This is a genomic window from Marinobacter sp. (assembly GCF_965229985.1).
Lineage (GTDB): Bacteria > Pseudomonadota > Gammaproteobacteria > Pseudomonadales > Oleiphilaceae > Marinobacter.
Map to the genome: position 1 here is coordinate 513,487 of NZ_OZ245935.1, position 57,204 is coordinate 570,690.

Consider the following 57,204-nt stretch of genomic DNA (forward strand, 5'->3'; position numbering starts at 1 on the left):
GCGACGCCGCAGCTGGTTGTTACCTTCAGTTCCTTTTCGCCGCCATCCACCCGGATGGCCGCGATTGCCTCTCGAACCCGTTCTGCTACATCTCTGGCATCCTGTTCGGAAGTGTGTGGCAACAGGATGGCAAACTCCTCGCCACCAAATCGATACACGGTATCGGACGTGCGGATAGACTTCTCGATCTCGGCTGCGGCAAGTTGTAGGAGATGGTCTCCGACAACATGGCCATGTGTGTCGTTGACCGTCTTGAAATGATCCAGGTCGCATAGCACCAGAGAGTAGGGTTCGCCGTGACGTTCAGACAGCACACTTGAACGCTGTAGCGCATCATCCAGGGCTCGCTTGTTGGGTATGCCGGTCAGTGAGTCGGTCAGCGACGCCTGCTCAATCGCAACGTACTGGCAGGCGTTGCGAATCGGGCAGATCGCCGCGCTGAGAATCATCTCGACGCCTTCCAGTTCCTGCTCCGAAAACCGCTGGCGCCGCTGCAGGGCCAGTGTTCCGTAATTGACACCTTCCAGGCTCAGGCGATATTCACAACGGTGGGGGCCGCCCATGCCGGTGGCGTAGACGAAATCCTGTTTACCGATCCTGTGTCGATAGTTAAGCGCGGTAAAAGGCACGATAGCCACCAGCTCTTCAGCGAGGATGGCAAGCTGTTGCTCCAGCGACAGGGTGGTAGAAAGCCGGCGGGTCAGCCTGGTGAGCACATCCGGCGTGTTGTTCCAGTCCTGATGTGCCTGACGCAGCGCCGCCAGCTTCTGGGGCTGGGCGGGAGACTGTTGGATCGACGGTATGTTTTTCACTACGGTTCACTCTGTCGCAGAAGTTTACAGTGCTTTGGCTGTGTTTAGCAGAAACCGTGCCTAGTTAACAAAGTCCAGTAAAAACAACGGATAGGAATCCAAAATTCAACCAAAATTGAAGTGTTGGACGTTGATCCTCTGGTTGCCGTCAAAAAACCGGCAGTAGATTGCCGGCAGATTCCTTGTGCTGTGCAAAATGTCAGACAAGGGGATGGGGCAATAGATTCCCTGTGGTAAACTTCTGCGTTTGAAATCGTGCCGTCTTCAGGAATGAGTGACCAACTTTATGAGGTTTCAGGCCCCGGAAAGTCTGTCTGAACAAATTGCCCAGCATCTTGGACAAAGAATAATCACGCGAGATCTCAAACCCGGCGAACGCATTCAGGAACTGAAGGTGTCCGGAGAGTTGAATGTCAGCCGTGGCTCGGTGCGCGAAGCGCTTCTTATTCTCGAAAGGCGGCACCTGATCGAAATTTTCCCACGGCGGGGTGCTGTGGTCTCGAGTCTGACGCCCGAAAGTGTCAACAGCCTCTATGACATCTACATTGATCTGCTTTGTATGCTCGGGCGAAAGGTGCTTGAACGCTGGTCCGGTAAGGAGCTCGGCGGGGTCATGGGGCAGGTGCGCGAATTGCAGGCAGTGATCGACGCCCTCAACGCCACCAGCGCGGACGCCGCCGAGCAGGTCATTGACGCCGGGTTCGGGGTTATGCGCTACGCCTACGGGCTGGTTGAAAACCCCTTTCTGGAGGAAACTCTTGAGAATTTCAGGCCAGCCATCAGCCGCACCTACTTTGTGGCACTGGAGCATTTCCGGGAAGAAATTGGTGAAACGGCGACTTTCTTCCGGCAATTGGCAGATGCGGCCATTGATGACGATGTTGAGCGTCTACAAGCGGTAATTCAGGCCTTTGGGGAACACCAGCGGCAGCAGGTGTTGACGATTCTCCGGCAGGAAGCGAGCGCCTGATATGCGTCTGAAGTCCATCAAACTGTCCGGCTTCAAATCCTTCGTCGATCCCACCACGGTGCCGTTCCCCTCCAACATGACTGCCGTTGTTGGCCCGAATGGTTGCGGCAAGTCCAACATCATCGATGCGGTTCGGTGGGTTATGGGTGAAAGCTCCGCCAAGTATCTGCGCGGCGAATCCATGACAGACGTCATCTTCAACGGCTCCAGTGCAAGAAAGCCCGTTGGCCAGGCTTCCATCGAACTGGTATTTGATAACAGTGATGGTTCCGCGCCTGGCGAATTCGTGAAATTCAACGAAATCTCTGTTCGCCGCCGGGTCTCCCGGGAAGGGCAGTCCGAGTATTTCCTGAATGGCTCCAAATGCCGGCGCCGTGACATTACCGATCTGTTCCTGGGTACCGGTCTGGGCCCTCGCAGCTACGCCATCATTGAGCAGGGCATGATCTCCCGGCTGATTGAGGCAAAACCCGAGGAACTTCGGATCTACATTGAGGAAGCGGCCGGCATATCGAAATACAAGGAGCGGCGTCGGGAAACCGAAAATCGTATCCGTCGCACCCAGGAAAACCTGGAGCGGCTAACGGATCTGAGGGAAGAGCTGGGCCGGCAATTGCAGCACCTGGAGCGCCAGGCGGCAGCGGCGGAAAAGTACAAGGCGTACAAGCAGGAAGAGCGCCAGAAGAAAGCCGAACTGACAGTACTCCGCTGGCAATCCCTCGACAATGACCTGCAAGCCTGGCGCGGCAAGATCCGGGATACCGAACTTGAGCTCGAAAAATACCTGACCGAGCGTGTCAGCCTCGAGACCTCTCTGGAGTCCCTGAGAGACAATCATCAGGAACGCACCGAGCACTTTAACCGGGCGCAGGCCCGCTATTACGAAGCCGGTGCCGATATCGCCCGAATTGAGCAAAGCCTTGAGCATCAGCGCGAACGAAGCCGGCAGATGGCCGCGGAGCTGGACCAGGCAATGGCCAACCAACGCGAACTGGCCAGAGAGCTTGAACAGGACGAGGACAAACTGTCGGGAATCCAGGAAGAGCTGGACATGATGGAGCCCGAACAGGAAGCGCTGGCTATACGCTCAGAGGAATCGGGCGAGAAACTGCAGCAGGCTGAAGACGCGATGAGCGACTGGCAGCACCAGTGGGAAGATTTCAGCGCCCGCTCTTCCGATGCCCGGCGCCAGGCCGAGTTGGCCCAGTCCAGGATTCGCTCCCTCGAGGATGCCATCGAGCAACTGCTCACTCGCCAACGCAAACTGCAGGATGAGCAGGAATTGCTGGAAGGCCAGATGGATCGCGCGGAGCTGGAAGAATTGCTGGAGCAGCAGGAAACGCTGGAACTGAAACGCGAGGAAGCAGCCGAGCGCATTGCAGCGATTCAGGACGAGCTCTACGACGCCCGGCAGCACCAGCGGGACGCAGAACAGGCCGTATCTGAAGAACGCCAGCGGGTCCAGAGTCTTCGCGCGTCACTGGAGTCTCAGCAGGCGCTGCTGGATGAGCAGATGGGGGCCGGAGATGATGTTCTGCAATCCTGGCTTGCACAGAACGCCCTGAGCGATATGCCCCGGGTGGCCAGCCAGCTCACGATCGCCGATGGTTGGGAGTTTGCGGTTGAGCAGGTTATCGGGCGGTTTACCCAGGGGCTGTGTCTCCCCAATATTGACCAGCTTTCATCGGCCATGAAAGAAGCACCAAAGGGGCTGGCCCTCGTTGAAGCCGGGGCGGCTGCTGAGACTGGCAATACCGGCCTGGCTGCAAAAGTCTCAGGCGTACCGGGAATTGCCTCGTTGCTTCGTGGCATCGACGCGGTAGAAACCGTCTCTGATGCCATGGGCATGCGATCAGCCCTTCAGGACGGCCAGAGCCTGATGGCACCGGAAGGCGTCTGGGTGTCCCGGGACTGGGTATTGATGCCGGACTCGGACGCCGGCCAGATCGGGGTGATTGAACGACAGAAGAAAGTAACTGAGCTGACCTCGCAGCTGGCTGAAGCGGAGGAAGCACTGGAGGCGGCCAACGAGAGACTGAATGAACTGCACGAGCGAGCCGAACGCTCGGAATCCGCCCGGGACGAGGCCCAGACCCGTCTGAGCGAGGCAGACCGTGAGCTGGGCACCTTGTCGTCCAGGGTTAGCGGTCTGCGAGCCCGCGCCGAGCAGATCGATGCCCGTTTGCAGCGAATCCGGGACGATATTGAAGATGTCTCTGAAAACCTGGAGGGCCAGAAAGAGAGTCTGCAGGAGGCCCGGGAAGAGTGGCAGCAGGCGCTGGCGTCCACGGAAGACAGCGACGAAGAAAAAGAACGGCTTCTCGAGCAGCGCGACAGTCTGCGCGAGAACCTTGACCGGCTGCGGCAGGAGGCCCGGCACGACCGTGACCACGCACATCAGTTGCAGCTTCAGCTCCAGACTCTTCACAGTCAGCGTGACGGCCTCAGGCAGACCATCGACCGGATGCAGCTTCAGAAGGAACGCATTGATGAGCGTCTGGAGATTCTGAGGGAGTCCCGGGAAAGCGCCGAGGAACCCATTGAAGATCTTCAGATGCAGCTTGAAGGGCTGCTGGACCGTCGACTGGCCGAAGAGGAAAAACTCGGGGCAGCCCGCGATTCCCTGGAAGAAATCGACCGGGAGGTCCGCGAAAAGGAACAGGGCAGAAGTGGCACCGATCATCGCATTCAGGAAGTCCGGTCCCGGCTCGAAAAACTTAAAATGGAATCCCAGGCCCTGGAGATCCGCTCGGGCAACCACATCGAGCAGCTCAAGGAGCTGGACGTCAAGCTGCAGGATATTCTTTCCCAGCTGCCTGAAGGTGCGAACGAGAAAGACTGGGCGGACGAGCTTGAGCGTATCGGTAATCGCATACAGCGGCTCGGTGCGATCAACTTGGCGGCTATTGAGGAATACCAGGTTCAGAGTGAGCGGAAAACCTACCTGGATTCCCAGCACGAAGATCTGATGGAAGCCCTGGAAACACTGGACAACGCCATACGGAAGATAGACCGGGAAACCCGGCAACGCTTCAAGGAAACCTTTGACCAGGTGAACGGCGGTCTGCAGGCACTGTTCCCGAAGGTCTTCGGGGGCGGTAACGCCTATCTGGAACTGACCGGCGAGGATCTTCTGGAAACCGGCGTTGCGATCATGGCCAGGCCGCCCGGCAAGAAGAACAGCACCATCCACCTGTTGTCAGGCGGCGAGAAGGCGCTTACGGCTATCGCCCTGGTATTTTCGATTTTCCAGCTGAACCCGGCACCCTTCTGTATGCTGGATGAGGTGGATGCGCCGCTGGACGACGCTAACGTGGGGCGCTATGCCAACATGGTCAAGGAAATGTCGAAACAGGTTCAGTTCATCTACATTACCCATAACAAGATTGCCATGGAGATGGCGGATCAACTGATGGGGGTGACCATGCATGAACCGGGTTGTTCGCGACTGGTATCGGTGGATGTGGACGAGGCCGCGGCGCTGGCGGAGGCCTGAGGCTGCTCAGAAATCGGGCAACCATGACAAAAACGCCATCTGGCCCGGGTGTGCGTTGTATTCACTACGGGCTTTTCTTAGAGTAGCAACGTTACGGGATCTGCAAACAGGACAGCAGCACTATGTCACTTAGGGAATGGTTAATTGCCATCGGTACCCTGGTCATTATCGGCATTGTCATTGATGGTGTGCGCCGAATGCGGCGTGCCCGGAAGGAATCCATGGCGATTTCATCCGGTATGGGCGCCGATGAGCTCGAGGATTCGCCACTTGATGACGAGTACAACCCCGAGTTGCCCAATGGCGGCGCACGGACCATTTCCCGCGATACCCTCGAAGAGCGCGGCTATGTAAAGCGTGAAAAAACCAGCCGGTTCGGGTCTCCGAAACCCAAGCCGACCCGTCCGGTGACGGCCGCTGCGAAATCGGAAAAGCCAGAGTCGCAAGAGCCGGAGCCGCAACCGGAATCCGAGCCAGGGGCCGAGCGCTATGAAGAGTCCGTGGAGTCAGAGCCCGATTTCGGACTGTCCAGTCAGGAGCCTGATGAAACCGAGCTCGATTCAGGCTGGGGCGCCATTGAAGACGAGGTGGAAGCAGTTCCGCCCACGGTCACGACCGAAGTGGAAGAGGACACCGCCCGGCGGGAGCCCTCCAGACCGGCTAAAGGTCAACCTCTGGCAGGCGCGAATCGCCCTGAGGCCCGCGAAGTTATTGTGATCAACGTGTTGGCGAAGAGCGGCGAGGATTTCAAGGGACCGGCTCTCAAGAAGTTGTTCGAAGCCTGCGGTCTGGAGCACGGAGACATGGATATTTACCATCGTCATGAAGAATCCGACACCACCAGCCCCGTCCAGTTCAGTGTTGCCAACGCCGTGGAACCCGGTACTTTCAAGCCGGGGGATATGCCGGCCCTGACAACGCCCGGGATCAGCTTTTTCATGAGTATGCCAGGGCCCACCAATGCGCTGCAGGCGTTTGACTTCATGCTCGAAACCGCCCAGGCAGTGGTTCGCAACCTCGGCGGCGAGCTGAAGGATGAGCGCCGCAGCGTGATGACCCCTCAAACGATCGAGCATTGTCGCCAGAGAATCCGGGAGTTTGAGCGTAAGCAGCGCTCCCAGAGAGTCTGAAACCAGGCGGTAAAAGACGGCCAGATGCCCGGTTTGTTCCGGGCATTTTTTTGAGAGACGAGAGTGCCAGTCCATGAGCAAAGCCACGCCCGACGTTATCCAGCGTGTAGAAGAACTCCGTTCGGTTATTGATGACCACAACTACCGGTATTACGTGCTGGATGACCCCCGTATTCCCGACGCGGAATACGACAGGCTGTTCCGGGAATTACAGACCCTTGAAACCGATTATCCAGAGCTGGCTTCAGATAATTCACCGACCCGGCGTGTTGGCAGTGCCGTGGAAACCAGTTTTGAGGAGGTGGTTCACCGGCTGCCGATGCTGTCGCTGGACAATGCCTTCAGTGAAGACGAACTGCGTGACTTTGACCGTCGGGTAAAAGATCGGCTCGGTATTAGCGAAGACGTGGAATACGTCTGCGAGCCCAAGCTGGACGGGCTGGCGGTCAGTCTGCATTACGAGAAGGGCGCCTTGACCACCGCCGCTACCCGGGGGGATGGCTATTCCGGGGAGGACATCACCGCCAATATAAGGACGATCCCGTCGGTACCACTGAAGCTTCGCGGAGACGATGTGCCGGAGTTGGTGGAAGTCCGTGGTGAAGTCTACATGCCCAAGGACGGTTTCGAACAACTGAACCGACGACTGGCAGAGCGTGGAGAGAAAACCTTCGTTAATCCCCGAAACGCAGCAGCCGGAAGTCTCAGGCAGAAAAAGTCCACGGTAACGGCCAGGCGCCCCCTGGAAATGTGCGCCTACAGCGTGGCGGTAACTGATGAAAGCCTGTTGCCAGACACTCAGTGGGATGGCCTCCAGCGAGTTAAAAGCTGGGGTTTCCGGATCAATCCGGAGATGCGCAAGGCGAAAGGGGTCGAGGAATGCCTGGAGGCCTATAGCGAGTTAATGGCAAAACGGGACACTCTGCCTTACGAGATTGACGGCATCGTGTTCAAGGTGAACCGTCTTGACCAGCAGAGTGCCCTGGGTTTTGTCTCCAGGGCGCCGCGCTGGGCGATTGCGCACAAGTTTCCGGCACAGGAAGAGCTCACCGTAATAGAGGACGTGGAGTTCCAGGTTGGTCGAACCGGTGCCGTTACCCCGGTGGCCCGGCTCAAACCTGTGTTTGTCGGCGGCGTGACCGTTAGCAACGCCACCCTTCACAACATGGACGAAATCCGCCGCCTGGATGTTCATATTGGCGATACCGTCTTTATCCGCCGCGCCGGTGACGTGATACCGCAGGTGGTCAAGGTAGTAAGGGATAAACGTCCGCCAGGCGCGAAAGAAGTGGAGCTACCCTCACAGTGCCCGGTGTGTGATTCGGATGTTGTCCAGATCGAAGGGGAAGCGGTTGCCCGCTGCTCCGGCGGCCTGTTCTGCCCCGCACAGAGAAAGGAAGCCATTCGCCACTATGCTTCCCGGAAAGCCCTCGACATTGAAGGCCTGGGCGACAAGTGGATCGACATCATGGTGGATCAGGGGATGGTGGAAACCGTCGCCGACCTGTATCGCCTGACAACCGACGATCTGGTCAAACTTGAGCGGATGGGGGAAAAGTCGGCCGCCAATCTGGTTGCTGCCATTGATCGGGCCAGAAAACCGGTGCTATGGCGCTTCCTGTACGCCCTCGGCATTCGAGAGGTGGGAGAGGCCACTGCCAAGGCTTTGGCTGGGCACTTCGGGACCCTGGAGGCCATTGCCGCAGCCGATGAGGAGAGCCTTCAGACAGTTCCCGATGTGGGGCCCATTGTTGCTGGCCATATCCGGAGCTTTTTCGAACAGACCCATAACCGGGAAACCCTCGAAGCCCTGCGCGAAGCCGGCGTGGAATGGCAGGAAGAGCAGATCCAGAAAGGCGACAAGCCCCTTAAAGGCCAGACCTGGGTGCTGACTGGCACACTCTCCGGAATGACCAGAGATGAAGCCAAAGAGATGCTGGAAGCCCTGGGGGCCAAGGTGGCCGGAAGCGTCTCCAAAAAGACCGCCTGCGTGGTAGCCGGCGAGGCCGCCGGTTCCAAGCTTGCCAAGGCGGAACAGCTGGAGGTGCCTGTTCTGGATGAGGCAGGCCTTGTCGCTTTGCTGGAAGAGCATGGCCTGGACGCGGGCTAATCGAATCTGAGAACTCGCGCAGATCCCCTGCGTATCAAATTGGCTACCATGGCGTTGTTCTGTAACGGTGTGTAAACCGTCCGGTGTTTTCTGCTTCATCCGGACGGTCGCTGCCATAACAACAACGATAGAAACGGATTTTTTTCATGGGCGCCGATTTTTACTCCCGCATTCATCCCGTTCGCCAACTTGTCGTTCTGGTCCTGCTTTCGTTTGGACTGTCTGGCTGCAAGACGGAAAAAGATCCCGATCAGCCCACCATTCTCGGCGTACCCCCAGTGTTTGCTTATCTCGGCGTTGAGTACTCCTACAACTTCGGGGCCTACGGTGGCGAAGATATCCTTGACTACTCCCTCACCAATGCGCCGTCCTGGCTGGCGCTTGAGGACACCAGCAACAAGGCCCGCCAGGGCATCATTATGCGCGGTGTTCCCGGTCTTACGGGCGGTAGCAGAGGCGAAGCCGATCTGGGAAAGACCGAAGGCATCAACCTGGTAACAACCGACGGCCGCATGGCCGGCGCTCAGCCGTTCGATATCGATGTAAAATACAACGTTATGTCTCTGGATGCCGAACCTTTCACGGAGGGGGAGAGTCCTGAAATACCTGTAAGCAACCGTGAACAGTGCGCCTTGCCGGATCTGGAAACCGAGGGTGAGCACAGCTTTACCGTTAACCTGTACAACGAAGACGGCTCGGTGTCCGGCACCAGGGATCTGACACTTCCGACGCGCCGCGTTTACGTCAAGGTTGTCCTGGATCAACCCTCCGTAACCCGAGTGGCAGTGGCCTTCGAGCTTCTGTCTGATTACGACGCGTCCAGTTGCGACGTCGGATTCTCGCCTCCGCACCAGAATTGTGACCACAGTGCCTCCAACGCAGGTGATGCCATTCTCGGCAAGGACATCGTTGGATTGGGCAGCAACAGTTCGATGCCGCAGGATGAGACCGGCGAGAGCGAACTCGACTATATCGAGTATGAGCTTGATGAGCAGGGCTTCTACACCCGTGGGGTAATCACGCTTGAACCCGGTATTACCGAATGCTACCTGCCACTTGAGGTGGTTGAGGACAGTTTCCCGGAGCCCGTTGAATCCCTCAGGCTGGCACTGACTGAAGTGCGTTCCGGTCTGGCGGGTCTCGGAAGCGGAAACGGTGGCGTGGTAACCAATCTTTCCATTCAGGATAACGAGCCCGTTCTGTCCCTGGAAACTGTAAAAGGTGGGGGCAGGGACACCCTGAATGTCGGCGATGTGCGCGAGTACGTTGCCAGGCTCTCCGGCGACAGAGACCGGGATATCTTTGCCAAACTCAGCCATACCGAAGACTCCACGGCGCGGCTTGATTCAGAGTTTGTTATCGAGCGGCTGGAAGAGGGTAACTGGGTTGAGAACGACGAACTGGTCTTCCCTGAGGGGACCAATGAAGTGCCTTTCCGGATCCGGGTACCCGCGGGCAGTTACGCCAATCCGGCCTTCAGTGACCGATTCATATTGCTGGGCATTAATGAGAACTTCCAGGCCGGCCGCGAGGACTACGCCCGGGCTGAATCTGACAACCTGATCCGGGTCAGCCTTAACGAGCTGACATCGCCCCTGGTGCTGAATAATGGTGATGGTTTCGTTGCCACGGACATTGCCGTGGGTCACGACGGCAGGCTGTTTGTTGCAGGCTACGACAGCCAGGATAACGACAGGGTGCTGGTGCGGATCTTCGATCAACGTGGTGTGCAGCTTCAGCAGGTGGCCATATCCTCCGCCGGTGACAGCCTGATCGCGCCAGATCCGGTCATCACCGTTGTGCAGCGTAAGGTGACCCAGGGCGGGACCAAGGTAGACCGATTCGAGTTTGTTGTTGCATACAGCACTGACCAGGCGGTTGAGGGTACAACCGCACTTGGTGGCCAGGATGTCGTAACATCTCTGTACTGGTTTGATTCAGCCGCCAACGGGGGCGAGTACATTCAAACCTGGGCCATCCGGACGGGCACTGAGGCCGACGATCAGGTGCGCTGGGCCGGAATCAACCGGGACACCGGCTATGTGGTGTTGGCAGGCGAGACCGATGGCGTTTTTGATCAGCAGCAGGCATCGGGTGGTATCGACAGCTTCCTTCAGCGCATTGATACCGAGCTCGACGGCAATACCCAGCAGCCCGCTGTGGCCTGGACCCGCCAGGCTGGCTCGGCTGCCGATGACAGTGTCGCTGGGGGCACTACGCAATCCATCAGCCCGGGGTTGTTTGGTTCCGCTGCGGGCTCTGTGGAAGGGGCTCCTGTCATAGGTGGCATTGACGCCTTCTTCTTCAACGCGTCCAGTGCGGCCAGCGAGCTCAGTGTCAACCAGGTGGGCACGGCCGGAGATGAACCGGTTTCCGGTGGTCTGTTTCAGGGCAGCACGCTCTGGCTGATCGGCGCCAGTGATGGGCTGTACTCGGTGCTGGAGCAGGACGAAGAGGATCCTGAACTGGAGCGGGAGTCGCTTCCCAGCACCGCTGGCTTCCTGCTGGGTTATTCCTCCTCGGGCATCGTTAGTCGAGCGTTCTCCCTGAATGATGACAACGATCAGGCCGATGAAACGCTTCAGGGATTGACTGCCTTTGACGGTGACATTGTTGTTTCGGGTAAAACAAACGGGGACTTTGCGAGTGAAGATCTTGTTTCCGGCCTGGAGCAGGGCATTGTTGCCCGGGTATCGCTGGTTCCGGAGGTGGAGACGGAGGATGAAGAATCCGGGTTCAGGAATGACTGGCGCTATCAGCTCGCCGTGGACAACTCCGAAATCCTTGATCTGGAGAATTACCGGGATGACGAGATTGTGGCGTTAAGCAGAACGGGCGGCAACTGGTACGTGCTTCTGTTCAGCCCCGAGGGGCAACTGCTGACGCCCTTGAACTAACCCGCAGAAGCTAAACCGTCCCCTCATGGCGGCCGGCGCTGGCGTAGAGCCTCAGGTAGTCCGTGCTGGTTACGATGCCCGCGGCTGCGCCCCTGGCGTCTACCACCAAAGCGGCGTTCAGCTGGTGGGCGAGCATAAGCCTTGCCAGTTGGTGGGCATCGGTCTCCGGAGACGCCGTCAGGAAGGCGGGAAGCTCAATGTGAACCAGGCTCTGGCTCATGGCATCGGCCTCATGTTCGTGAAGCCAGCCAAGGAGCCAGCGAAGATCGACAAGGCCGGCCACGTTGTCTTCCGCCATGATCACCAGGTGATGAACCTGATGCTCATCCATCACTGACAGGGCTTCGGAAATGGTTGCTGAAGCAGGTACGGAGTACAGTGCCGGCGACGAAATACTGGACACGGGCAGGTAAGGGCGGTCTTCACGGCGCTCGCCGGCTGCTGCTGCACCGTATTCCTCCAGTGCTTTATAGCGCCCGGCATTGGCTGCCTGCTGAAACTCGGCGTCGGTTGCCTCACTCCTGCCCGGATTGATCGCCTGGGTTTCTGCCAGTTCGGTGACGTCACCCACGGGCCTTGCCCGGAATGTCTCCGGTAGCCTTGTTCCGACCGGGCGGCCGGGTTCGCTGACAAAAATGGACATGGGCTTTCTCCGTGACTATGCCACCGTTTCACAGGTTATCGGCAGTCTGACCGGGAACTTCAGAGGGAGTTTATTACGAAACCGCCATATCGGTCTTGTACAGGCGTCGGGTTTCCAGACGTTTGACGAGGTTCGCCGGAAGACAAACAGGCTGCCCGGTTAGTTGGTCGGCTAGATATTCGGCCAGTAGCGGAGCGTAGCTCAGGCCTTTGCTGCCAAGGCCGGTAAACAGGTAGAGGTCATCCAGACAAGCGCCTTCGCCGTCAAATACCGGGCCTGCAGCGGGCTGATAGTCATGAGTCGTGCAGCGAAAGGCGACCCGGCCTTCCAGATCCTTGCCCCTTGGCTTGTCGCTATTGGAAGAAAACAGCGACGGCAGCATTGAGCCGACTTCGCGGATATTTTCTTCATGGCTTCCGGTGGCGGGCAACGGGTTATTGTCGTGCAAGTCAAAGGTGGCACCAGTTACGGCGAAATCTCCGAGACTCGGGTTCATGTACCGATTGCCACAGATAACGGCCTTCGGGCTCATGATGGCCGATGCGGGAAGGTGTGTAACCTGGCCACGTATGGCCTTCAGCCGGAAGCGGCCCTTAGCCGGGATAAGGTCCGGGCTCAGATGACCTGAGCAGATGATCACCCGGTCAGCCACGATGGGTGATCCTTCTGCCATGGAGATGTGCCACTGTCCGTTGCAAGGCAACAGCCGGCTAACCTCAACTCCGAACGCAGTGGATATCAGCGGGTGGTGTGCCAGGGCTTTGCACAGGTTTCCCGGTTCTAGCCAACCACTGCGGGGAAACCAGAGCCCGCCAGATTCCGTGGGCACGCCTGCAAGCGCGCTGGCCTGCTCCTGGTTCACGGGACAGAAAATGTCCCGGGGATAATCGTTGCGCTGGAGGAATCTTGCCTGTCGGTCTTCTTCCTGCGGGCTGTGAGCCAGCTGCAGCAGCCCGGTCGGATGCCAGTACTGTCCGCGCCAGTTGCCGTAAAAACGCTGGGCAAAGGTCAGACATGTGAGGGCCAGTTCGGTCTGGTCGTTGAACTCCACCCCAAGCTTCACATACAGAGCACCCTGGGCATTTCCGGAAGCTCCGGCTCCCGGTCCATCAGTATCGACCAGTGTCACCGGTTGGCCCCGCTCCGCGAGGTTGCGAGCCAGGGAGCAGCCTGCAATGCCCGCACCCAGGATGGCAATGGTTCCGGTACGCTCCGGCTGAACTGGGCGCTCCGCCTCCAGAATGCCTTTCAGCATTTCCCGTTTGCGGCCGTATCCGGAGGTTTTTTCCATACGGAATCCGGCCTCCACCAAGGCCCGACGGATCCGGCCAACCGAAGTGAAAGTCGCCAGGGTGGTTCCCGGCTTGCTGTGGGCGCGGACCTGGCAGATGGTGTTTTCCAGCCACATGTCCGGATTGCGGGCGGGGGCAAAACCGTCCAAAAACCAGGCGTCGGCGTGAAAATCGAGGGATTGCCAGGCGTCATTGATGTCGCCGAAGAACAGCGTCAGTCGAACCCGTCCACCGGCCAGGACCAGTCTGTGAACGCCTCGCACCAGTGGCGGGTAATGCAGCAGCAATTCGTCAGCCAGTGTCTTCAGTTCCGGCCACAAAGCCAGGGCTCGGGTAAGGTCTTCCCGGGTCAGCGGGAAACGCTCGACGGAGACAAAGTGCAGGGTAGCTGTATGGGCTGGCGCGCTGCTCTGCCAGGCCTGCCAGGCTGCCAGAAAGTTCAGTCCGGTCCCGAAGCCGTTTTCGGCAATAACGAAACTCACGCCCTCGGGAATCTGCGAGAAACGCTCCGGTAACTGATTGTGCTGCAGAAACACGTGGCGAGTTTCCTCCAGGCCATTGTCACGGCTGAAGTAGACATCGCCAAACCGCTTCGATTCCGGGACCCCATCGTGCCAGACAAGTTCAGCGGGCTCGATCGCCGGGGGCAGTGGTGGCCGAGTCACGTTGTCAGCCTTCGGATTCAACCACGGTGACGGTTTCGATGGTCACAGGTTCAACCGGCACGTCAGCCATGCCCTGTTTGCGGGTGGTCTGCTTGCGGGCGATGGCGTCGACAACGCCCATGCCCTGGGTAACCTTGCCGAAAACCGCATAGCCCGGGCCGCGCACGCCGGCATCCAGGAACCCATTATCAGAAAGGTTGATAAAGAACTGGGACGTTGCCGAGTCCGGTGCACTCGTCCGTGCCATAGCTATGGTTCCACGGAGGTTTGGCAGTGTTTTTGTCGCTTCATTGCGGATGGGCGCCCGGGTCGATTTCCGGGAGAGGTCCTCGGTGAAGCCACCGCCCTGGATCATGAATCCGGGAATGACACGGTGAAAGATGGTGCCGTCGAAAAAACCGTCCCGGGCATATTGCAGGAAATTGGCAACCGTGTCCGGGGCGACATCCGGTCGTAGCTGAAGTTCAATGGCGCCCTCGCTGGTCACCATGCGAACCATTGGCAGGGGTTCGCTGGCGGACTGGTCGTTGCTCTGGGCCATTGCCGTGGAGGCCGGCATCAGCAAGGTGAGGGCCATAAGCAGTACGGGAGTCACAGTTTTCAGGGGTTTTACCTTGTTTATCATTTGCAACCGCTCTCTGTGTTATTCGCAGGTGTTTTTCCTGCGACAATTCAGCGAATTCTGTTACCAGGTGCCAGATCTTACCAGAAGGTGATGGTAAAACGGTGACTGTATCCACGCACATTGTGTCGTGATCGTCTAACCTTCCGGGTATCGGAAGTCATGGATAACATTGGCCGGGCCGGGTTGTACGGTTTTCACTATTCAAAAGGAGACACTGGGTGAGAATCCGTCAGGGATTTGAAGAGAAATCACGCCTCGGGCGACTGCTTATCAATCGCGGCTATCTGTCCGAAGGGCAGCTGGATGAGGGGCTGAGACTTCAGCGTGAAACCGGGCAGCGCCTTGGTGAGGTGTTCATCCAGGCTGGCTGGATCAGCGAAAAGGAACTCTACCGGGTCCTCAAGCACCAATCCCGTTATCGTAATGCAGCAGCCCTGGTCACGATGGTGACGCTGCCATTTCAGCCCCTGGTTACCTTTGCGGCGAGCAATTCGGCTGAAGCGTCACAATCGGCGCTTGAAGCAGGAGAGCTTTATGAGAGGGGAAATCTGGCCCCACTGAGTGAAAGTGAACTGGCGACAATTTCCGGCCAGGGGGATCCGACGCTGCTGGAGCGTATCGGCGTTGTCAGCAGTATGGCGGAGAATCCGACTGGAGACGGATCGGCGGATGTCATCGAGGGCCTGAAGCTTACCGCCAACATCTTCGTACCGGTTCTGAACTTTATTGATTCAGACCTGAGCATTTCTGGCGTGCACTACCGCGAGGGGGAGCCCAGGTACCGGGTCAGGGAAGATGGGGCTTTGATGCTGGCGTTCCCGGAGCGTATCGAGGAAATCCGGATGGACAATATCCGGGTCAGCGGCAGCCAGGGTGCTTCAATGGGTAACGTGAGTATCCATGACATCCGTTTCCATCCGGACTCCCAGATGACCATCTATACCCGATGACTATACCTGATAATTCTGCCTGCATGGCTCGCCAGGGCCATCGTCAGGCGCTGGCGAGTACCGTGCTGCTGGATACTGTGGTCTGCTGCCCCTGGGCGCCGTAGAGCTTCTGCTGACCCGTGGCACCTCGGAAAATGTCGGTAAGCCTGGACAGGCGTTTCTGCAGGTGGCTAATCACCCGACCGTTGGTCTGGTTCAGCGTCTGACAGGCTCGAAGTTTCTGGTCCGCTTCCTGCCAGAGCTGGAAGAGCTCCGAGAAACCGGCGCTGCGGATAAACCGGGAAGGCTCACCGCTTTCGGGGCGATACCCCATCTGAACCAGTGTCCGGATTTTCTGTTTGGCGCGCTCGCGAACGGCGCCCAGTAGCTCGTTCTTCTCTTTGGTCAGAGCTTCCAGTTGGCGGAGGTCGGAACTTGCAAGGCAGGTCCTTTCCCTTTCGAGAATATCAGCCAGTGTTTCCAGCTGACTGATATCCTGGGAAAGAAGAGTCTTCAGATCATCAATTGCGGCCATGATTTACTCACCCGAAAATGCTTTCATCCATCTCAAGCATTTTCTGGGCCAGTTTCTCAGCGTCAATCTTGTAAGTGCCATTCTCCAGGGCGGAGCGGATCTGCTCAATGCGATCATCATCCATTTCCGGATAATCGCCCAGCTTCTGTTCAAGCTGTTTGAGATTCTTGGCCTGATTGCTCAGGCTGACGTTCTCACCCCGGGCGCCCTGGGCCTGGGTTTTCGCCTGTTCGTTGGTCGCCGGCTGTGTATTCTGGGTGCCGGAGCTCTTGTCGGCCGTGGTTCTCTGGGTGTTGACCTGGCCGGGGCCAATTCCATTTAAGTCAACTGACATATCTGTACCTGCTTGCCTGTCGCGCCACGAAGTGCGGCGCTTACTCGAGTTTATGTCTTCTTAACGGCGGCGCCGCGAAAACCTTTAGTACTTTTCAGTAGTTTTTTCGTCTGTTTTTACTACCGGGTTTGTGGCAGAGGTTTGCCGCTCCGGCAAGCTTCTGCCGACCCTGTCCTACATCGGAATTTCGACGTGGCCTGGCGCAACAACGTTGGCCCTTATTGTGCGGGACGAACGCAGATTCTCTACCAGAACCTGCTCGCCAACGCTTGCGCTAGCCAGCGCCTTGCCCCGGGAACGTACTGAAAATCCGCCTGTTTTGGCGGTGATGATAACATGGTCACCCCGTTCTACCGCATTCGGAGCAGAGAGCATGTCCGGGGTGATCAGCGAGCCCGCATTGATCCCCCGCCGCACTTCCATGCCTATGGCCTGGTCGGCGGCGGTAATAACGCCGCGTCTGGACGCGTTGACTTCAACGGACTGGCGGCTCAGCAGGTCACCGGTAATTCGTTCTCCCCGCGTGAGCGGTCGAGCCGCCACCAGGGCCGGCCCGTGAATAGAAACGGACGCAGTCACAAACATCCGCCAGGGGCGTGTTCCTTCGCAGGCCACCAGCATCGAAGGACTGGTGCTTTTCCAGGGATCTCCGCTGAATTCGACACTCAGAGGCTGCTCGCATTCGGCGAGGGCAAGCCGGTTGTCGATCGAGCCAGGCTCGAAGGAAACGGTGTAGCCTTCTTCGGCCTGTTCAGAGGCAAAATTGTCGAGAAATTCCAGGGTCGCATTGCGAATCTGCTCAGCGGTGGTCGCAGCCAGGAGCGGGCCGCTCAAGCCAGACATTAGCAGTAGTAGGGCGAAATTGGTGATGCGCATACGTATCAGTTTGTCCTATGCTGTCAACAACAGGGCAGAAAAGCCCGAATCAGGCTAAGGATTCGGAGAAAGTGGCCGTTACATTGGCTAATCCGCCGCTGATATGACGGGTTTCCGTCGATCACGCTATTATTCAGTGACCAGCAAGATATATGCCGTTGTAATTCCGGCAGGCCAGGAGAATCAAAATGGCAGGAGTATTGGACAGTGTTAACCAGCGAACCCAGTTGGTGGGGCAGAATCGCCTTGAGCTCCTTCTTTTCCGTCTCAGGGGGCGACAGATCTATGGGATCAACGTCTTCAAGGTTAAAGAGGTCCTGCAGTGTCCAAAACTTTCATCACTGCCAAACAGTCGACCGGTTGTCCGTGGCGTCGCCCACAGTCGCGGCGAGACCATCCCCATTATTGATCTGAGTATGGCCATTGGTTTGCCCGGTATTCCCCAGGAGGAACTGGCTACCAGCTTTGTCATCATTACCGAGTACAACCGGAAAACACAGGGTTTCCTGGTAACCGGCGTCGACCGGATCATGAACATGAACTGGGAGGACATCCTGCCTCCCCCGAAGGGTGCAGGCCGGGATGTGTACCTTACCGCCGTCACCAAAATTGATGATAAGCTGGTCGAAATCATAGATGTAGAGAAGATTCTTGCAGAAGTTTCTCCGCTCGGGGAGGATGTCACCGAGGCCGTTCTGAGCAAGAGCGCAGAGCGGGTACCGGGCCATCTTCCGGTGCTGGTGGTGGATGATTCCTCGGTTGCCCGTCGTCAGATTGAACGTTGTCTGACCGCCATAGGGATGGAGGTCGTAACAAAGAACGACGGAAAGCAGGCATTCGAATACCTGAAGGAGGTGACTTCTGACGGGTCGAAGGCACGGGACCACTTCTCATTGATCATCTCCGATGTCGAGATGCCGGAAATGGATGGTTATACCCTGGTAACCAAGGTGAAAGGTGACCCGGCCCTGGCAGAAATGTTTGTTATGCTCCACACCTCACTCAGTGGTGTGTTCAACCAGGCCATGGTGAAGAAGGTGGGGGCCGACGACTTTATGGCAAAGTTCAGTCCGGACGAGCTGGCAGAGCGGGTGATGGAAATCATCGACCAGGGTTGATGGAGCCGCTCAAAGATTCACTCAGAACAGAGACCCAATGAAAGCGGAAATAACGCCACAGGAATATGAAGCCTTCAAATCGTTCCTGCAGGATGCCTGTGGGATTTTACTGGGCGAGAACAAACAGTACCTGGTAAAAAGCCGGTTGCGCAGGATTCTTGAAGAGAACAGCCTGAACACCCTGGGTGAGCTCCTTGAGCGCCTCAAGCGTCCCGGACGGGGCGGCCTCAAGGAAGTCGTCATCGATGCGATGACAACCAATGAGACACTGTGGTTCCGTGACAATCACCCTTTCCGGATACTTCAGGAAAAGCTGCTTCCTGAATTTGCTGAGCGCAGTTCGGGCCAGCCTCTCCGGATCTGGTCGGCGGCCTGCTCAACCGGCCAGGAGCCGTACTCCATTGCCATGATCGTGGAGGAGTTCCGGCGGGCGAGGCCCGGGAAGCTCCGTGATGTGAAAATCACCGCCACGGATATTTCCAAAAGCGTTCTTGAAGTAGCCCGCAAGGGCGAGTACGAGATGATCGCCATTGGCCGGGGCTTGTCACCAGAGCGACAAAAGCAGTTCTTCACCCCGTCCCTCAATGGTGGCTGGCAGATCAAGCCGCAGATCAAGAGCATGGTGGAATTCAAGGAATTGAACCTGCTGGAGCGTTACATGCTCGGCAAGTTCGATATCGTGATGTGCCGGAATGTTCTGATCTATTTCTCCGCGGATCTGAAAAAGGACATTCTTACCCGCATGCACGCCACCCTGAATCCCGGCGGTTATCTGGTTCTGGGTGCCTCCGAGTCTCTGAACGGCTTGCCCCACCTCTACGAGATGGTGCAGTGCCATCCCGGAATCATCTACAGGAAAAAGTAACCCATGCCCCTCAATGTCTGGGTCCTGGTTGCCGCCCAGGCGCTGGCCATGTGCACAGCGCCCTTCATTGTTTTTATCGGCAGTATTCAGGGCCGAATGCTCGCTCCGGCGCCTGAATACGCAACGCTTCCCGTGGGTCTGGTGGTGGTCGGCACAGTGCTGGCCATAAAGCCGGCAACTTGGTTGATGGAACGCATCGGGCGCAAGCGTGTGATGCTGATGGGCGCGATCATGGGCATTGTGGCCGGTCTTCTTGGAGCGCTTGCGTCCTGGTCTGGCCTGTTTTCGCTGCTGTGCCTGGCAGCGGTTGTGGGCGGTACGGGTCTGGCGGTGGTTCATCAGTATCGGTTTGCTGCAATGGAATCCGTGGCGCCGGGTATGGCTGGCTCCGCGGCTGCTCGTGTGCTTCTGGGTGGTCTGGTGGCGGCCTGGCTCGGGCCGGAAGTGGCCGGTTTGGGAAGCGGTGCAGCGGAGCAATATCCGTTCCTGGTTAGCTGGGTCGGCCTGGCGGTAGTGCAGGGCGCAGCCCTGCTGATTCTGGGTGCTGGTTATCGGGCGGGCGCTGAGCGGGTTCAGGAATCACAGCCAGGCGGTGGGCGTCCCATGCGGGAAATTCTCACCAACCCGTTGGTCTGGGCTGCCATCAGTGCGGCCGCCATTGGCTATGCGGTAATGAGTTTCATAATGACGGCAACGCCGCTGAGTATGACCGAGATGGCCGGGCATGACCTCGACGATGCCAAACGCGTGATCCAGCTGCATATCATGGCCATGTACCTGCCGTCGCTGATCAGCGGTTGGCTGACCCGCGTTGTGGGCATTCCCCTGATGATGGCAGCGGGACTACTGGCGTATTTGGGTTGCATTGCCCTGGCGGCCAGTGGCGTGAGTTTTCATCACTATCTTTCAGCACTGCTATTACTGGGTGTTGGCTGGAACTTCCTGTTTGTTGGCGGCACAACGCTGTTGCCCCGGGGCTATCGGGATGCGGAGCGTTTCCGGGTGCAGGGGCTGAACGACATGATGGTTTTCGGTTCCCAGGCCACCGCTGCGCTGTCTGCTGGCGCCATTCTGAGCTGGCTCGGCTGGGGCGGGCTGGTCATGGTTGCAGTGCCTTTCCTCATAATTCACGGGTTATTGATGACGCTGTGGCTGTTGCGGGAGCGAGCGCCCGAAGCTGCAGTTAACGGGAGAGAATGATGCTTATAGATTTCGAGGGTATGGATCCGAAGGACGCCTACCACATCCTGACCCAGACGGTTATCCCTCGGCCTGTGGCCTGGGTGCTGAGTGAAAATCCGGATGGCGACTTCAATCTGGCACCGTTTTCATTTTTTACGCCCATCACCAGTAATCCACCCCTGCTGATGATTTCGGTTGGCAAAAAGCCGGCGGAAGGTGTGTCCAAGGATACCCGGGTGAATATCGAGGCCAGGAAGCATTTTGTTGTTCATATCGCTCACCGGGATCTCGCCGCAGCGGTCACTGAATCTTCACGAACTCTGCCCCATGGCGAATCCGAGCTGAAAAACCTTGATCTGGAGCTGGTGGATTTCGAGGGTTCAGGTTTGCCTCGGCTCAAGGACTGTCATGTGGCCTTTGCCTGTGAGCTTTATGACATCAAGGAAATTGGTGCCGCGCCACAGTCTCTCGTGTTCGGGAAAGTTACCCGGGTATGGGTATCGGATGAGGCAGCGCGATACGATGACAAGAACCGTCTGACCTTCGATGGCGCTGCCATTGACCCGATTGGTCGTCTCGGGGGAAGCGAATATGTCACCTTCGGTGAGATTCTGAAGATCCCCCGGCCATCCTGAACCGGGAACAGGGCAGAGCAATGGACCAGCTTAATCTCCGCCATCTCTATTACTTCTGGGTGATCAGCCGCGAAGGATCAATTGCCCGGGCCAGCGAAGTCCTGGAACTGGCACCACAGACCCTGAGCGGCCAGTTGGCCACCTTTGAAGCCTCGGTGGGTGGTCGACTGTTTGTCAGGGAAAGGCGCAAGCTGATCCTGACGGACCTGGGGCGTCTGATCCTGGGGTACGCTGACGACATCTTTGCCCTGACTGGCGAACTCGCCGAAACCCTTCGGCTCGATCCCTCCGAGCGTCCGCTGACACTGCGCGCCGGCGTCTCTGCTTCGATACACAAATTGATTGCCTACTACTTGCTGCAGCCTGCCATGGCGGGCGAGCGCTCAATCCAGCTCGAGTGTCAGACGGGCCGTACCGAAGATCTGGTACTGAGCCTGAAACGCAAGGAACTGGACCTGGTGCTGACAGACCGCATGCCGAAGTTGCAGGAAGAGGGCAATCTCACGGTCCACCCGCTGGCGGGCTCCAGCATGAGTCTGTTTGCAGCACCGGCGCTGGCTAAAAAACTGAAGAAGGGGTTTCCGGAATCCCTCAATGGTCAGCCGCTGCTGGCCAACGCCACCGATGCGCCATATTTCGAACGACTGATGAACTGGTTTTCCCTGAAAGGGGTTCGTATGAAGCTCGTCGCCCGGGTGGACGATAGCGCCCTGATAAAAGTGTTCGGCAGCCAGGGCTATGGCGTTTTTGCAGCGCCGACATCAATCCGCAAGGAGGTCTGTCGTCAATATGAGGTTGAGCAAATTGCCTCAATCGACGACGTCATGGATGAGCTATTTGCCATTACCCGAGGCCGAAAAACCGCCCATGAGGGCGTTCGTGCGATTGTTGAAGCTCACGCAGAAAACCAGCAAGCCTGATTGCATCGAATTTATCGATGATAAAGGCTCACAAAAGCTTATTTTATCGAACCCTGTTCCTGTTCATTATTGAGTTGTGAAAGGCAGCAACCCAAAGAGGAGCAGCAGCTATGAAAACCATCCACAAATTCCGTCTGGAACCGGGCAAAGAGCCGACTACGCTCACGCTCAAAGAGGGTTACAGGGTGGTGCGCAGCGAATACATCGTGCCCCACAAGGCCGTTTACCTTTGGGTGGAGCAGCCACTGTCTGTAACCACACCAACCCTTGAGCGTCAGTTCAGAGTCGCTTTCTCGGGAGAACCCGTGCCCGACAGCTTCGAGTACCTCGATACGGCACTGGATCCATTTGGCCCTGAGGCGTACCACGTGTTTGCGGTTCCCGCGGATGAAGAGACACTCTTCAGCCCGGTATCTGAAGGCGCAAGCAACGACGCGTTCAGCAGGCACAACTGGCAACACACAGCGATCTCTTAGCCACTTCAGGGCCCTTCGGGGCCCTTTTTTATTTCGCCTCGATCGGTAGGTGACCGGTTTTCACCCAGATGACCGTTTCCTGGTCAACAAATGGGTGGTGCTGGCTCAAATGCGGGCTGCGAATCCAGGTGCCGGCGGGGTAGCGGCCATGCTCGTCACAGAATTCTCCGGACAGCACGAGAATCTCTTCACCTCCGAAGTGCCGGTGAGGCTGAAAAACCTCGTTGGCAGGCCACTTCACCAGAGCCACATGTTCGTGCTCGAACTCATGCAGTGGCATCACCTCGAGGCCACCGATACCCGGAAGCCAGGCTGCATTACGGGTGTCTATGCGCACCGTCGACCGATCACGTTCATCGAACTGATGAAGTTTGACCAGCAGAGTGCAGCCTTCCTTGCTGAACGGAGCGTGCCCGCTGCCTGGCGGATTACGCAAATAGGTGCCAGCCGGGTAGTCGCCGGTTTCGTCGGAGAATACGCCGTCGAGAACCAGTATTTCTTCGCCCAGGGGGTGCTCGTGTCGCTTGAAGGACGCCCCGGGCTCGTATTGGACCACGCTGGTTGCATGGCCACGCTCTGCTTCCTCTCTGGCCAGGGGCTTTCTCAGCACCCCACCAGCAGGGCTGGGAACCCACTCCTGCTCGGCGGTGCGAACGACCACCTTTTTGGAAAAGTCCATGTTGAGCATTTTGAACCTCGAAACCACCTGTGACTGAAGCGACGTTTTACGCGCGTACTCGCCCTGCGGATGTCTCTATTTGATCAGGGCCTGGATATTCCGGAACTGCGGATGCTTGCAGTGGCGCATCCACTCGAACGCCACCATCTCAAGCGTTACGAGCCGGGCACCACTTTCGCTCAGGCGATCCAGCGCTACGTCCCGATCAAATTCGTTACGGGAACCGGTAGCGTCCGCCACCACCCATACCTTGTAGCCGGCATCAATCAGGCTCAAGGCGGTCTGCATCATGCACACATGGGTCTCGCAACCACCAATGACAATATGCTGTCGGCCCTCGGGCAACTGGTCGACAAGCCCATCCGGGCAGGCATCAAAATGATGCTTGGCCAGGGTCTGGTCGCACAACTCTCGAACCGCTTCAACGTTATGCCCAAGCTTGTCCGGCAGCTGCTCGGTGCCCAACACAGGAACCTCCATAAGCCCGGCAATAGTGGCCAGAACGATACACCGGTCCACCACCTCATCACCGTGGCTTATGGCTGGCATCAGCTTCTCCTGAACATCAATGAGCAGCAGTGTCGATTGCTCGGCTTTCATCAGCATTGTATTTGCCTCCACATAACCTGGGTGACTAACGTCAGTCTTGTGTTAACGATAGTCCTGAATCTGTTCAACCGGTAAGCCGAAAAACGCCCAGGCACGAATTTTTTCGACGATTTTCTGCCAGGGAGTTGCCAACCGCCCGTAAAACCATTAAAGTTTGCGCCCTCAAATGAGCGACGACATCGCTGATTTGAAACAGTTTATTGGAGAGGTGGCCGAGTGGCTGAAGGCGCACGCCTGGAAAGTGTGTAAACGTTAATAGCGTTTCGAGGGTTCGAATCCCTCCCTCTCCGCCAATACAAAACCCCAGCAGCAATGCTGGGGTTTTTTATTGGCTGATTGGCAGGGTAGAAAGAACCCTCGCGGGTTCGACCGAGGCCTGGAAAGCAGGCTGAGGAACGTCGGAGCAACGCGACGACGGCCCCGAAGGGGTGAGGGCCGTAGGCCCGAATAATCCCTCCCTCTCCGCCAATACAAAACCCCAGCAGCAATGCTGGGGTTTTTTTGTTCCCCGACCAAAGCTCCAGTCTCTCCGAAACATCACCCGCTTTTAGTTCTTGATGCTAACCATTTTAAGAGCTACCGTTTCGCTGTCAGATACCTTGAATTACCGATTGGTCAATATGCAAAGGACAGCAATTGGGGCTAGTAGGGTGTCTCCAGGCCTTATCTGATCATTTTCGAGGGAGAGACAATGAGTCATTACCATGGTATGCAAGAGTTTAGCGGGCTGCCCGAGCATTGCAGGGTCGATTACCAGCCTTCCAGGGAAGACCGTTTTGGATGGATGTTTCCTCATCTGGCGCATTCCTACGTTTCACCAACCGTTTTGCAGAATATCGGCAAGGCCGGTGGCCCGATGGACAATGGCGGAACGAGCGATCGGACGTCATCGGTGCCTGTCGGGATGGTTATTTTTGGGCAGTTTATTGATCACGATATAACGCTGGATACCAGTTCCAGCTTCGCGTCAGTGAATCATCCCAATGAAGTTCCCAATGTTCGCACACCGACCCTGGATCTTGACTCGATCTACGGCAACGGTCCAGAAGCACAGCCCTATCTTTACCATCAAACGGATCCGTTCAAAAACGCCAAATTGCTCACGGGTGCCGATGAAGTCGGTGCTGATGACCGACGTAAAAACGACCTGTTAAGAGTTCCGACAGGAAGCGCCATTATTGGCGACCCCCGGAACGATGAAAACCGAATCATCAGCCAGATGCAGTTAGGCTTCATCAAGTTCCACAACGCCATCTGCGACAAGCTCCGTGCCGAGGCCGCTGCTGATGGCCAGGACCTGAAGAATGAAGCGCTTTTTGAAGAAGCTCATCGAGAGGTCATCTGGCACTACCAATGGGTGGTTGTGAATGATTTTCTGGTTTCCATGTGCGGTAAGGCGGTCGTGGATGATGTGTTGAGCCAGGGGCGCCGGTTTTACAAATGCAGCGTACCGTTCATTCCGATTGAGTTTGCTGTTGCTGCCTATCGTTTTGGCCATTCCATGGTGCCGATGAAGATCCAGGTCCAGAAGAGTGATACGGCTTTCGAGTTCTTTGGACAGATTCTCGGCAGAGGGTTTTCTCCGGTAGGTGATACCCGGGCCGTGGTTGATTGGCACGAGCTGTTTTTCACCTCTGAAAATCGCGTTGTTCAGAGAGCTGAAAAACTCGATACATTAATGGCAGGTGATCTTCTGGAGCTTCCTTTCGTCCCGGATGGCGGTGAAAAGTCCCTGGCAACACGGAATCTGCTCAGGGGCAACAGCTTCAGGCTTCCGGGGGGTGATACGATCGCTCGGGAAATGGGTCGGACGGACGCTGAAGTCGGCGCCGTTATGGCAAGGATCAACGCGATGTCGAACGGCGAGGTGACGTCTGGGGCGCCCCTGTGGTTATACATATTGGCAGAGGCGGAGGTTGTTGGCAGAGAATCGTCTCCCGGCAACTTTGAGCCGGGCGAGGGATTAGGGCCGGTCGGCGCCAGGATCGTTGCTGAGGTGCTGATCGGACTCCTCGAGCTTGATCCGGAAAGTTACCTGGGCTCGAATCGTAACTGGATGCCCTCGAATGCCTACGATACCGTTGGAAAAATACTGTCTTCTGTAAATTCTGACCTGCTGTAGCCAGCCGCCTTAAGGAAATCTGGTCCGTCGTTGCACCCCGGGAATGAACGGGAGCAATGGCGGACCAGTTTTGCGATTGCGCTTCCTTACCGAGCGCGCCGCCAAACCAACAACCGATTATTGGCAGGCATCTCAAAATCCTCTTCAAGCGCCAGGCCGGTTTCCTCTCCCAGCGTCTTTAGATCCTCCATATCCCGTATCCCCATATGCGGCGCCTGTGTCCTCAGCGACAGATCAAAACGCGCATTACTCTCACTGGTATGCCGGCCGCCATAGCTGAAAGGCCCATAGAGGGAGAAGATCGCGCCCTTGGGTAGGGCCTCCGCCATGCCGCGAAACATTGCCTGCACCTCTTCCCAAGCCATGATATGAGCCGTATTGGCGGAAAACGCGCCGTCGATGGCCGGCAGATCGGCCCAGTTTCCGTCCAGCACGTTCAGGGCAATGGGCGAGTTGATATTGGTGAGATGTGAGTCGTCAATCCACGCCCGGGCCAGCTGGGCATTCTGGGGGTGGTCGGAGGGTTGCCAAACCAGATGCGGCAAGTGGCTCGCAAAGTGCACTGCGTGCTGGCCGGTGCCTGTGCCGATTTCCAGAATGGTGCCAGGCTGTTTGAAAAGCTCCGCAAGTTTTTCCAGAATCGGCGCTTTATTGTTCTCGCAGGCTTGGGAAAACGGCTTGTCTTTTTGCATGCTCCGACCTTTCAACAGGGGGTAGTTTATGGCGGTTTCAATACTCCGGCTCAGTGGTGACCAGATTAAACCATACCTGGACGACGTCGCACGCCTCAGGATCGAAGTATTTCGCAGGTTTCCGTACCTGTATGACGGCGATATGGGCTATGAACGCAAGTATCTTGATACCTACGCCCGCTCGCCGGAAAGCCTGTTTGTCCTTGCGATGGATGGCGATTCGGTTGTTGGCGCCGCCACCGGCATTCCGATGGACCACGAAACGGAAGAGTTCAAAATGCCGTTTGTCGAGCAGGGTTATGAGCCGGACAAGATTTTCTATTTTGGTGAATCGGTGCTCCTGCCGGATTACCGGGGGCGGGGCATCGGGGTGACGTTCTTCGACCACCGGGAGGGTCACGCCCGGGAGCAAGGTCGTTTCACGCACTGTTGTTTTTGCGCAGTAGAGCGACCCGAAGACCATCCGCTCAGGCCGGCCGACTACCAGCCATTGGACCAGTTCTGGCACAACCGCGGTTATCGGAAAGTGCCGGCATTGGCTACCACCTACACCTGGAAAGACGTGGGCCAGCCGGAAGAAACCGCCAAGCCAATGACCTTCTGGCTCAGGCACATCGCTTAGCGCACACTAAAATCCCTGAATTCGCCGGTGGGGGGCTCCGGGGCAATATCGACCGCGTCCACCCTGGCATCCGGTGGCCCTTCCGCGCACCAGGTTTTCAGTTGATCCAGCCGGTCTTCCGGCCCTTCGGCGATAATCTCAACCCGACCATCGGGCAGGTTGCGGGCGAAACCCGTGAGGCCAAGGGAGGATGCCATCTGCTCCGTTGAGGCGCGGTAGTAAACTCCCTGTACTCGTCCGGATACCAGAAGTTGCAAGCGTTTGGTGTCCATGGTTTGCCCCCGCTAGTTTTGTCGTGTCAGTCTTTATTTCAATCTACCGGTTCGGACAGGCCAACTTCAAGGAGCGCGGAAGCCGATGGCCAATACCCATCTGAAACACAATTCGACTGGTTATGCCGATGCCCTGATTTGCGAGGCGGAGGGGTTGGAGCGCCTCGCCAGCGCACTTGATGAGGCTGGGGTGACTGGCATCAGAGTCCCGAACGTTTACCGGGTGGATGAAACCGAGCTCGAAATCACCGCCATCCGGTCTTCAGGTGCCTCAGATCGGGCCCGCGCGGTGCTGGGCGAAGGGCTGGCCAGAATGCACGGATTGCGTCAGAACGCCTATGGCTGGGGTCGGGACAATTACATTGGCCTGTCACCGCAACCCAATCGCTGGAGTGACAACTGGGGGGAGTTTTTTGTTCAGGATCGACTCGGTTACCAGGTCTCCCGTATTCGTGATACGGGTCAGAGGAACCGTTTCCAGAAGGTTTTGGATGAGCACGGGGGTACGCTGATTGATTGGCTGAACGCTCACTGTGAGCATCCAAGCCTGCTCCACGGTGATCTCTGGAATGGTAACGTGCTCTACGGCACTGACGGCCCCTGGCTGATCGATCCGGCCGTCTACTGCGGTGACCGTGAGGCGGATATCGCCATGACGCAAATGTTTGGCGGCTTCGGCGAGGCGTTCTATCGGGCCTACGACGAGCACTACCCGCGCACACCGGTTTACGGCGTCAAGCGGGAGGTCTACAACCTCTACCATTACCTGAACCACTACAACCTGTTCGGTGGTGGTTACCTTAGCGGTTGTCAGTCAGGCATTGCCGCGATCGAAGCAATAGGCCTGGGCAAGGCCTAGATCAAACCGGCACTGCGAAGCACAAAGACCCCCAGTGTCACAGTGATGCTCGCCAGCAGGGTCGTCAGTGCAATGATATTGGCGGCCAACCGGTCATTGCCGCCCAAAGCTTTCACCATCACAAAACTGGCGGCTGCCGTCGGGCTGGCAAAGAACAGGAACATCAGGCCCAGTTCAAAACCACGAAAACCTGCCAGCCAGGCCGCGCCCGTGCAAAGTGTCGGCAATATCACCATCTTGAACAGGCTCGAGCCGAACGCAGTTTTGCTGTCGCTGCGGATCGCGCTCAGGGAGACAGTGGCGCCAATGCACAGGAGCGCCAGGGGAAGGGTGAGCGAGGCAAAGTAGTCGCCGCTGGTCATTACCCAGCCGGGCAGCGTGATATCCAGGGCGGCAAAGGGGATGGCCACAAAGACTGCCAGGATGAGCGGGTTCCGAACGATGTCGTGAAAAATCTTTGTCCAGTCCGTTGTTTGCCCTGGCTGGTAGGCCACCAGCACGATCACCGACAGGATGTTGTAGGAAATGATCACCAGGCCAAGCAGGATTCCGCCAGCGGAGAGGCCGAAGTCCCCGTAGAGATTGGCGGCAAGTGCCAGGCCGACGATTCCGCAGTTACCCCGAAAGGCGCCCTGAACGTAAACGCCCCGATCTTCCCGAACCACGCGCCAGCGGGCCCATAGCCAGGTGATGGCAAAACTCGCCAGGGTCGCGCCCAGGTAGAAGACCAGAAGGCCTGGATTGAACGCGGTATCCAGATCAGCCCGGATGATGCTCAAAAATACCAGTGTTGGCAGGGTTGCCTTGAACACCAGTGCAGAGGCGGTATTTACAAAGGCATTGTCGATCCAGCCAATCCGGCGAAGTCCCAGGCCAATAAAGACCATGGCGAACACGGGCAGTGTGGTTTCCATGGTTTGCAGGAACAGATCGATCAGGGTCATCAATGGTGGCCGTTGGGTCGAGGGGAGTGAAGGAATTCACCCGGATTATAAGCGGGGAGAAAGCTAGGATGCTATGGGAATACCACGAAGGTATGGGGCGAGAACGTGGAATGGCATAAAAAAATCAGGGCCCCGGAGGGCCCTGATCGGTTCTAGCCTTTCAGTTGGTCGCCAACGGGCAACCGCCTGATTCGTTTGCCGGTTGCGGCATAGATTGCGTTGCACAATGCCGGCGCTACCGGGGGAAGGCCGGGTTCTCCCACGCCGCCCATGGCTTCGTCGGGGTTGTCCACCAGATGGACTCGAAGCATTTTGGGCGCATCCGGCATGCGGGGTATCAGGAACTTGTCGAAGTTGCCTTGTTGCGCCACGCCGTCCTCAAAGGTCACCTCGCTTTGCAGCGCGATGCCAATGCCCATCACGATAGCGCCCTCCAACTGGGAGCGAATCCGCTCTGGGTTGGCCTGGGGGCCGCAGTCGAAGGCGATGTCTGCGCGGTGGATGGTGAGCTCACCCTGATCATCCACCTCCACATCAAACACAATTGCGGTGTAAGAGACAAAGCTGTGGTGAAAGGCCAGGCCCAACCCGCGGTTTTTACCCGGGGATTTACCCCAGCCGGCTTCACTGGTCGCCCGCTCGATGACGTTGCGCATGCGGCCGATGTCGATGGGGTGGAGATCCGGGTCTTCGCCATAGTTCCAGCCATCGCCTACCGTCAGGTTGTGAATCTCCCGGTCCGGGCCAAGCAGGTCGAGAACGTAATCCCGATGGTCCTTGCCGGCAGCCACAGCCATCTCATGGGCAAAGCTCTGGATCGCCCAGGCATGGGGCAGGTTGTAGACCGACCGGAACCACCCAATACGCACATGGGCTGGTGCAGGTGGATTCTCCAGCCTGAGGGCCGGCACCGAGAACGGCATGGTGTTAAAGCCCATGCCCAGTTCAAATTCACCCTTGTGTTTCGGGTCGGGCGCAAACAGCGAGCCGATGCTGGGTGACAGGGTCCGGTGTAGCCAGCCGGTGGCCTGGCCACTGTCGTCAAGGCCCGCTTCCAGATAGTCAACTGATACGGCATGGAAATACGCGTGGTGAATATCGTCTTCCCGTGACCACTGCAACCTGATTGGCCGGCCTTCGAAAGCCTCGGCAATACTGGCCGCCTCAATGGCAAAATCCGGTTTGGACTTCCGCCCGAAGCCACCACCGAGCAGGGTAACGTGAACGGTGACATTCTCTGCATCGAGGCCCAGCCGTCCGGCCACGGTATCTCTGGTGGCCTGCGGGTTCTGCACCGGTGCCCACACTTCGGCCTTGCCGTCTTTGATGCGCACGGTGGCGACTGGCGGCTCCATGGGCGCCTGGGCCATGTGGGGCATGTAGTAGGTAGCGGAAACCCGCTTGGCGGCGCTTTCCAGGCTCGCATCCAGATCGCCATGCTGGCGAACGACTTTGCCGGGTTGCTGCGCCGCCTTTTCCAGGGATTCCCGGTAGGCGGATGAGGTGTAGCTGGCGTTGTCTCCGGCAGCCTTCAGATCCCAGTCAATCTTCAGTGCCTTGCGTCCCTCCATTGCTGCCCAGGTATTGGTAGCCACCACGGCAATGCCTCCCAGGGGACTGAAGCCAGCCGGTTGGCCGGTACCCTCAATCTTCAGGACCTTCTCTACACCGGGCACTTTGAGGGCTTCGGTATCATCGAAGCTGGAAACGGCAGCGCCGTAAATGGGAGGACGCGCGATTACGGCATAAAGCAGGTTATCAAAGGGAACATCTGCGCCGTATATCGCCTTGCCGGTTACTATATCTTCGCCGTCGATGGCTTTCGGGTACGCCGATTTCAGCTCACCGTTGATCAGCCCGGTTTCCTTGCCGACGAAACGGAGTTCATCATCGCGCTTCAATACCAGTGCATGGCGTCCCGGAACCTCAAGTTCCCGCGCTTTAGCCGCAAGCTCGCCAAAGCTGAGTTCCTTGCCTGAAGACCTGTGAACAATGGTGTGTACGCCAGCCTGAACCTCGCTAACCGACACGCCCCACTCATTGGCGGCCGCCTGCTCCAGCATCTGCCTGGCCGCTGCTGCAGCGCGGCGCATGGGCTGGTACCAGTGGCGCATACTGCGGGAACCGTCGGTGTTCTGGTTGCCGTATTTGCTGTGGTCGCCTTCGGCCTGCTCGACTCTCACCTGATCCCAGTCTGCGCCGAGCTCGTCGGCACCGACCATCACCAGGCTGGTCCGGATACCCTGACCCATTTCAGACCGGTTGTTCACGATGGTGACAAGGCCATCTGCATCGATGTGGATGAATACGTTGGGGTCGTCCACCCAGCCGCCGGGCATTGCACCGGCGCCAAATTGAGCCTGTTCATTGCCGCCCAGGGCGACATCCCAGCGGGCCGCAAGCACCAGAGCAGAGCCACCAGCCAGGCCCATCAGGAACCGGCGACGGCTGACGTTGGCGATCATCAAGTTGTCATCGGCGCTCATGCTTCACCCTCCTTGCCGGAAGCCCGTTCGATCGCTGCAAGGATCCGGTTGTAGGTGCCGCAACGACACAGGTTGCCTGCCATGGCATCAACAATCTCTCCAGTTTCGGGGGTCGGCGTCTTTTTAAGAAGGGCTGTGGCGTTCATGATCTGGCCACCCTGGCAGTAACCGCACTGGGCAACCCCGAGATCGAGCCAAGCCTGCTGGACCTTGCTGCCAACCGGGTCGTCGGCCATGGCTTCAATGGTGGTGATCTCGCCGCTGGCCGCAGAGACCGGTGTTACGCAGGAGCGGATTGCCGTTCCGTTCAGGTGAACCGTGCAGGCGCCGCACTGGGACATACCGCATCCAAACTTGGTTCCTTTGAGGCCAACAACATCGCGGATCACCCAGAGCAGGGGCATGTTGTCGGGAACGTCGAGCTCATAGCGCTCGCCGTTAATCGTGAGGGTAGCCATATCGTCCTCTCGTTTATGAATTTTGCGTCTCCTTCACTGTAGCCTTACGAAGAGAGAAGGCAAAAAGAGCAAACTGAATGAAAGGTAATGAAATCGCTTGCGCGCAGGCCTCGGGGCTGGGCTATAGTAGGCCCCGGAAACATGAGAAGAAGAGGATAAGGATGGACGCCGTTAATCCCACTCCCGAACAGCTTCAGAAAGTCCTGGCGGATACCCCCAAAGACCAGCCTGTGGTCATGTTGAATCTGCTGCGCTTCCGCGATCGGGCCAATTACAAGGAAGAGGCGCCGGAGCGAACCGGCCGTGAAGCCTACACGCTGTATATGGAAGAGGCCGCTGCCTGCGTAAGATCGGTCGGCGCGGAAGTCATCTGGTCTGGCCGCAGCGTTGGATCACTGATTGCGCCCCCGGATGAATCCTGGGATCAGGTGCTGCTGGTCCGCTACCCCTCAATCGACGCCTTCATGGCCATGATCGAAAGCCCGGAATACAAAGGCGTGGTCAAACACCGGACCGCAGCCCTGCAGGACTCCCGGCTGGTCGCCAATCTCGAAAACAGGGTGTGAGGCAGGGCCGGGTCAGAGCCCGGCTTGCTGGATAGCCATGTAACTGATTGTTCCCGCAGCAATCGAAAGCAGGGCATTGCGGCGCCACAGGTGAACAATGACGACCAGGGCGCCTGGTAGCAGGGCATCGAATCCCATCCAAGTACCGGACCAGTCCGCCGAACGCTGCAGGAACACCGTCGCCAGCAATGCCATAACCGCCGCGGGCAAGTAACGCCCAAGATGACGGACCAGCGGGTGTTCCGTGTGTCTCTCGAAAAACAGGAACGGAATCACCCGGGTGGCAAAGGTCGCGACTGCCGCCACCGCTATGAATGCTGCCAGGTAGCCGGATTCACCCATGACTGCTCTCCTCGCGTGGTGTCTGCCCGCGACTCTTCCGGTATTCCAGCAAGAGCACAGCGGTGACCAGCGCAATGGCCCCAATCAACTGGTGCGCCGGCGGCAATAGCAACATGGCAACACCCGCTGCGGCGGCTCCAAGCCAGATCGGGAAGCCCTCGCCCAGGGCCTGCAACTGTTCCAGCGTCAGAACAATGAACAAGGCCACCAGCGCGAATTCAATGCCCGTGCTGTCAAAGGCAACGTTGTCGCCAAGCAGTGCGCCGATCGCGCATCCCACCACCCAGTAACACTGGTTAAAGCCGGTAATCCGGAAATCCACCTCCTGTTCATGGGCCCGGTCAGTTCCCCGTGGGCGACTGGTGAGCAGGGAATAGGTTTCATCCGTTAATCCGAAAATCAGGTAGAGCTTGCGCCAGCCCGCGCCCTTGAACTGACCCAGCAATGAAAGCCCGTAGAACAGATGGCGGGCGTTCAGAACAAACATTGCGATGAATACTTCCAGCAGACCGGCATTGGCGGCCAGAAGGCTCACAGCCAGTATCTGGCCGGCGCCAGCATAAATCACGATGCCCATCAACGGCGCTGCCCACCAGGCATAGTCGAGCTGCGTTGTGAACAACACGCCGAAAGCCATGCCCAGCGGTAGGTAGCCGAACAAAATGGGTAAAGTGAGTCTGAAAACGGACTGGTTCATTAGCATCCAAACGGTCAGAAAGCGGCGATCATAGAGAATCGGTGGAATTTTTTGAAGTGGTTAACATCATTCTCGACTGCAAGCGATAAAAAGCTGACGCATTGGTTGCAATATAAGTGTCACAAAATCGGCATACCATCCGCGGCATAGCCCGTTGTTGGAGTTGTTATGTTCGGCACAGTAAGAACCCGCATCCTTTTTTTCGCCTTTCTCTCGGTCTTTGCCGTCGCTGGGCTTTCCGCACTTTCCTGGAGCATAATCCTGAAAGCCGAAGACGCCTCCAAAACCCTGATCCAGACCAACCTCAACGAAGCCTGGCTGCTGGCGGATCTGGAACAGGATCATCGGCACCTTCAGGATCTTGCTTACAAGATCAAGGCCCAGCTACTGCTGTGGGATGAAATCGAGACCGAGTTCAGCCGTTTGGAGACCGCTTTGCCCGCGCATTGGCAGAATCTGGAAACGGATCCGGGGTTGAGCGATTGGGCAGAGACACACCGTGAGGATTTCGAGCGGGTACTGGCGCTTATCGCCCGGATGAAAGAAGGCATTGCAGAGAAAAGCTATTACCGTGTCGGACAGGTGGTGGATTTCGATCTTTTCCCGGCCATGGAGCCGATGCTCGAAGCCATTGCCGAGCGCCAGTTTCAAAGCCGGACGTCCGTATCCGAGGGCGCCGACGAGTTGCTGTCGTTTCTGGCTGGCCAGCAAAACTTTCTGATTGCCGGTTCCGTGTCCTTTCTGCTTATCGTTATCGCCATGACCTGGTGGCTGAGGCAGTCGGTGATTCTGCGCCTGCAGAGTATGGAAAACGATCTGGTCGCCATGGAGAAAAACGCCGACCTCACCCGGGTGCCTGTCTTGAAGGGGCGGGACGAGGTTGCCGGAGTCGCAAAGGCATTGGGTGGCCTGGTCTCCCGGTTCGAGCATTTTATTGCAGACATCCGATCTGCTGCCGGTGGTCTGGATGAGCGTTCCGGCGCCCTGGATAACGGTGCCGAATCCCTCCAGGCAGCATCCGAGAAAACCCGGAAGCAGATCCATGATGTCAGCCAATCCATGGCCGCCATTGCCGACCAGGCTTCGGCCATTGAACGAGCCACGGACGAATCCGCCAACACCGTGAAATCGGCGGTGGCGGCCAACGAAGAAGTCCAGCATCGACTCACCACAAGCGAGGGCGCCGCGGAACATACGGTGGATGTCATTTCCCGCGTTTCCGGCTCCATTCACGCCCTTAACGAATCCACGGGCAAGATTGAGCAGGTCATCGGAGTGATTGCCGATATTGCCGAGCAGACCAACTTGCTGGCTCTGAACGCAGCGATCGAGGCGGCACGCGCTGGGGAACACGGTCGTGGCTTTGCGGTGGTGGCCGATGAGGTACGGACGCTGTCCCGTCGCACCTCCGACTCTACCCGGGATATATCCCAGTGGGTGCAGGACCTGGTATCCGGCGTAAGCAGCGTCGATGCACTGCTGGAGGAAATGCGCGATGCTGGCAGCAGCAACCGTGAGCATCTGGCTGCGCTGAAGGGTCATCTTCAATCCCTGCAGGGCCAGTTTGTTGACCTTGAGAACCACAGTGCCGAGATCAGCTCGGCCGTTGCCTTTCAACGGGACGAAATCGGGCGGGTAGGCCGCCGTTCAACAGCGCTGGACGAAAGCGCCGACTTCCTCATTGAAACCGTCGAGCAAACCCGGACCATCAGCGAGGCGCTCAGGCAGGAGTCGGTCTCCATGCGACAATTGATCGCACGTTTCCGAACCGCCGCAGAACCTGCCTGATCAAGGATTGTTTGCCCGGAATCCCTCTCCGGGCTTCTACCTCGCCGCCATTACTCTTACCATGGAGTTTCCGCAGGAGGTAGTATGACTGACAGTACCGAAAACCAGCCAGAGCAAGACCCCAGACAGGAAAAGTTCATCGTTGACACCGAGTTGCTGACAGAAGACCAGCTTCAGGGCCTGGTGGAAGAATACTGTACCCGCTACCACGGACTTAACGACACCGAAAACCCCATGGCCGAGCAGAGCAGGGTGATGTCTGCGGTGCGTCGGGGCGATCTGGTGGTGTGGTTCGACCCGGTGGAGAACACAGCCGGTCTGGGTGTGCCGGGTTAGGCGTCAGGTGTGTCGCGGTATTTGTGTTTGCACCTACCCGGGGCCGGAACTAAACGTTACAATCGCGCTGATTTCCCGAAAGCCGTGTGCGAGGTGAATTTTGATCAGGGTACTGGTTGTAGATGACCATGAGCTGGTGAGGTCCGGTATTACCCGGATGCTGGCTGACAACCCGGACATTGAAGTCATCGGGCAGGCGTCATCCGGAGAGGATGCCATCGATTTCGTCCGCCAGGAGCGGCCGGACATCGTACTCATGGATATCCGCATGCCGGGCATCGGGGGCCTTGAGGCAACCCGTCGTATACTCCGCATTGATGATTCCATCCGGGTGATCGTGGTAACCGCCTGCGCGGACGATCCCTATCCAACCCGCGTCATGCAAAGCGGCGCCACCGCCTACATCACCAAAGGCGCCGATATCAAAGAAATGGTCCGCGCTATCCGTATGGCCCACACCGGCCAGCGTTACATCAGCCCGGAAATTGCCCAGAAAATGGCGCTGAAGCAGCTGGGCGGCGGTGATCGCGATGAAGACGGCGAGCTTTCGTTGTTCGACCGTCTTTCCGAACGGGAAATGCAGATTGCCATGATGGTGGTGGATTGCCAGAAGGTACAGGACATCTCGGACAAGCTGTGCCTGAGCCCGAAAACGGTGAACAGCTATCGCTACCGGATCTTCGAGAAACTGGAAATCTCCAGTGATGTTGAATTGGCCCTGATGGCAGTGCGGCTCGGGTTGCTTGATGCCGACAAGGTCTGACCCTGAAAGCACCCACATCGGGGAGTTTGACAGCAAGAGCTTCCTGAAACAGTTAACCGAGCGGCCCGGCGTCTACCGAATGTACGACGAGGGAGGCTCGGTTCTTTACGTGGGCAAGGCCCGCAACCTGAAAAAACGGATTGGCAGCTACTTCCGCAAGACCGGCCTGGCACCGAAAACGGAAGCTCTGGTCAGCAAGATCGCCTCTATCGAGGTGACGATTACCGGCAGTGAAACCGAGGCACTGCTGCTCGAACAGAACCTGATCAAATCGTTACGGCCGCCCTATAACATCCTGCTCCGTGACGATAAGTCCTATCCCTATATCTATCTGTCCTCCCACAGCGATTACCCCTCGCTGACGTTTCGTCGTGGGCGAACCAAAAAGGGTGGCGGCACCTGGTTCGGGCCGTTTCCAAGCTCGGGTGCGGTCAAGGAAAGTCTTAATGTATTACAGAAGATATTCCGTATAAGAAACTGTAGTGAAAGCTTTTTCAGGAATCGCACAAGGCCTTGCCTGCAGTACCAGATCAACCGCTGCACGGCACCTTGTGTTGAATACATTACGCCCGAGGAGTATCAGCAGGACATCCGCCACGCCACCATGTTTCTGGAGGGGAAAAACCCTGCGATTCTCCACGATCTGATGAATGCCATGGAGACCGCTTCCAAGAACCTGGAGTTCGAGAAGGCGGCGGCCTATCGCGACCAGATCAATCATCTGCGCCATGTTCAGGAACAGCAGTCGGTAGACGGCGAGGGCGGCGATGCAGATGTCATCGCCATTGCCCAGGACGCGGGTATCGTCTGCATCGTGGTGATCATCGTGCGCGGCGGCCGTGTGCTCGGTACCAAGGACTATTTCCCCCGCTACTCCATCGAGCAGACCGAGGGCGAACTGCTCAGCGCCTTCCTCGGGCAGTATTATTTCGGCGGCAACACCCGACGGGAGATTCCGCGGGATATCCTGGTGCCGGTAGAGGTGGAAGGGCAGGAATTGTTGGCCCAGGCCCTCAGCGAGTCGGCAAACCGGGAAACCCGGATTCGCGGCAACGTCCGGGGTGAACGCCGCCGTTGGCTGGAACTGGCCATGACAAACGCCCGCCAGACCCTGCTCACGCACCTGGCGAGCAAGGAGACCGTGTACCGGCGCCTGCTGGCCTTGAGGGATCTTCTGGAGCTGGCGGAGACGCCGTCACGCATGGAATGTTTCGATATCAGCCACAGCCACGGGGAAAATACCGTCGCATCCTGCGTGGTTTTCGATGAGAATGGCCCCCTGAAGAGCGATTACCGCCTGTACAATATCGAGGGCGTGACCGGCGGCGATGATTACGCCGCCATGCGTCAGGTGCTTTCACGTCGCTACAAGCGGATGGTGGCCGGCGACGGCAAACGCCCCGATCTCGTCTTTATCGACGGTGGTAAAGGGCAGTTGAACATTGCCCGGGAAGTCTTTGATGAACTTGAGATTTCCGATATCCCGCTGATTGGTGTCGCCAAGGGCGTGACCCGTCGAGCAGGCATGGAGCAGCTTATTGATGCAATGACCGGGGATGTGTTCCGGGTGCCGGCAGATTCGCCGGCGCTGCACCTGATACAGCATATCCGGGATGAGTCCCACCGTTTTGCTATTACCGGGCACCGGGCCCGAAGGGACAAAAAGCGCCGGCAGTCTACACTGGAAGGCATTGAGGGCGTGGGGCCGAAGAAGCGCCGCGACCTGATTCGTTACTTTGGCGGAATACAGGAGCTCCGCAAGGCCGGGGTTGATGAGATGGTCAAGGTGCAGGGCATCAGCAAATCACTGGCCGAAACCATATACGCAGCATTGCACGACGAGTAAGGACAGCATGAATTTACCAAACATCCTCACCCTTTCCCGAATCATCATGATCCCGGTATTCGTGGTGATTTTCTATCTTCCGGTGGGGTGGAGCTACCTCGTGAGCGCGGCCATTTTCGGATTGGCGGCGGCCACCGACTGGCTGGACGGTTACCTGGCCCGCAAGCTCGACCAGAGCACCCCGTTCGGCGCCTTCCTGGACCCGGTCGCGGACAAGCTCATGGTAGCCGTTGCGTTGGCTGTGCTGATCGAGGAACACTCGGCCATTCTGCTGACGATTCCGGCCACCGTTATTATTGGGCGTGAGATAGTCATTTCCGCCTTGCGGGAGTGGATGGCGGAAATTGGCAGCCGCAACAGCGTGGCGGTTTCCTTCATCGGCAAGATCAAGACCACCGCGCAGATGTGCGCGATTGTGGGTTTGTTGGCATTTCCTCCCGGAGTACTTTGGGCCAATGTCGCCTTGGCGTTGCTCTATATCGCTGCGATTCTCACACTCTGGTCCATGGGCCTCTACCTCAAGGCTGCCTGGGCTGACCTGTTTCCGGAGAAGGCCTCAGGCGAGGCGGATAGTCACACGTCGTAGCCCATTCAATCACCCTGGCGGCCAGATTACTGCCAGCGGTTCCGAAGGCCTCGACAATCTGGTCAACCGATGTGCCTGATGCCGGCTCCACGACGCGTTCAGTGCGAGTGCACAGGCTGGCCCTCGAACGGTTGTGAATCATCTGCAGGTGCAGCTCGATAACCACCTGCGGTCCGGATTCCGGGGTTTCCGAATGAAACGCCGAGAGTTCGGTGACCAGGGTTAGTTCAGCCTGCGCCGGGTTGGTATCTGTAATCACGTTCGTGTAGGCGCCACTCTGGCGAAGGCTGCTGACCAGCGTATCCCGGAGCACCACCGGTGCCGTGTCGCGCCAGCGGGTCCCCTCGTAGGCCCGGAACTCCTGAGGCGTGGGTTTGGCCAGAATCAGCGAGCCATTGAAAGGCTCGGAGGCGTAGGGTGTATCAACGCGAAGGGAGGCCTGAACCGGTTGCTCGGCTGCTGGCACCTGCTGGACCAAAGCCAGGTCCATAACCCTCGGTGGCTCCGGGTTCGGAAACACTGTGCAGCCACTGGCAAAGGCAGCACCGAGGAGAAGCGTCAGGTTTCTGATTGACCTCAATGTCACTGTGCCATCTCCTTCATGGTTTCATTGCCGAACAGGGTGCCAGTGGGATCTTGCTCCAGGCGATGAGTAAACTGGTTCAGGCTCCTCAGGGTTGCCCTCAGTTCCCGTAGTGCGGGCGCCAACTCTCCCATGCCCTGAAGCCCGGCATCCATTGCCCCCTGGTTGTTACGGGTCAGCTCATCAATCCGGGCCATGGTGGTGGTGATAACCGCAAGGGCCTTGTCCATCGATTGAAGAACCTGTTGACCATCGTTCTGCAGCAGCTCGTTGGCGTTATCCGAAACCCTGGACACCTTGATGGCTGCTTCCTCGGCGCGAACGGCGGCAGCGTCAAATTGTTCGAGCAGTGCGATCAGCTGGTCCCGGCGGTCGAGCAGGGCATCCGTGGCTTCCCGTGTGTTTTTCAGGATGGCGGATGCGTTCTCGATGTTTTCGCTGGATAACAGCTCCGTAGTGCTGGTAAGCAGCTGGTCCGCCTTGGCCAGGAGTTGTTCGCCATTGGCGAGCAGGCTATTGAACGCCGAAGGCTCGGCAACAATGACCGGTGGGTTATCGCGATCGCCCCTCAACGCCGGCTGGTCCGGACTCCCACCGCTGAACTGCACACTCATGCTGCCGGTGATATTGGCGAGCACCAGGCCGGCCTTGGTGTTTTCACGAATGGGAACCGACTGATCCACCCGAACCAAAACCCGTACGTGGCCGGGATTGTCCGGGGCCAGTTTCAGCTCCACCACATCACCAATCTGAACGCCGCTGTAAAGCACAGGGTTACCCTCGGACAGGCCGCCGACTGCATGGTCGAAGACGATTTCATAGTAACCCCATTCCCGATCGGCGGAGGATTTCGCCAGCCACAGAGAAAAGATCAGCGCGGCGGCGAAGGCCAGGATGGTAAACAGGCCAATGATCAGGTGGTGGGCCCTTGGCTCCATGGTTACTGCTCCTGATTCCGTTTGTTCGAATGGTCCCTGAATGCGTAGCTCGCCGCCCGGCCACGGGGGCCGTTAAAGTAGTCCTGAATCCACTCATCCTCCGTGGCGGCAACAGCCTCCAGCGTATCAGCTACCAGTACCTTGCGCTGTGACAGTACCGCAACCCTGTCACAGGTTGAGTACAGGGTGTCCAGATCATGGGTGACCAGAAACACGGTCAGCCCCAGGGCATCCCGGAGCGTCACAATCAGCCGGTCGAATGCCGCTGCCCCAATGGGGTCCAGGCCCGCCGTGGGCTCATCCAGAAACAGGATTTCCGGATCCAGTGCCAGGGCCCGTGCCAGGCTCGCCCGTTTCACCATACCGCCGGAGAGTTCAGACGGGTAACGAACCGCTGCATCCGGAGGTAAACCGGTCAGCGCCAGCTTCATCCTGGCCAGCTGTTCAGCCTCGGGCCGCTTCAGGCCCGCGTGCTCGATCAGCGGAACGGCGATGTTCTCCTGCAGGTTCAGGGAGGTAAACAGGGCGCCGCCCTGGAACAGAACACCGAAGCGTTGCTCTATGCGGGAGCGTGCCCGTGCCGAAAGCTGGATAAGATCCTCGCCAAACACCCGGATATGGCCCGAGGCGGGCGTATTCAGCCCAACGATACTGCGCAAAAGCACCGTTTTGCCGGTTCCCGACCCGCCAACTACTCCCAGTATTTCGCCCCGCAGCAGGTCAAGGTCGAGGTTCTCGTGCACAACATGCTCGCCGAAGCGGTTGCACAGGTCCCGCACCGCTATCACCGGTTTGTTTCTGGCTTCAGTATTCGAAGGTGCCGCCATTAACGCCATGATTACCAGCCCATTTCCATAAAGAATAGTGCAGCAATGGAATCCAGCAGAATCACCATAAAGATGGACTGAACCACGCTGGAAGTGGTGTGTTCGCCCACTGATTGGGCACTGCCAGCCACCTTGAACCCTTCCAGGCAGCCAATGACGGCAATCAGGAAGGCAAAGATCGGCGCCTTCACAATGCCAACAACGAAATGCTGTAGGGCAATGTCCCGCTCAACGATGGCCATGAACTGCGTCGGCGAGATATCCAGCACCAGGGCACAGACCATGGCGCCGCCAACCATGCCCGAGATCATGCCCACAAAGGTGAGAATGGGGAGGCTCACCATCATCGCCATAACCCGGGGTAGCACCAGCAGTTCAATGGGGTTCAGGCCCAGGGTGCGGATGGCATCCAGCTCCTCGTTAACCTTCATGGCGCCAATGTGAGCGGTAAACGCGCTGGCGGTTCGACCGGCCAGAAGTATTGCGGCCAGCAGCACCCCGAATTCCCGCAGGAAGGAAAACGCCACCAGGTTGACCGTATAAATGGTGGCGCCGAAATCGTCCAGCACGGTTGCACCCAGAAAAGCCACCACAGCGCCCACCAGAAACGTCAGCAGTGCCACGATGGGCAGGGCATTCAGGCCGGTGTCATGAACCGCAGCCACAAAGGGCGTCATCCGCCACCGCCAGGGCCGGGGAAGGTTCCAGGCCAGGGTGCCCAGTGTCTGGCCAATAAAACCCACAAGAATCCACAGCAGCCGAAAGATGCTTTCAACCTTCTGGCCGGTGCCGGTCACAAAGCTCCAGAGTAGGGAAGGTGTGCGCCGATCTGGCCTGGGCTGGTTCTTCATTGCCTCGCAGACGGCGGCAATCAGCGCGGATTTTTCACGGGGTAAGTCGCCAGCGGCCGAGGCAGCTTCAAGCAAGCGCTCCGGGCCGATCAGGGAGGCCAACTGCGATGCACCGGCAGTGTCAATCTGATCCAGTCCCGAGAGGTCGATGGATAATCGACTCGTATCCCTGGAAGACATCGACGAAGCCAGGGAAGCCAGCGACCGGTAATGGCTCAACAGCCAGTCATCCGTCACCCTCAGGGTGCCGGCTTCAACGGTTACGGATCCGGGTTTGGAGGACGGTCTTTGTGGATCGGTCTGCTCGGAAGAATCAGGACTGGGCACGTTCTGTCGAATCCCTGAGTGATGTTGCCTGCCAGTGACTAGCTTAGAGAGTGCAAAGGTTCTCCGCCAGTATGCAAGTCGCATGATTGCATCCGGCACCGCGATTGGCCAAACTTTACCCACAATCTCCAGTAAAACAAAAACTTGATAAAAAACTATTGACGCCCGAACGGTAATCCGTAGAATACGCAGCCGTTGACGAGGCAATGCCCCGGAAACAAAGAGCGGGAATAGCTCAGTTGGTAGAGCACAACCTTGCCAAGGTTGGGGTCGCGAGTTCGAATCTCGTTTCCCGCTCCAATTTCAAGTCTCTCAATGCCCACCTGAGAGCACAAAGATCCGATCTCTTCGATCTTTTCCGGCGCGGTGGCAGAGTGGTTATGCAGCGGACTGCAACTCCGTGTACGCCGGTTCGATTCCGACCCGCGCCTCCAATATTATCCCTGAAAACAGATCAGTCTCCCCTTATTCGTTCCGAATTGTGGCCGGGGTTCACATACGGAAATCCCTGCCAGTGAACACGGTTCAGCGAATTCCGCTCTCGTTCATCTGATCCCGCCCTGCGCCTGCTCCCCAGTCCCGGCTTCTTGCTGAATTCTTCATCGGAAGAGTGTGTTCGGTGGATAGGAAGCCGCTGCGTTGCCTGTTGAGGTGGCGAAAGTGTGTGGCGCCAGCTATGTATTCAACACACGGGATAAGATGGGCGGGGCCGGGATTGTCTCATGAAAAGAATCATCCCAAGTGAGCGTTTAAAGTCGTTGCCCGATGGCTTGTCCGGTCTTACTCCCGAGGGCGTCCTTGAGCTTCGACAACAATACGGTACCAACCTGATCGTTGAAATGCCCGGCGGTGGCTGGGGGGCCTTACTCAAGGACACGTTGCGGGATCCGATGTTGTGGTTCCTGATGGGTACCAGTGTCATTTTCTTCCTTACAGGCAGCCGCACCGAATCGCTTGTTTTGCTCGTTGCGTTGATTCCTTTCCTCGGCATGGACGCGTACCTGCACCGAAGGACACAGGCCTCCACAGCCACCCTTGCCGATCTATTGGCCACGCGTGTCACCGTTGTTCGGCAGGGCCAGACGATGAATGTGGACGCCACTGAGCTTGTGCCAGGGGATCTGGTGGAGGTCTCCATTGGCGAGCCGTTTCCCGCAGACGGTCTGTTGGTTAGTGCCGAATCTGTGCAGGTGGACGAATCGGCACTGACCGGAGAAGCCTATCCTGTGCAGAAAGTGGCCTCCGATTCCACCTGGGTATCGAGTACCGACTTGACTGTTGATGACTCAACCTGGGGATTCGCGGGAACCCGTCTACTTGCTGGCAAGGCTCATCTGCGGGTCGTCTTTACCGGGCGAGAAACCGTGTACGGCGAGATCGTGCGTACTGCCCTGGGCGGGCGTCACGAGAGGACACCTCTGCAACGGGCAGTGGCACGTTTGGTCGGCAGTCTGTTGCTGGTTGCACTGGCATTCTGCGTTCTTCTGGCGGCCGTGCGACTCTACCAGGGATACGGTTGGCTTGACGCGCTTATCGCTGCGGTAACCCTGGCGGTGGCAGCCCTTCCCGAGGAGTTTCCAGTCGTCCTGACATTTTTTCTGGGAGTCGGCGTCTATCGACTCGCCAAACGCAAGGCACTGGTCAGGCGGGCCGTCGCCGTCGAGAATATCGGAAGAGTAACAACCATCTGTTGCGACAAGACCGGAACGCTCACGGAAGGCCGGCTGACCCTGGCTCATTATTTCCCAGGGAACGAAATACCTCCCGACCGCCTTCTGGAGTTGGCCGTTGGGGCATCCCGCCGCGACTCGGGCGATCCAATGGATGACGCGATTGTCGCGGCGTATGGCAAGGGCACAGAGGCAAAAGTCGTTTCAAATTTCCCGTTTACCGAGGATCGTAAACGGGAAACCTCTGTCGTGGAGGAACAGGGCAGGCTGAGGGCCGTGGTAAAAGGGGCTCCGGAAACCGTTCTTTCTTTGTGCACTCTTTCCTCTGGAGAACTGGCCGACTGGCAAACTCAGGTGTATCAACTGGCAGCGGAAGGTCATAAGGTTCTGGCATGCGCGTCGCGCGATTGGGTGGATGAGGGGGCAGAGGAGCCGTCTGATGAGTTCACTTTTGCCGGCCTGTTGGCTTTCGAGGATCCGGTTCGTGATGGCGTGAAAGACGCTGTGGCGCAGTGCACAGCGGCATCCATTAAAGTCATCATGGTGACTGGAGATCATCCGGAAACAGCCCGGGCTATCGCCTCGGAAATTGGGTTGGGTGGTCAATTACCCGTGGTCATCACGGGTGATGAGTTAGAACACCGCCTGGCGAGCAACGAAGAAACCGGAATTGATCAAATAGATGTCGTTGCCCGCGCCGTTCCAGCACAGAAGCACGCCCTGGTGCTGCATCTCCAAGCCAAGGGTGAGCTGGTTGCAGTTACAGGGGACGGCGTTAACGATGTGCCCGCGCTGCAGAGTGCTGATATAGGCATCGCCATGGGCGAACGAGGAACTCGAGCTGCCCGGGAAGTGGCTTCGATCGTATTGATGGACGATAATTTTCGGACCATCGTGGGAGCAATTGCTGAGGGGCGACAGCTTTTCGCCAACCTGCAGCAGAGTTTCCAATATCTCCTGATGATTCACATACCGTTGGTTCTGACGGCTGCCCTGATCCCGTTCCTGGGTTTCCCGATCCTCTATTTACCCATCCACATTGTGTGGCTCGAATTGATTATTCACCCAACAGCGCTGCTCGTTTTTCAAAGCGCCGCCCGAAGTGATGTTCTCCAGACTCACCCATCGAAGGGCGTGCGGAATTTCTTTGATTCCCGTCGAACCGTCGTGATCGTGATTACCGGATTGCTTGTGACAGCGCTGATTTACTGGAGCTACGTAAGAAGTCTTGGCGTAGGGCGCGACATTGAACATGCCCGGGCTATGGCCCTCGCGGCTCTGATCTTTGCCGGGGCCGGGATTACGGCGGTTTTGAGCCAGTTTCGCGGTGTCGCGGCGTGGGCAGTGTTCGGTGGTGCCATCCTTTCGGCATTCATCTTCATCCAGGAACCCCGGCTTTCGGCCATACTCCAGCTACGCCCACTGCATTTTGAGGACTGGGTTATCGCTGGGCTGAGTGGCGCCCTCGTCAGCCTCCCTGTTTTCTTTGATCAAAGGTTAAGTGCGCGCCCTGGCCCCAGAACAGTTGACTGATGCACCCATGACAGGGAATAGCGAACCGCCAATGGACCAAGACGCCACCACCCATCTGCCAGTGGCACCCAAACTGGCATCGCTGGCGGTTCTATTACTGGCAACCGTGTTGATGTACACAAGCCAGGGCCTGACTCATACGCTGGTTCCCCTTCGTCTCTCAAGCGGCTCCGCCTCGGGCTTTGTAACGGCCTGCTACTTCTTGGGGTTTGGCCTCGGAGCGTTTCTAAGCCCGCTGCTTGTGAGCCGAATAGGCCATATCCGCGCGTTTGGTGGTCTGCTCGGAATCGTTATCGTTGCTGTCCTGTTCCTCCCAATGGTTGATGCGCTGTGGCTCTGGGGAATAACGCGACTGCTCCATGGTGCCAGTATTGCTGCGGCAGCAGTTGTGGTTGAAGCCTGGTTGGTCAGTGCCTCCGGCCTTGAGGCACGAGGGAGGGTGCTTGCGGTATACACCATTGCGGTATACGGAGGCATTGGAATCGGGCCGCTGTTCCTGGTCTTTTTTCGAGACACGCTCTGGCAACCATTCAGCGTTGCGGCGATTATCCTGTGCCTCGCTGCAGTGCCGGTACTGTTTTGGCGTACCGACGCGCCGGCAATACCTCAATACGCGCCCGCCAGCTGGCGCCGCATCAAGAGCGTCTCGACAGTCAGTTTAATGACAGCCTCTGCAGCCGGCTTTTCAGCGGGCGCACTTACGGCGCTGGGACCCATTTACGCGGTCTCTCTGGGGCTGGATACGTCTGGCGTGGCGCTGATGATGAGTGTACCCGTTATCCTTGGCCTGGTTCTGCAATGGCCCGTGGGGATGCTGTCCGACCATTACGAACGCCGGAGGGTAATTTCCGGCGCGACACTGATCAGTGCCAGTTGCGCATTTGCCCTGATCTGGGGAGGGAGCCTTGAACTGGTCGTGGTCTTCTCTCTGTTGGCGGTGCTCCACGGTATTCTGTACTCGCTTTACCCTCTTGCTCTGGCCCACGCCAATGATCGCGTTGGAACACCGACAGATACTGCAGATATTGGCGCGGGTCTGCTGTTGTGTTACGGGATTGGCGCGGCGGCAGGCCCCGCTTTTGCAGGCGGCCTCGCCCTCGCCATGGGTCCAACGTCGGGGTTCCTGGTGGCCATGGTCGCTTTGACGCTGACCGGGCTCTACATTCTTCTGAATGTTCATCGCCATTCCCAAATTGCGATCGTTGATAAAGGCGCGTACACCAACCTGCCTTCCTCAACGCCAAAAGTGTTTGAGCTCGACCCGAGAACCGTCCCAGACCCGGTCACGAGTGCCGACCAGGCCACCATACATTCTGATGACCCGGAAACGTCGCCTGTGTCCCGCTCGTAAACCCACCCCCCCGGTTTCAAAACCGCGACCTGGTTCATGCTGCTTTCCATTATCTGGCGTCATCCCGGCCTCATATGCTTCAATGATGGGTAACTAGTCAAGTCAGTCGGCAAGGCTGTCTTTGATACCTCGGCGCCTGGTCAACAACAATGAGCACAGACGATAAGATGGTCAAACGCCGGCGCTCTGCTCTACGTGGCCGTCAACTGGAACCGGCGGTACTGTCGGAGCTGCGGGACCTGATCGGTGACGAACGTGTCGATTCGTCATTGCGAGACCGCGATCGCCTTATCGAGCACCTGCATGTACTGCAGGACGCAGACGGTTACCTCTCCATGGCCCGCCTTCGGGCCCTTGCGGCTTTCATGAACCTGCCCATGGCCGCCGTCTATGAAACGGCCACTTTCTACGCCCATTTCGACGTCATTCACGATGAACAAGCCCCGCCGCCTGAGATAACGCTACGGGTCTGTGACTCGCTTTCCTGCCAACTGGCGGGCGCAGGGGCTCTGCACAAGGCACTGGCCGATGGGACTGATCCGAGCCAGGTGCGTGTGGTCCACGCGCCCTGCATGGGGCGCTGCGATACAGCACCCGTGGTGGCCGTGGGACAACATCATGTATGCAACGCCACAGTCCAGACGGTTGGTGCGGCAGTCGAACAAAAGCAGGTTCAACCCGACGAAATCCATTGGCAAAAGCTGGCGGATTACCGCTCGGTGGGTGGTTACCAGTTGCTGAAGGATTGCCGCGACAGTCGGGTTACTGTCGAGTCCCTTGCGGAAGAACTTCAGCAGGCTGGTCTGCGCGGCTTGGGCGGCGCCGGGTTCCCCACGTACCGCAAATGGCAGGCGGTGCGGGCCGAATCCGGGCCACGCTATGCGGTGATCAATGCCGACGAAGGAGAGCCGGGTACCTTCAAAGATCGTTATTACCTGGAACGAGAACCCCACGTCTTCCTGGAAGGTGCACTGGTCAGCGCCTGGGCGGTTGAGGCGAAGGCCCTCTACATATACCTGCGGGACGAGTATCCCGGCCTGCACCGTGTGCTGAAAGACGCCGTTGCCGAACTGGAAGCTTCCGGCATCGTAGAACCCGGTTTTGTGATCCTGCGCCGGGGCGCGGGCGCGTACATCTGCGGCGAGGAATCCGCCCTGATCGAGTCCCTGGAAGGCAAACCCGGCAAGCCACGCCATCGACCGCCGTTCGTGGCCCAGAAGGGATTGTTTAACCAGCCCACCCTTGTTAACAACGTCGAGACCGTTTACTGGATTCCGCGCATTCACGCCCAGGGTGCAGACTGGTTCGCCAGCCAGGGGCGGCATGGTCGCAAGGGGCTTCGCAGCTTTTCGGTGTCCGGCCGGGTTGCTCGGCCCGGTGTGCACGTCGCACCCGCTGGCATCACCCTCAATGAATTGATCGAGGAGTACTGCGGTGGAATGGCCGAGGGGCATCGCCTGCTGGCGTACCTGCCCGGCGGGGCCTCCGGCGGCATACTGCCGGCCAGCAAGGCCGACATCCCTTTGGACTTCGACACCCTGCAGGAACACGGTTGCTTCATCGGCTCCGCAGCCGTGATCGTGCTGTCGGATCAGGACGATTTGCAGGCGGCGGCTGCCAACCTGCTGGGTTTCTTCGCGGACGAATCCTGCGGCCAGTGCACGCCCTGCCGTGTGGGCACCGAGAAAATGCTCACCTTGCTGGAGCGGGATACCTGGGATGAGCAAACGCTCCAGCAGTTGGCCGGAGTGATGGCGGATGCGTCCATCTGCGGTCTCGGCCAGGCCGCACCCAATCCGGTACTGAGCCTGCTGCGGGACTTCCGAAGCGAACTCGCCAGCCAAAAACTGATCGCCAAAGGGTAGGGAGGCAGCCATGAGCGAATCGAAAAGAGCCATGAGCGCTGCGACCACAAGCTTCACTCTGACCCTGGACGACGTGGAAGTACAGGCCCACCCCGGCGAAACCCTGTGGCAGGTGGCCAGGCGCGCCGGCGAGACCATCCCGCACCTCTGCTTCAAAGACGCCCCGGGTTACCGCGCCGATGGCAATTGCCGCGCCTGCATGGTGGAAGTGGAGGGTGAGCGGGTGCTCGCCGCAAGCTGTATCCGCGAGGCCAAGCCCGGCATGGTGGTACGAAGTGCCGTTTCCACCAGAGCCCAGGAAGCCAGGAAAGCTGTTCTGGAATTATTGCTGGCGGATCAACCTGCCCGAGATAGTAGTCCCGATCGTTCAAGCCATCTGTGGGAAACCGCTGACCAACTGGCGATTGATGCAGCTGCCGTGCGCCAACGCCTCCCGGCCCATTCAGAGCGAGAAGAACCAACGGTTCACCATGTGGCGCCGCGGTCGGATGAGCTGGCCCACGCCCGGGGCCATGACGCCACTCACTCTGCCATGAACGTGAATCTGGATGCCTGCATCACCTGCGGGTTGTGCGAGCGCGCCTGCCGGGAAGTGCAGGGCAACGATGTCATCGGCCTGGCCCACCGCGGTGCCGCTTCCAAAGTGGTGTTTGATTTCGATGATCCCATGGGCGACAGCACCTGCGTTGCCTGTGGCGAATGCGTCCAGGCCTGCCCGACAGGTGCGCTCATGCCCGCTACCCTGATTGATGCCCAGGGCCACGGAGACTCCGCCACCGCCGACCGCACCGTGGACTCCGTTTGCCCCTATTGCGGCGTGGGCTGCCAGCTGACCTATCACGTGAAAGACGAGCCCGCTCCTGCTGAATCAGGAATAGGCGAGCAGCGAGGACGCATTCTGTTTGTTGAAGGCAAAGACGGCCCCTCAAACCAGGGCCGGCTCTGCGTGAAAGGCCGTTTTGGCTTTGATTACCCCTCACACCCGGCGCGGCTCACCCGGCCACTGATTCGCCGGGAGGGCGTCCCCAAGGGCCTCGACCCGGACTTTGATCCGGCCCATCCGTTAACGCACTTTCGAGAGGCGAGTTGGGAAGAAGCGCTGGATCTGGCGGCAGGGGGATTGACCCAACTTAAAACCCAGCACGGACCGGACGCGCTCGCCGGCTTCGGCAGCGCCAAGTGCTCCAACGAAGAAGCCTGGCTGTTCCAGAAGCTGGTGCGCACCGGTTTCGGCTCCAACCACGTTGATCACTGCACCCGGCTTTGCCACGCCAGCTCCGTGGCCGCGTTGATGGAATGCCTGGGCTCCGGCGCCGTGACCGCCTCCTTCATGCAGGCCCTTGAGGCGGATGTGGTCATCCTCACCGGCTGCAATCCGGCGGTAAACCATCCGGTGGCCGCCACCTACTTCAAGCAGGCGGCACGCAACGGCACCAAGCTGATCATCATCGATCCCCGGGGCCAGGCGCTGGATGCCTATGCCTGGCGCAGCCTGCGTTTCTCGCCGGGTGGCGACGTGTCACTGTTCAACGCCATGCTCAATGTGATCATCAGCGAAGGGCTCTTCGACCAGGCCTATATTGACGCCCACACCGAAGGCTTCGAGGCATTGGCAGCCAGCGTTGAAGGCATGACCCCGGAAGTGATGAGCCCGGTGTGTGGCGTTGAGCCCGACACCATTCGTGAAGTGGCCCGAGCCTACGCCGAGGCTGACAGAGCGATGATTTTCTGGGGCATGGGCATCTCCCAACACGTGCACGGCACCGACAACGCCCGCTGCCTGATTTCCCTGGCCCTCACATGCGGCCACACCGGCCGGCCCGGCACTGGTCTGCACCCATTGCGGGGGCAGAACAACGTGCAGGGCGCCTCCGATGCCGGCCTGATCCCCATGGTGCTGCCCGACTACCAACCGGTCGGGGATGCCCAGTTGCGCGCCGCCTTCGAAGAGCTATGGAACACCGAACTGGACCCGAAGCCGGGGCTCACCGTGGTGGAAATTATGGATGCCATCAGGGCGGGCACGATCAAAGGCATGTACATCCTCGGCGAAAACCCAGCAATGTCCGACCCGGACCTGACCCACGCCCGGGCCGCGCTTGCTGCCCTGGAGCACCTGGTGGTACAGGACCTCTTCGCCACAGAGACCGCCCAGTTTGCCGACGTGATCCTGCCTGCCGCCGCCTGGTCGGAAAAATCCGGCACCGTCACCAACACCAACCGCCAGGTGCAAATGGGCCGTGCTGCACTGGCTCCGCCGGGAGAGGCAAAGCCCGACTGGTGGGTTGTTCAGGAAATCGCCCGGCGTTTCGGGCTGGCCTGGAACTACGCCGGTCCCGAGCAGGTGTTTGAAGAAATGAAGCAGGGCATGCACTCACTGGATCATATCTCCTGGTCTCGCCTGGAGCGCGAGGGGTCAGTCACCTATCCATGCCCCGCGGATGACGCCCCGGGCCAGGACGTTGTCTTCTCCGATGCCTTCCCGCGCGCAGGAGGCCGTGCCAGATTCTCACCGGCCAGCCCGCTGCCACCGGATGAGCCGGTGGATGATGCCTATCCCATCGTGCTGACCACCGGGCGATTGCTTGAACACTGGCACACCGGCGCCATGACCCGTCGCAGCCGGGTGCTGGATGAGCGTGAGCCGGAAGCGGCAGCCTACCTGGCACCTGCGGAGCTGGATCGTTTGGGCGTAGCTCCGGGTAATGACATTCTAATTGCCACCCGGCGCGGCACCATCACCCTGACGGCGCGGGCCGACCAGACCATGCCGGAGGGCATGGTGTTCGTACCCTTCGCCTTTGTGGAGGCGGCAGCAAACGTGCTCACCAACCCGGCCCTGGACCCATTCGGGAAGATCCCGGAGTTCAAGTATGCAGCCTGCAGGTTGAGCCCGGCGTAGCTTCCCAAGCAAACCGATTCCCTCCTAACGACGTTGATTGTCGTACCGCCTCTGTAAAGTTGTCGCGGGTAGTCTAGAATAACGCCAAAATTTCCAGATCTTTCAGGTAGATAAAATGCCAAAGTTTTTGCATACGGCAGACTGGCAGATGGGCCGGGCCTTTACCCGTTTCGAGACCGAAGACGGTGCAGCCCTGGTCGAGGCCCGGTTCGAGGCCATTGAAACACTTGCGCAGCTGGCCAATGAACATCAGTGCGATGCGGTCCTGGTGGCCGGCGACGTCTTTGATGCGCAAACGGTCTCCGACCGAACAATTCGCAGGGTGTTCAACGCCACAAAGGGGTTTGCCGGCCCCTGGGTCATGCTGCCAGGCAACCACGATGCCGCCCTGGCAGAGAGCGTGTGGACGCGAGCCCAACGCCTGGGGGCGGTGCCGGAGAACGTCCATCTGGCGCTGCAGCCCGGGGTGATTGATCTGGAACCCCAGCGCCTTAGCATCCTCTGCGCGCCACTGACTCAGCGCCATACCTACGGCGATCTGACCGAGCCATTCAGCGGCTACGAAACCCCTGAAGGTTTCATCAGAATCGGCCTGGCCCACGGCAGCGTCCAGGGCCTGTTGCCGGACGAAATTGACTCAACCAACCCCATCGCGCCGGATCGAGCAAAAGCCAGCAGGCTCGATTACCTCGCCCTGGGCGACTGGCATGGCACCAAACAGATCGATGAACGCACCTGGTACAGCGGATCGCCCGAGCCGGAACGATTCCGGAACAACGAAGCGGGGAATGCCCTGATCGTTGAAGTGTCCGAACCCGGGGCAACCCCGAAAGTAACCTCGCTCCCAACGGGGCGGTATCAATGGCACCAATGGCGGGAAACCCTGGCAGTCCACTCCGATCTTGAGCAGCTGCTGGAGCGTTTGAACACCTTGCCGGAATCCGCCGTGGTTGATCTGCGCCTTGAGGGCTCGGTGACCCTGGCCGGCGAGGAAACCCTGTTGAAGGCTTTGTCGGTTGCCGAAGCGCGATTCCGCAGTCTTCGTTGTGAGCGGAGCGGGCTTCAGCTTGCACCTACCGATGAAGACATCGCGGCCCTGAAAGCGGATGGCTACGTGGGCGAGGTGGTTGAAAGCCTGCGGGAGCTGCAGGAAGGGGCCCAGGACGATGTCGCCCGGGATGCCCTGGCGATCCTGGCCGGGATCGCCAGGGAGCGGGAACAGGAGGTGGGGCAATGAAGCTGCAGCGAATGCGCATTGAACAGCTGCGCCAGTTCCGCAAACCCTTCGTTCTGGACAACCTGCAACCCGGCCTCAACCTGATCCATGGCCCCAACGAGTCCGGCAAAAGCACGCTGGTACGTGCCATCCGTGCCGCGTTTTTCGAGCGCTACCGTTCAACGGCCGTAGACGACCTGCGCCCCTGGGGTGACTCCGCCGCGGCGCCCACCATCGAGCTGGATTTCGAGCACGACAACCGTGTTTGGCGCCTCACCAAAAGCTTTCTCCAGCGCAAACGGTGCGACCTCGTTGTCGGCACCGAGACCTACAGTGAAGACGACGCCGAAGAAAAGCTGGCTGAATTACTGGGGTACCAGTACCCGAAACGGGGCGCCAGCAAAGCCGAACACTGGGGCATACCGGGACTGCTGTGGGTGGAGCAGGGCACCGGGCAGGACATCGAACAGGCCATAGAGCATGCCGGTGATCATCTGAAGTCTGCACTGAATTCCATGGTCGGAGAGGTGGCCAGCTCCGGCGGCGACGACCTGATCGAGACGGTTCGCAGCCAGCGGGACACCCTGCTGACCGGCACCGGCAAGCCCCGGGGCGATTACCTGAAACTGGAAAAAGACCGCGCTCAATATGAACTTGAAATTGAAGAGCTGAAGGAGCGGGTGCATAAATACCAGGAGCAGGTCGACCGGCTTGGCAAACTGACCCAGGACTATGATCAGGCCGAGGCCGAGCGCCCATGGGAAGACGCCCAGCGCCAGCTCGAGGAAGCCCGGGTGCGATATCAGCAGGTTGAGCGCCTGGAGCAGCAACAGAACCAGGAGAAAGCCACACTCAGCCAGCTACAGCAGAACCACCGCCTGCTGCAGCAGAACAAGGAACACCTGGAAGGGCTCAGTCGCCAGCTTGAAGGCCGAAAAGCCGAACTGGACCGAGCAGAGCGAGACCTCGCCACCGCAGAAGCCCAAACTCCGATGATTGCAGGCCGTTTGAGCGAAGCCAGAACCGCCTATGAGCAAGCGGAAAAGCAACGGAAACTTGCGGGTTTGCTGCAAACCCGGGAGCGGCTGGAGCAGGATGCCCGCCGGCTTGAACAGCAAAAACAAGTGCTGACCCAGAACCTTACCAAAGCAAAGGAATACCACCAGCAGCTGGAGCAGGCCAGGCAACAGGCCAGGGAAAACCGCATTGATGCAGAGTTGGTCAAAAAGCTGCGAGCAACGGGGAACCAGTTGAACGAAGAGACCATTCGCTCACGGACCATCGCCACCCGATTGAGCTGGCAGCTGGATGCTGGCGAATCACTGACGCTGAACGATGAATCGCTTACCGGACAAGGCGAGCAACAGCTTCTGGAAGAATCGACGCTGGTTATTCCAGGCGTGGGTACCCTGGGCATAACGCCGGGCGGGGAAGAGCTGGCCAGCACCCGGAGGAAGCTAAAAGCCCTTGAGGAAAACCTGAAAGAACAGCTGAAAACCCTTGGCGTGGAATCCGTAGCGCAGGCGGAGGATCGTCTTTCCGCCTTTGAAAGTGCTGGACGAGCCGTGAAGCATGCCGACGAGCTGTTTAAATCTCTGGCACCGGCAGGCCTTGAGCAACTTTTTTCCGACCAGAACGAGGCAGAGGGCGAGCTGGAGAAAGCCAAAACACAACTGGAAGCCACGCCCAAACCGGATCCGCAAGAGCATGTGCCGGCCCTGGAAGAAGCAGAGGCGGCATTCGCCCGGGCTGGCACCGCATTGGACAAAGCCGAATCCGATGAGCGCGCGCACCAGTCCAGTCTGTCGGCGCTGAAACAGGCCCGGGATAACGCCAAAACCGAATGGCAGCGGGTGGCGGATGAAGAAAAGAGCCCGGAAAGGCAGCAGAAACTTCGTGAGATAACGACCGATCTTGCGAACATCGAAAAACAGCAGGCCGAACTGCAAGCCAGCCTCGAACGCCGCGAACGGGAAATCCGCGACGCTCGCCCGGACTTTCTTAAGCAGGACATCGAACGCTACCAGAATGCGGTCAATCAGCTGCGCCAGACGCAGGAGAACCGGGGCCGCGAACTGCGCGATATCAAAGTCCGGCTCGAAGCCTGGGGGGCGGAAGGTCTGGAAGAACAGCTCAACGAGAAAGAGGCGGAGTACGACCAGTGCAACCGCCGCTATCAGGAATTGCATCGCCGGGCCCGGGCACTGGATCTGCTGCTGAACCTGCTCACCGAAAAGCGCCAGGCCCTGACACGTCGACTGCAGGCGCCGTTGCAGAAACACCTGAACCACTACCTTTCAGTGCTGTTTCCGGAAGCGTCGCTGGAAGTGGATGAACAGCTACGCCCGGGCACCTTCAGCCGGGGGACCGAACTGGGGCAGATCACTGAACTGAGTTTTGGTGCCAGGGAACAGATGGGCCTGATCAGCCGTCTGGCCTATGCCGATCTTCTGCGCGAAGCAGGAAGGCCAACGCTGGTCATCCTGGACGATACCCTGGTGCACAGTGACAGCGACCGACTGGAAGACATGAAACGCATCCTGTTCGATGCGGCCAGCCGGCATCAGATACTGCTGTTTACCTGCCATCCGGAGAAGTGGCAGGACTTGGGGGTGCCGCCGGTGGATATTCAGGCAACCAAGGAGCAGGGCGTTTAGTCCCTTCAAACGAACAAGGAACAGCCAATGTCCAAAACCGCCGTCCGCTACCTGACAATGCTCCGGATGGTACCCCGTTACCCGAAGGCCATCACCACAACCGAGTTGGCGAGCCGACTTGATGAGCAGGGTTTCTCCGTGACGATGCGCTCAATCCAGCGGGATCTGGAGAAACTGAGCACGGACTTCCCACTTTTGGTGGATGAAACCAGCCGGCCCTTTCAGTGGTCGTTCGACCGCGAAGCGACTATGGACATCATCCCGGCCCTGGATTTACCGGCTGCGCTTACTTTTGAGCTAGCGAGGGCCTACCTAAGGCCCATGCTTCCACCGAGGGCTCTATCGCACCTGAAGCCCCATTTCGATGAGGCCCATCGGACCTTGCTGCGTGAACGTAATCCGTTGGGGCAGTGGCCAAACCGGGTGAGGGTCATCAATCGCGGCCTGGGTGGAAAACGACCCGAGATCGATGCCGATGTGCTGGAAACGGTGACCGAAGCTTTGCTGCGAGAATACCGGTGCAAGCTTACCTACCAGGCCCGTAACTGGCCGGAACCGGCAGAGATTGTGGTACATCCGTTCGGTTTGATCTTTCGGGATCCAAATGTGTATCTGATCGGAACCATCGAGGGTAGGGACGGTGTTCGCCAATTAGTTCTGCATAGGGCGACCACTGGGGAATTGGTGGAAGAGCCGGTAGAGCGGCCGGATGATTTTGATCTGGATCTGTACATTTCCTCTGGTGCCATGGGCATTCTTCACTCTCGAGCACCCGTATTTCTGCACCTTCGCTGTGACAAGCCCGTGCTCAATCATTTGATTGAATCGCCTTTGGGCTTCGACCAGGTGACGACGGACATCGATGAAAACACTTTTGAAATTACGGTAACTGTCGGCGATACCCAGGATTTGCGCTGGTGGCTCACGGCCCAGGCTGTGCATTGCGATATCTTGGAGCCTGAGTGGTTGCGGGAAGAAATTTCTTCCACCCTGCAGAAGGGATTATCTCGTACACAGCAAACAAGGTGAGTTTGCTCTTAACTTTTAATCTTTTTTTGAGTCTGCGACCGTAGCTGTCGCTCACTTTGGTCAGTATCAGTAACCGAAAAGGAGCGGGCTATTCGCTCGCTTTGCATTGTTTTATCGAAAAAGGATGTCGAAATGAAATTGACTAGAATTGCCCTAATGGTCTCCGTTGCCGCAATAACTAATGCACCAGCTTATGCTGCCGAGGCGCGGCCCGGTTATTTTGGTATTTCTGCGGGCCAAGCCACTGTAGATGATTTCTGTGAAGGATCATCTTCGTG

At 58.3% G+C, this 57,204-nt stretch carries 49 protein-coding genes and 3 tRNA genes (2 of these 52 cut by a window edge); 32 read left to right on the forward strand and 20 right to left on the reverse strand.

All coding sequences use genetic code 11. From position 1 onward, the window contains the following. A protein-coding gene (locus tag ACO06L_RS02385; RefSeq protein WP_202346692.1) for a GGDEF domain-containing protein crosses the window boundary here: on the reverse strand, window positions 1-812 show its 5' portion. It extends 115 nt beyond the left edge of the window; the window shows 812 of its 927 coding nt (coding positions 1-812); it begins with the start codon at window positions 810-812; its stop codon lies off the left edge, out of view. A gap of 286 nt (window positions 813-1,098) precedes the next feature. Between ACO06L_RS02385 and ACO06L_RS02390 the strand changes: the two genes are divergently transcribed. The 5 genes from ACO06L_RS02390 to ACO06L_RS02410 all read left to right on the forward strand — a co-directional run bounded on the left by ACO06L_RS02390 (window position 1,099) and on the right by ACO06L_RS02410 (window position 11,415). Next, window positions 1,099-1,782: a GntR family transcriptional regulator gene (locus tag ACO06L_RS02390; protein ID WP_202346691.1), complete on the forward strand. Its 684-nt coding sequence runs from the start codon at window positions 1,099-1,101 to the stop codon at window positions 1,780-1,782. Window position 1,783: 1 nt separating this feature from the next. After that, window positions 1,784-5,278: a chromosome segregation protein SMC gene (gene smc, locus ACO06L_RS02395; protein WP_202346690.1), complete on the forward strand. Its 3,495-nt coding sequence runs from the start codon at window positions 1,784-1,786 to the stop codon at window positions 5,276-5,278. A gap of 122 nt (window positions 5,279-5,400) precedes the next feature. After that, window positions 5,401-6,408, forward strand: coding sequence for a cell division protein ZipA (zipA, locus tag ACO06L_RS02400; RefSeq protein ID WP_202346689.1), 1,008 nt, complete (start codon window positions 5,401-5,403; stop codon window positions 6,406-6,408). Between the two features lie 73 nt (window positions 6,409-6,481). Beyond that, complete coding sequence (ligA, locus tag ACO06L_RS02405; RefSeq protein WP_202346688.1) at window positions 6,482-8,518, forward strand: NAD-dependent DNA ligase LigA; 2,037 nt, start codon at window positions 6,482-6,484, stop codon at window positions 8,516-8,518. Window positions 8,519-8,664: 146 nt separating this feature from the next. After that, a complete protein-coding gene (locus tag ACO06L_RS02410; RefSeq protein WP_202346687.1) occupies window positions 8,665-11,415 on the forward strand; it encodes a hypothetical protein in 2,751 nt (916 codons plus the stop codon). Between the two features lie 10 nt (window positions 11,416-11,425). On the opposite strand, the gene ACO06L_RS02415 is transcribed toward ACO06L_RS02410, so the two are convergent. The 3 genes from ACO06L_RS02415 to ACO06L_RS02425 all read right to left on the reverse strand — a co-directional run bounded on the left by ACO06L_RS02415 (window position 11,426) and on the right by ACO06L_RS02425 (window position 14,640). Next, window positions 11,426-12,058, reverse strand: a complete 633-nt coding sequence (locus tag ACO06L_RS02415; RefSeq protein WP_202346686.1) for a CBS domain-containing protein — start codon at window positions 12,056-12,058, stop codon at window positions 11,426-11,428. Window positions 12,059-12,131: 73 nt separating this feature from the next. Next, window positions 12,132-14,015, reverse strand: coding sequence for a bifunctional tRNA (5-methylaminomethyl-2-thiouridine)(34)-methyltransferase MnmD/FAD-dependent 5-carboxymethylaminomethyl-2-thiouridine(34) oxidoreductase MnmC (mnmC, locus tag ACO06L_RS02420; RefSeq protein WP_202346685.1), 1,884 nt, complete (start codon window positions 14,013-14,015; stop codon window positions 12,132-12,134). A gap of 4 nt (window positions 14,016-14,019) precedes the next feature. After that, window positions 14,020-14,640, reverse strand: a complete 621-nt coding sequence (locus tag ACO06L_RS02425) for a peptidylprolyl isomerase (RefSeq protein ID WP_202346684.1) — start codon at window positions 14,638-14,640, stop codon at window positions 14,020-14,022. A 218-nt stretch (window positions 14,641-14,858) separates the two neighbouring features. On the opposite strand from ACO06L_RS02425, the gene ACO06L_RS02430 reads away from it, so the two are divergent. Further along, complete coding sequence (locus ACO06L_RS02430; RefSeq protein WP_202346683.1) at window positions 14,859-15,590, forward strand: pilus assembly protein PilB; 732 nt, start codon at window positions 14,859-14,861, stop codon at window positions 15,588-15,590. 43 nt (window positions 15,591-15,633) lie between these two features. Here ACO06L_RS02430 and ACO06L_RS02435 read toward each other — a convergent pair whose 3' ends face one another. The 3 genes from ACO06L_RS02435 to flgA form a co-directional block, all read right to left on the reverse strand. Next, window positions 15,634-16,104 carry a flagella synthesis protein FlgN gene (locus ACO06L_RS02435; RefSeq protein WP_202346682.1) on the reverse strand — a complete coding sequence of 157 codons (471 nt, stop codon included), beginning with the start codon at window positions 16,102-16,104 and terminating at the stop codon, window positions 15,634-15,636. Window positions 16,105-16,111: 7 nt separating this feature from the next. Further along, window positions 16,112-16,438, reverse strand: coding sequence for a flagellar biosynthesis anti-sigma factor FlgM (flgM, locus tag ACO06L_RS02440; RefSeq protein WP_064228116.1), 327 nt, complete (start codon window positions 16,436-16,438; stop codon window positions 16,112-16,114). A 174-nt stretch (window positions 16,439-16,612) separates the two neighbouring features. After that, window positions 16,613-17,314: a flagellar basal body P-ring formation chaperone FlgA gene (flgA, locus tag ACO06L_RS02445; RefSeq protein ID WP_202346681.1), complete on the reverse strand. Its 702-nt coding sequence runs from the start codon at window positions 17,312-17,314 to the stop codon at window positions 16,613-16,615. A 188-nt stretch (window positions 17,315-17,502) separates the two neighbouring features. Between flgA and ACO06L_RS02450 the strand changes: the two genes are divergently transcribed. The 6 genes from ACO06L_RS02450 (at window position 17,503) to ACO06L_RS02475 (ending at window position 22,510) form a co-directional block, all read left to right on the forward strand. Then, window positions 17,503-18,432 (forward strand): chemotaxis protein CheV, encoded by a 930-nt coding sequence (locus ACO06L_RS02450; RefSeq protein ID WP_202346680.1) that lies wholly within the window; start codon window positions 17,503-17,505, stop codon window positions 18,430-18,432. A 37-nt stretch (window positions 18,433-18,469) separates the two neighbouring features. Next, window positions 18,470-19,297 (forward strand): CheR family methyltransferase, encoded by an 828-nt coding sequence (locus ACO06L_RS02455; RefSeq protein ID WP_202346679.1) that lies wholly within the window; start codon window positions 18,470-18,472, stop codon window positions 19,295-19,297. Window positions 19,298-19,300: 3 nt separating this feature from the next. Beyond that, a complete protein-coding gene (locus tag ACO06L_RS02460; protein WP_202346678.1) occupies window positions 19,301-20,497 on the forward strand; it encodes an MFS transporter in 1,197 nt (398 codons plus the stop codon). After that, a complete protein-coding gene (locus ACO06L_RS02465) occupies window positions 20,494-21,114 on the forward strand; it encodes a flavin reductase family protein (RefSeq protein WP_227715811.1) in 621 nt (206 codons plus the stop codon). The genes ACO06L_RS02460 and ACO06L_RS02465 overlap by 4 nt, the downstream gene beginning before the upstream one ends. 20 nt (window positions 21,115-21,134) lie before the next feature. Continuing rightward, window positions 21,135-22,034, forward strand: coding sequence for a LysR family transcriptional regulator (locus tag ACO06L_RS02470; RefSeq protein WP_202346677.1), 900 nt, complete (start codon window positions 21,135-21,137; stop codon window positions 22,032-22,034). Between the two features lie 110 nt (window positions 22,035-22,144). Then, window positions 22,145-22,510: a DUF7352 domain-containing protein gene (locus ACO06L_RS02475; protein ID WP_202346676.1), complete on the forward strand. Its 366-nt coding sequence runs from the start codon at window positions 22,145-22,147 to the stop codon at window positions 22,508-22,510. Between the two features lie 28 nt (window positions 22,511-22,538). Here ACO06L_RS02475 and ACO06L_RS02480 read toward each other — a convergent pair whose 3' ends face one another. Both ACO06L_RS02480 and ACO06L_RS02485 read right to left on the reverse strand, forming a co-directional pair. Continuing rightward, window positions 22,539-23,198, reverse strand: coding sequence for a cupin domain-containing protein (locus ACO06L_RS02480; protein WP_202346675.1), 660 nt, complete (start codon window positions 23,196-23,198; stop codon window positions 22,539-22,541). A 66-nt stretch (window positions 23,199-23,264) separates the two neighbouring features. After that, complete coding sequence (locus ACO06L_RS02485; RefSeq protein WP_202346674.1) at window positions 23,265-23,795, reverse strand: isochorismatase family protein; 531 nt, start codon at window positions 23,793-23,795, stop codon at window positions 23,265-23,267. Window positions 23,796-24,000: 205 nt separating this feature from the next. Here ACO06L_RS02485 and ACO06L_RS02490 point away from each other — a divergent pair. Continuing rightward, window positions 24,001-24,091, forward strand: a tRNA-Ser gene (locus tag ACO06L_RS02490). Window positions 24,092-24,489: 398 nt separating this feature from the next. Further along, window positions 24,490-25,920, forward strand: a complete 1,431-nt coding sequence (locus ACO06L_RS02495; protein WP_202346673.1) for a peroxidase family protein — start codon at window positions 24,490-24,492, stop codon at window positions 25,918-25,920. Between the two features lie 86 nt (window positions 25,921-26,006). On the opposite strand, the gene ACO06L_RS02500 is transcribed toward ACO06L_RS02495, so the two are convergent. Then, complete coding sequence (locus tag ACO06L_RS02500; RefSeq protein WP_202346672.1) at window positions 26,007-26,612, reverse strand: DUF938 domain-containing protein; 606 nt, start codon at window positions 26,610-26,612, stop codon at window positions 26,007-26,009. Window positions 26,613-26,640: 28 nt separating this feature from the next. Here ACO06L_RS02500 and ACO06L_RS02505 point away from each other — a divergent pair, with 28 nt between their 5' ends. Beyond that, on the forward strand, window positions 26,641-27,234 hold the full coding sequence (locus ACO06L_RS02505; RefSeq protein WP_202346671.1) for a GNAT family N-acetyltransferase: 594 nt from the start codon (window positions 26,641-26,643) through the stop codon (window positions 27,232-27,234). Here the strand turns inward: ACO06L_RS02505 and ACO06L_RS02510 are convergent. Continuing rightward, window positions 27,231-27,506, reverse strand: coding sequence for an acylphosphatase (locus ACO06L_RS02510; protein WP_202346670.1), 276 nt, complete (start codon window positions 27,504-27,506; stop codon window positions 27,231-27,233). The two genes, ACO06L_RS02505 and ACO06L_RS02510, sit on opposite strands and share 4 nt — an antisense overlap. An 85-nt stretch (window positions 27,507-27,591) precedes the next feature. Here ACO06L_RS02510 and ACO06L_RS02515 point away from each other — a divergent pair, with 85 nt between their 5' ends. After that, complete coding sequence (locus ACO06L_RS02515; protein WP_202346669.1) at window positions 27,592-28,365, forward strand: fructosamine kinase family protein; 774 nt, start codon at window positions 27,592-27,594, stop codon at window positions 28,363-28,365. Here the strand turns inward: ACO06L_RS02515 and ACO06L_RS02520 are convergent. The 3 genes from ACO06L_RS02520 to ACO06L_RS02530 form a co-directional block, all read right to left on the reverse strand. Beyond that, complete coding sequence (locus tag ACO06L_RS02520) at window positions 28,362-29,309, reverse strand: AEC family transporter (protein ID WP_202346668.1); 948 nt, start codon at window positions 29,307-29,309, stop codon at window positions 28,362-28,364. The two genes, ACO06L_RS02515 and ACO06L_RS02520, sit on opposite strands and share 4 nt — an antisense overlap. A 152-nt stretch (window positions 29,310-29,461) precedes the next feature. Beyond that, entirely contained in the window at window positions 29,462-31,795 is a 2,334-nt protein-coding gene (locus ACO06L_RS02525; protein ID WP_202346667.1) for a xanthine dehydrogenase family protein molybdopterin-binding subunit, read from the reverse strand. Continuing rightward, window positions 31,792-32,253 (reverse strand): (2Fe-2S)-binding protein, encoded by a 462-nt coding sequence (locus tag ACO06L_RS02530; RefSeq protein WP_202346666.1) that lies wholly within the window; start codon window positions 32,251-32,253, stop codon window positions 31,792-31,794. The genes ACO06L_RS02525 and ACO06L_RS02530 overlap by 4 nt, the downstream gene beginning before the upstream one ends. A 161-nt stretch (window positions 32,254-32,414) precedes the next feature. On the opposite strand from ACO06L_RS02530, the gene ACO06L_RS02535 reads away from it, so the two are divergent. After that, window positions 32,415-32,819 (forward strand): DUF1330 domain-containing protein, encoded by a 405-nt coding sequence (locus ACO06L_RS02535; protein ID WP_069185051.1) that lies wholly within the window; start codon window positions 32,415-32,417, stop codon window positions 32,817-32,819. Between the two features lie 12 nt (window positions 32,820-32,831). Here the strand turns inward: ACO06L_RS02535 and ACO06L_RS02540 are convergent, their stop codons facing one another. After that, window positions 32,832-33,161 carry a branched-chain amino acid transporter permease gene (locus tag ACO06L_RS02540; RefSeq protein ID WP_202346665.1) on the reverse strand — a complete coding sequence of 110 codons (330 nt, stop codon included), beginning with the start codon at window positions 33,159-33,161 and terminating at the stop codon, window positions 32,832-32,834. Next, complete coding sequence (locus ACO06L_RS02545; protein ID WP_202346664.1) at window positions 33,154-33,858, reverse strand: AzlC family ABC transporter permease; 705 nt, start codon at window positions 33,856-33,858, stop codon at window positions 33,154-33,156. The genes ACO06L_RS02540 and ACO06L_RS02545 overlap by 8 nt, the downstream gene beginning before the upstream one ends. Window positions 33,859-34,026: 168 nt before the next feature. On the opposite strand from ACO06L_RS02545, the gene ACO06L_RS02550 reads away from it, so the two are divergent. The 5 genes from ACO06L_RS02550 (at window position 34,027) to pgsA (ending at window position 39,177) form a co-directional block, all read left to right on the forward strand. Continuing rightward, on the forward strand, window positions 34,027-35,646 hold the full coding sequence (locus ACO06L_RS02550; protein WP_202346663.1) for a methyl-accepting chemotaxis protein: 1,620 nt from the start codon (window positions 34,027-34,029) through the stop codon (window positions 35,644-35,646). 84 nt (window positions 35,647-35,730) lie between these two features. After that, window positions 35,731-35,982 (forward strand): hypothetical protein, encoded by a 252-nt coding sequence (locus tag ACO06L_RS02555; RefSeq protein ID WP_202346662.1) that lies wholly within the window; start codon window positions 35,731-35,733, stop codon window positions 35,980-35,982. A 100-nt stretch (window positions 35,983-36,082) separates the two neighbouring features. Further along, window positions 36,083-36,745, forward strand: a complete 663-nt coding sequence (gene uvrY, locus ACO06L_RS02560) for a UvrY/SirA/GacA family response regulator transcription factor (RefSeq protein ID WP_202346661.1) — start codon at window positions 36,083-36,085, stop codon at window positions 36,743-36,745. Then, window positions 36,729-38,591, forward strand: a complete 1,863-nt coding sequence (uvrC, locus tag ACO06L_RS02565) for an excinuclease ABC subunit UvrC (protein WP_202346660.1) — start codon at window positions 36,729-36,731, stop codon at window positions 38,589-38,591. The genes uvrY and uvrC overlap by 17 nt, the downstream gene beginning before the upstream one ends. Window positions 38,592-38,598: 7 nt before the next feature. Continuing rightward, a complete protein-coding gene (pgsA, locus tag ACO06L_RS02570) occupies window positions 38,599-39,177 on the forward strand; it encodes a CDP-diacylglycerol--glycerol-3-phosphate 3-phosphatidyltransferase (RefSeq protein ID WP_202346659.1) in 579 nt (192 codons plus the stop codon). On the opposite strand, the gene ACO06L_RS02575 is transcribed toward pgsA, so the two are convergent. The 4 genes from ACO06L_RS02575 to ACO06L_RS02590 are packed head-to-tail and all read right to left on the reverse strand — an operon-like array spanning window position 39,110 to window position 42,703. Continuing rightward, window positions 39,110-39,763 (reverse strand): ABC-type transport auxiliary lipoprotein family protein, encoded by a 654-nt coding sequence (locus ACO06L_RS02575; RefSeq protein WP_202346658.1) that lies wholly within the window; start codon window positions 39,761-39,763, stop codon window positions 39,110-39,112. The genes pgsA and ACO06L_RS02575 overlap by 68 nt on opposite strands. After that, window positions 39,760-40,698, reverse strand: a complete 939-nt coding sequence (locus ACO06L_RS02580; RefSeq protein ID WP_202346657.1) for an MlaD family protein — start codon at window positions 40,696-40,698, stop codon at window positions 39,760-39,762. The genes ACO06L_RS02575 and ACO06L_RS02580 overlap by 4 nt, the downstream gene beginning before the upstream one ends. 2 nt (window positions 40,699-40,700) lie before the next feature. Then, window positions 40,701-41,525, reverse strand: a complete 825-nt coding sequence (locus tag ACO06L_RS02585; RefSeq protein WP_202346656.1) for an ABC transporter ATP-binding protein — start codon at window positions 41,523-41,525, stop codon at window positions 40,701-40,703. Between the two features lie 11 nt (window positions 41,526-41,536). Then, complete coding sequence (locus tag ACO06L_RS02590; protein WP_202346655.1) at window positions 41,537-42,703, reverse strand: MlaE family ABC transporter permease; 1,167 nt, start codon at window positions 42,701-42,703, stop codon at window positions 41,537-41,539. 224 nt (window positions 42,704-42,927) lie between these two features. On the opposite strand from ACO06L_RS02590, the gene ACO06L_RS02595 reads away from it, so the two are divergent. The 10 genes from ACO06L_RS02595 to ACO06L_RS02640 all read left to right on the forward strand — a co-directional run. Next, window positions 42,928-43,003, forward strand: a tRNA-Gly gene (locus ACO06L_RS02595). 60 nt (window positions 43,004-43,063) lie between these two features. Then, window positions 43,064-43,137: transfer RNA gene (locus tag ACO06L_RS02600), tRNA-Cys, on the forward strand. Window positions 43,138-43,425: 288 nt separating this feature from the next. Next, window positions 43,426-45,906, forward strand: coding sequence for a cation-translocating P-type ATPase (locus ACO06L_RS02605; RefSeq protein ID WP_202346654.1), 2,481 nt, complete (start codon window positions 43,426-43,428; stop codon window positions 45,904-45,906). A 31-nt stretch (window positions 45,907-45,937) separates the two neighbouring features. Next, complete coding sequence (locus ACO06L_RS02610; RefSeq protein WP_202346653.1) at window positions 45,938-47,257, forward strand: MFS transporter; 1,320 nt, start codon at window positions 45,938-45,940, stop codon at window positions 47,255-47,257. A gap of 149 nt (window positions 47,258-47,406) precedes the next feature. Beyond that, window positions 47,407-49,122, forward strand: coding sequence for an NADH-ubiquinone oxidoreductase-F iron-sulfur binding region domain-containing protein (locus ACO06L_RS02615; RefSeq protein ID WP_202346652.1), 1,716 nt, complete (start codon window positions 47,407-47,409; stop codon window positions 49,120-49,122). A 10-nt stretch (window positions 49,123-49,132) separates the two neighbouring features. Continuing rightward, window positions 49,133-52,024 (forward strand): formate dehydrogenase subunit alpha, encoded by a 2,892-nt coding sequence (gene fdhF / locus ACO06L_RS02620; protein ID WP_202346651.1) that lies wholly within the window; start codon window positions 49,133-49,135, stop codon window positions 52,022-52,024. Between the two features lie 115 nt (window positions 52,025-52,139). After that, the gene (locus ACO06L_RS02625) at window positions 52,140-53,261 is read left to right on the forward strand and encodes a metallophosphoesterase family protein (RefSeq protein ID WP_202346650.1); all 1,122 of its coding nucleotides are present in this window, start codon (window positions 52,140-52,142) and stop codon (window positions 53,259-53,261) included. Then, window positions 53,258-55,897 carry an AAA family ATPase gene (locus tag ACO06L_RS02630; RefSeq protein ID WP_202346649.1) on the forward strand — a complete coding sequence of 880 codons (2,640 nt, stop codon included), beginning with the start codon at window positions 53,258-53,260 and terminating at the stop codon, window positions 55,895-55,897. Before ACO06L_RS02625 ends, ACO06L_RS02630 begins: the two co-directional genes overlap by 4 nt. A 27-nt stretch (window positions 55,898-55,924) precedes the next feature. Beyond that, window positions 55,925-56,926, forward strand: a complete 1,002-nt coding sequence (locus ACO06L_RS02635; RefSeq protein ID WP_202346648.1) for a helix-turn-helix transcriptional regulator — start codon at window positions 55,925-55,927, stop codon at window positions 56,924-56,926. A 132-nt stretch (window positions 56,927-57,058) separates the two neighbouring features. Beyond that, window positions 57,059-57,204, forward strand: the beginning of a protein-coding gene (locus tag ACO06L_RS02640; RefSeq protein WP_202346647.1) for an outer membrane beta-barrel protein. 454 nt of this gene lie beyond the right edge of the window; only the first 146 of its 600 coding nucleotides appear in the window; the start codon lies at window positions 57,059-57,061; its stop codon lies beyond the right edge, outside the window.

Excerpts from the sequence above, each read along its gene's own strand:
- ACO06L_RS02390 (WP_202346691.1), top strand. The coding sequence starts at position 1,099 with ATGAGGTTTCAGGCCCCGGAAAGTCTGTCTGAACAAATTGCCCAGCAT.
- smc (WP_202346690.1), top strand. The coding sequence starts at position 1,784 with ATGCGTCTGAAGTCCATCAAACTGTCCGGCTTCAAATCCTTCGTCGAT.
- zipA (WP_202346689.1), top strand. The coding sequence starts at position 5,401 with ATGTCACTTAGGGAATGGTTAATTGCCATCGGTACCCTGGTCATTATC.
- ligA (WP_202346688.1), top strand. The coding sequence starts at position 6,482 with ATGAGCAAAGCCACGCCCGACGTTATCCAGCGTGTAGAAGAACTCCGT.
- ACO06L_RS02410 (WP_202346687.1), top strand. The coding sequence starts at position 8,665 with ATGGGCGCCGATTTTTACTCCCGCATTCATCCCGTTCGCCAACTTGTC.
- ACO06L_RS02415 (WP_202346686.1), bottom strand. The coding sequence starts at position 12,058 with ATGTCCATTTTTGTCAGCGAACCCGGCCGCCCGGTCGGAACAAGGCTA.
- ACO06L_RS02425 (WP_202346684.1), bottom strand. The coding sequence starts at position 14,640 with ATGATAAACAAGGTAAAACCCCTGAAAACTGTGACTCCCGTACTGCTT.
- ACO06L_RS02435 (WP_202346682.1), bottom strand. The coding sequence starts at position 16,104 with ATGGCCGCAATTGATGATCTGAAGACTCTTCTTTCCCAGGATATCAGT.
- flgM (WP_064228116.1), bottom strand. The coding sequence starts at position 16,438 with ATGTCAGTTGACTTAAATGGAATTGGCCCCGGCCAGGTCAACACCCAG.
- flgA (WP_202346681.1), bottom strand. The coding sequence starts at position 17,314 with ATGCGCATCACCAATTTCGCCCTACTACTGCTAATGTCTGGCTTGAGC.
- ACO06L_RS02450 (WP_202346680.1), top strand. The coding sequence starts at position 17,503 with ATGGCAGGAGTATTGGACAGTGTTAACCAGCGAACCCAGTTGGTGGGG.
- ACO06L_RS02455 (WP_202346679.1), top strand. The coding sequence starts at position 18,470 with ATGAAAGCGGAAATAACGCCACAGGAATATGAAGCCTTCAAATCGTTC.
- ACO06L_RS02460 (WP_202346678.1), top strand. The coding sequence starts at position 19,301 with ATGCCCCTCAATGTCTGGGTCCTGGTTGCCGCCCAGGCGCTGGCCATG.
- ACO06L_RS02465 (WP_227715811.1), top strand. The coding sequence starts at position 20,494 with ATGATGCTTATAGATTTCGAGGGTATGGATCCGAAGGACGCCTACCAC.
- ACO06L_RS02470 (WP_202346677.1), top strand. The coding sequence starts at position 21,135 with ATGGACCAGCTTAATCTCCGCCATCTCTATTACTTCTGGGTGATCAGC.
- ACO06L_RS02475 (WP_202346676.1), top strand. The coding sequence starts at position 22,145 with ATGAAAACCATCCACAAATTCCGTCTGGAACCGGGCAAAGAGCCGACT.
- ACO06L_RS02480 (WP_202346675.1), bottom strand. The coding sequence starts at position 23,198 with ATGCTCAACATGGACTTTTCCAAAAAGGTGGTCGTTCGCACCGCCGAG.
- ACO06L_RS02485 (WP_202346674.1), bottom strand. The coding sequence starts at position 23,795 with ATGCTGATGAAAGCCGAGCAATCGACACTGCTGCTCATTGATGTTCAG.
- ACO06L_RS02495 (WP_202346673.1), top strand. The coding sequence starts at position 24,490 with ATGAGTCATTACCATGGTATGCAAGAGTTTAGCGGGCTGCCCGAGCAT.
- ACO06L_RS02500 (WP_202346672.1), bottom strand. The coding sequence starts at position 26,612 with ATGCAAAAAGACAAGCCGTTTTCCCAAGCCTGCGAGAACAATAAAGCG.
- ACO06L_RS02505 (WP_202346671.1), top strand. The coding sequence starts at position 26,641 with ATGGCGGTTTCAATACTCCGGCTCAGTGGTGACCAGATTAAACCATAC.
- ACO06L_RS02510 (WP_202346670.1), bottom strand. The coding sequence starts at position 27,506 with ATGGACACCAAACGCTTGCAACTTCTGGTATCCGGACGAGTACAGGGA.
- ACO06L_RS02515 (WP_202346669.1), top strand. The coding sequence starts at position 27,592 with ATGGCCAATACCCATCTGAAACACAATTCGACTGGTTATGCCGATGCC.
- ACO06L_RS02520 (WP_202346668.1), bottom strand. The coding sequence starts at position 29,309 with ATGACCCTGATCGATCTGTTCCTGCAAACCATGGAAACCACACTGCCC.
- ACO06L_RS02525 (WP_202346667.1), bottom strand. The coding sequence starts at position 31,795 with ATGAGCGCCGATGACAACTTGATGATCGCCAACGTCAGCCGTCGCCGG.
- ACO06L_RS02530 (WP_202346666.1), bottom strand. The coding sequence starts at position 32,253 with ATGGCTACCCTCACGATTAACGGCGAGCGCTATGAGCTCGACGTTCCC.
- ACO06L_RS02535 (WP_069185051.1), top strand. The coding sequence starts at position 32,415 with ATGGACGCCGTTAATCCCACTCCCGAACAGCTTCAGAAAGTCCTGGCG.
- ACO06L_RS02540 (WP_202346665.1), bottom strand. The coding sequence starts at position 33,161 with ATGGGTGAATCCGGCTACCTGGCAGCATTCATAGCGGTGGCGGCAGTC.
- ACO06L_RS02545 (WP_202346664.1), bottom strand. The coding sequence starts at position 33,858 with ATGAACCAGTCCGTTTTCAGACTCACTTTACCCATTTTGTTCGGCTAC.
- ACO06L_RS02550 (WP_202346663.1), top strand. The coding sequence starts at position 34,027 with ATGTTCGGCACAGTAAGAACCCGCATCCTTTTTTTCGCCTTTCTCTCG.
- ACO06L_RS02555 (WP_202346662.1), top strand. The coding sequence starts at position 35,731 with ATGACTGACAGTACCGAAAACCAGCCAGAGCAAGACCCCAGACAGGAA.
- uvrC (WP_202346660.1), top strand. The coding sequence starts at position 36,729 with ATGCCGACAAGGTCTGACCCTGAAAGCACCCACATCGGGGAGTTTGAC.
- pgsA (WP_202346659.1), top strand. The coding sequence starts at position 38,599 with ATGAATTTACCAAACATCCTCACCCTTTCCCGAATCATCATGATCCCG.
- ACO06L_RS02580 (WP_202346657.1), bottom strand. The coding sequence starts at position 40,698 with ATGGAGCCAAGGGCCCACCACCTGATCATTGGCCTGTTTACCATCCTG.
- ACO06L_RS02585 (WP_202346656.1), bottom strand. The coding sequence starts at position 41,525 with ATGGCGGCACCTTCGAATACTGAAGCCAGAAACAAACCGGTGATAGCG.
- ACO06L_RS02605 (WP_202346654.1), top strand. The coding sequence starts at position 43,426 with ATGAAAAGAATCATCCCAAGTGAGCGTTTAAAGTCGTTGCCCGATGGC.
- ACO06L_RS02610 (WP_202346653.1), top strand. The coding sequence starts at position 45,938 with ATGGACCAAGACGCCACCACCCATCTGCCAGTGGCACCCAAACTGGCA.
- ACO06L_RS02615 (WP_202346652.1), top strand. The coding sequence starts at position 47,407 with ATGAGCACAGACGATAAGATGGTCAAACGCCGGCGCTCTGCTCTACGT.
- fdhF (WP_202346651.1), top strand. The coding sequence starts at position 49,133 with ATGAGCGAATCGAAAAGAGCCATGAGCGCTGCGACCACAAGCTTCACT.
- ACO06L_RS02625 (WP_202346650.1), top strand. The coding sequence starts at position 52,140 with ATGCCAAAGTTTTTGCATACGGCAGACTGGCAGATGGGCCGGGCCTTT.
- ACO06L_RS02630 (WP_202346649.1), top strand. The coding sequence starts at position 53,258 with ATGAAGCTGCAGCGAATGCGCATTGAACAGCTGCGCCAGTTCCGCAAA.
- ACO06L_RS02635 (WP_202346648.1), top strand. The coding sequence starts at position 55,925 with ATGTCCAAAACCGCCGTCCGCTACCTGACAATGCTCCGGATGGTACCC.